The sequence below is a fragment of the Mesorhizobium sp. AR07 genome, assembly GCF_024746815.1.
GTDB lineage: Bacteria > Pseudomonadota > Alphaproteobacteria > Rhizobiales > Rhizobiaceae > Mesorhizobium.
On sequence record NZ_CP080525.1, the window covers coordinates 4,069,173 to 4,125,865 of the forward strand.

General features: G+C 64.9%; 52 protein-coding genes (1 of these 52 only partly in view). 26 read left to right on the top strand and 26 right to left on the bottom strand.

From position 1 onward, the window contains the following. From BPNPMPFG_RS20730 to BPNPMPFG_RS20760, 7 genes are all read right to left on the bottom strand, one after another. Window positions 1–456 carry the 5' portion of an ABC transporter permease gene (locus BPNPMPFG_RS20730; RefSeq protein WP_258590540.1) on the bottom strand. Its footprint begins 489 nt before the window's first position, so the window shows 456 of its 945 coding nt (coding positions 1–456); its start codon is at window positions 454–456; its stop codon lies beyond the left edge, outside the window. Beyond that, window positions 453–1,508 (bottom strand): ABC transporter permease, encoded by a 1,056-nt coding sequence (locus BPNPMPFG_RS20735; RefSeq protein WP_258590541.1) that lies wholly within the window; start codon window positions 1,506–1,508, stop codon window positions 453–455. Before BPNPMPFG_RS20735 ends, BPNPMPFG_RS20730 begins: the two co-directional genes overlap by 4 nt. Before the next feature lie 229 nt (window positions 1,509–1,737). After that, a complete protein-coding gene (locus BPNPMPFG_RS20740; protein WP_258596833.1) occupies window positions 1,738–3,228 on the bottom strand; it encodes an ABC transporter ATP-binding protein in 1,491 nt (496 codons plus the stop codon). 274 nt (window positions 3,229–3,502) lie between these two features. Then, on the bottom strand, window positions 3,503–4,534 hold the full coding sequence (locus BPNPMPFG_RS20745) for a BMP family protein (RefSeq protein WP_258590542.1): 1,032 nt from the start codon (window positions 4,532–4,534) through the stop codon (window positions 3,503–3,505). Window positions 4,535–4,788: 254 nt separating this feature from the next. After that, a complete protein-coding gene (gene pcaF / locus BPNPMPFG_RS20750) occupies window positions 4,789–5,994 on the bottom strand; it encodes a 3-oxoadipyl-CoA thiolase (protein ID WP_258596835.1) in 1,206 nt (401 codons plus the stop codon). Window position 5,995: 1 nt separating this feature from the next. Then, the gene (locus BPNPMPFG_RS20755) at window positions 5,996–6,793 is read right to left on the bottom strand and encodes a CoA-transferase subunit beta (RefSeq protein ID WP_258590543.1); all 798 of its coding nucleotides are present in this window, start codon (window positions 6,791–6,793) and stop codon (window positions 5,996–5,998) included. Next, entirely contained in the window at window positions 6,790–7,647 is an 858-nt protein-coding gene (locus BPNPMPFG_RS20760; protein ID WP_258590544.1) for a CoA transferase subunit A, read from the bottom strand. The genes BPNPMPFG_RS20755 and BPNPMPFG_RS20760 overlap by 4 nt, the downstream gene beginning before the upstream one ends. A 120-nt stretch (window positions 7,648–7,767) precedes the next feature. Between BPNPMPFG_RS20760 and BPNPMPFG_RS20765 the strand changes: the two genes are divergently transcribed. Then, window positions 7,768–8,538 (top strand): IclR family transcriptional regulator domain-containing protein, encoded by a 771-nt coding sequence (locus BPNPMPFG_RS20765; protein WP_258590545.1) that lies wholly within the window; start codon window positions 7,768–7,770, stop codon window positions 8,536–8,538. Window positions 8,539–8,784: 246 nt separating this feature from the next. On the opposite strand, the gene BPNPMPFG_RS20770 is transcribed toward BPNPMPFG_RS20765, so the two are convergent. From BPNPMPFG_RS20770 to BPNPMPFG_RS20785, 4 genes are read right to left on the bottom strand one after another with little or no spacing between them, the layout of a single operon-like run. After that, the gene (locus BPNPMPFG_RS20770) at window positions 8,785–10,074 is read right to left on the bottom strand and encodes an NAD(P)/FAD-dependent oxidoreductase (RefSeq protein ID WP_413776792.1); all 1,290 of its coding nucleotides are present in this window, start codon (window positions 10,072–10,074) and stop codon (window positions 8,785–8,787) included. Beyond that, window positions 10,074–11,453 (bottom strand): glutamine synthetase family protein, encoded by a 1,380-nt coding sequence (locus BPNPMPFG_RS20775; protein ID WP_319946001.1) that lies wholly within the window; start codon window positions 11,451–11,453, stop codon window positions 10,074–10,076. The genes BPNPMPFG_RS20770 and BPNPMPFG_RS20775 overlap by 1 nt, the downstream gene beginning before the upstream one ends. Window positions 11,454–11,458: 5 nt before the next feature. Beyond that, window positions 11,459–12,742 carry a nucleotide disphospho-sugar-binding domain-containing protein gene (locus BPNPMPFG_RS20780; RefSeq protein WP_258590547.1) on the bottom strand — a complete coding sequence of 428 codons (1,284 nt, stop codon included), beginning with the start codon at window positions 12,740–12,742 and terminating at the stop codon, window positions 11,459–11,461. Between the two features lie 10 nt (window positions 12,743–12,752). Continuing rightward, the gene (locus BPNPMPFG_RS20785; protein WP_258590548.1) at window positions 12,753–13,691 is read right to left on the bottom strand and encodes a GntR family transcriptional regulator; all 939 of its coding nucleotides are present in this window, start codon (window positions 13,689–13,691) and stop codon (window positions 12,753–12,755) included. Window positions 13,692–13,920: 229 nt separating this feature from the next. On the opposite strand from BPNPMPFG_RS20785, the gene BPNPMPFG_RS20790 reads away from it, so the two are divergent. The 9 genes from BPNPMPFG_RS20790 to BPNPMPFG_RS20830 all read left to right on the top strand — a co-directional run bounded on the left by BPNPMPFG_RS20790 (window position 13,921) and on the right by BPNPMPFG_RS20830 (window position 22,556). Continuing rightward, the gene (locus tag BPNPMPFG_RS20790; RefSeq protein ID WP_258590549.1) at window positions 13,921–14,988 is read left to right on the top strand and encodes a polyamine ABC transporter substrate-binding protein; all 1,068 of its coding nucleotides are present in this window, start codon (window positions 13,921–13,923) and stop codon (window positions 14,986–14,988) included. Between the two features lie 319 nt (window positions 14,989–15,307). After that, on the top strand, window positions 15,308–16,150 hold the full coding sequence (locus BPNPMPFG_RS20795; protein ID WP_258596839.1) for an ABC transporter permease: 843 nt from the start codon (window positions 15,308–15,310) through the stop codon (window positions 16,148–16,150). Window positions 16,151–16,573: 423 nt separating this feature from the next. Next, window positions 16,574–17,365: an ABC transporter permease gene (locus BPNPMPFG_RS20800; protein WP_258590550.1), complete on the top strand. Its 792-nt coding sequence runs from the start codon at window positions 16,574–16,576 to the stop codon at window positions 17,363–17,365. Beyond that, window positions 17,362–18,435: an ABC transporter ATP-binding protein gene (locus tag BPNPMPFG_RS20805; RefSeq protein WP_258590551.1), complete on the top strand. Its 1,074-nt coding sequence runs from the start codon at window positions 17,362–17,364 to the stop codon at window positions 18,433–18,435. The genes BPNPMPFG_RS20800 and BPNPMPFG_RS20805 overlap by 4 nt, the downstream gene beginning before the upstream one ends. A 12-nt stretch (window positions 18,436–18,447) precedes the next feature. Beyond that, window positions 18,448–19,722 (top strand): glycosyltransferase, encoded by a 1,275-nt coding sequence (locus BPNPMPFG_RS20810; RefSeq protein ID WP_258590552.1) that lies wholly within the window; start codon window positions 18,448–18,450, stop codon window positions 19,720–19,722. Between the two features lie 226 nt (window positions 19,723–19,948). After that, on the top strand, window positions 19,949–20,299 hold the full coding sequence (locus BPNPMPFG_RS20815) for a cupin domain-containing protein (protein ID WP_258590553.1): 351 nt from the start codon (window positions 19,949–19,951) through the stop codon (window positions 20,297–20,299). 18 nt (window positions 20,300–20,317) lie between these two features. Beyond that, window positions 20,318–20,659: a cupin domain-containing protein gene (locus BPNPMPFG_RS20820; protein WP_258590554.1), complete on the top strand. Its 342-nt coding sequence runs from the start codon at window positions 20,318–20,320 to the stop codon at window positions 20,657–20,659. 23 nt (window positions 20,660–20,682) lie between these two features. Then, window positions 20,683–21,027: a cupin domain-containing protein gene (locus tag BPNPMPFG_RS20825; protein WP_258590555.1), complete on the top strand. Its 345-nt coding sequence runs from the start codon at window positions 20,683–20,685 to the stop codon at window positions 21,025–21,027. Between the two features lie 20 nt (window positions 21,028–21,047). Beyond that, the gene (locus tag BPNPMPFG_RS20830) at window positions 21,048–22,556 is read left to right on the top strand and encodes an aldehyde dehydrogenase family protein (RefSeq protein ID WP_258590556.1); all 1,509 of its coding nucleotides are present in this window, start codon (window positions 21,048–21,050) and stop codon (window positions 22,554–22,556) included. A 19-nt stretch (window positions 22,557–22,575) separates the two neighbouring features. Here BPNPMPFG_RS20830 and BPNPMPFG_RS20835 read toward each other — a convergent pair whose 3' ends face one another. From BPNPMPFG_RS20835 to BPNPMPFG_RS20855, 5 genes are all read right to left on the bottom strand, one after another. Next, window positions 22,576–23,337, bottom strand: coding sequence for an SDR family NAD(P)-dependent oxidoreductase (locus BPNPMPFG_RS20835; protein WP_258590557.1), 762 nt, complete (start codon window positions 23,335–23,337; stop codon window positions 22,576–22,578). 11 nt (window positions 23,338–23,348) lie between these two features. Then, window positions 23,349–24,161 (bottom strand): ABC transporter permease, encoded by an 813-nt coding sequence (locus tag BPNPMPFG_RS20840; protein ID WP_258590558.1) that lies wholly within the window; start codon window positions 24,159–24,161, stop codon window positions 23,349–23,351. Continuing rightward, window positions 24,161–25,024, bottom strand: a complete 864-nt coding sequence (locus tag BPNPMPFG_RS20845; protein ID WP_258590559.1) for an ABC transporter permease — start codon at window positions 25,022–25,024, stop codon at window positions 24,161–24,163. Before BPNPMPFG_RS20845 ends, BPNPMPFG_RS20840 begins: the two co-directional genes overlap by 1 nt. 64 nt (window positions 25,025–25,088) lie before the next feature. Further along, window positions 25,089–26,252 carry an ABC transporter substrate-binding protein gene (locus BPNPMPFG_RS20850; protein ID WP_258590560.1) on the bottom strand — a complete coding sequence of 388 codons (1,164 nt, stop codon included), beginning with the start codon at window positions 26,250–26,252 and terminating at the stop codon, window positions 25,089–25,091. Further along, window positions 26,233–27,369 (bottom strand): ABC transporter ATP-binding protein, encoded by a 1,137-nt coding sequence (locus BPNPMPFG_RS20855; RefSeq protein WP_258590561.1) that lies wholly within the window; start codon window positions 27,367–27,369, stop codon window positions 26,233–26,235. Before BPNPMPFG_RS20855 ends, BPNPMPFG_RS20850 begins: the two co-directional genes overlap by 20 nt. Before the next feature lie 114 nt (window positions 27,370–27,483). Here BPNPMPFG_RS20855 and BPNPMPFG_RS20860 point away from each other — a divergent pair, with 114 nt between their 5' ends. Continuing rightward, window positions 27,484–28,290, top strand: a complete 807-nt coding sequence (locus tag BPNPMPFG_RS20860; protein ID WP_258590562.1) for a helix-turn-helix transcriptional regulator — start codon at window positions 27,484–27,486, stop codon at window positions 28,288–28,290. A gap of 195 nt (window positions 28,291–28,485) precedes the next feature. Here the strand turns inward: BPNPMPFG_RS20860 and BPNPMPFG_RS20865 are convergent, their stop codons facing one another. Further along, entirely contained in the window at window positions 28,486–29,436 is a 951-nt protein-coding gene (locus BPNPMPFG_RS20865; RefSeq protein WP_258590563.1) for a LysR family transcriptional regulator, read from the bottom strand. 91 nt (window positions 29,437–29,527) lie between these two features. Here BPNPMPFG_RS20865 and BPNPMPFG_RS20870 point away from each other — a divergent pair, with 91 nt between their 5' ends. From BPNPMPFG_RS20870 to BPNPMPFG_RS20910, 9 genes are all read left to right on the top strand, one after another. Continuing rightward, a complete protein-coding gene (locus tag BPNPMPFG_RS20870) occupies window positions 29,528–30,397 on the top strand; it encodes a dioxygenase family protein (RefSeq protein WP_258590564.1) in 870 nt (289 codons plus the stop codon). Next, window positions 30,394–31,455, top strand: a complete 1,062-nt coding sequence (locus BPNPMPFG_RS20875; protein WP_258590565.1) for a maleylacetate reductase — start codon at window positions 30,394–30,396, stop codon at window positions 31,453–31,455. Before BPNPMPFG_RS20870 ends, BPNPMPFG_RS20875 begins: the two co-directional genes overlap by 4 nt. Window positions 31,456–31,478: 23 nt before the next feature. After that, window positions 31,479–32,759 (top strand): ABC transporter substrate-binding protein, encoded by a 1,281-nt coding sequence (locus BPNPMPFG_RS20880; RefSeq protein WP_258590566.1) that lies wholly within the window; start codon window positions 31,479–31,481, stop codon window positions 32,757–32,759. Window positions 32,760–32,925: 166 nt separating this feature from the next. Beyond that, the gene (locus BPNPMPFG_RS20885; protein WP_258590567.1) at window positions 32,926–33,645 is read left to right on the top strand and encodes an ABC transporter ATP-binding protein; all 720 of its coding nucleotides are present in this window, start codon (window positions 32,926–32,928) and stop codon (window positions 33,643–33,645) included. Continuing rightward, the gene (locus BPNPMPFG_RS20890) at window positions 33,645–34,346 is read left to right on the top strand and encodes an ABC transporter ATP-binding protein (protein ID WP_258590568.1); all 702 of its coding nucleotides are present in this window, start codon (window positions 33,645–33,647) and stop codon (window positions 34,344–34,346) included. The genes BPNPMPFG_RS20885 and BPNPMPFG_RS20890 overlap by 1 nt, the downstream gene beginning before the upstream one ends. Window positions 34,347–34,474: 128 nt before the next feature. After that, entirely contained in the window at window positions 34,475–35,341 is an 867-nt protein-coding gene (locus tag BPNPMPFG_RS20895; protein ID WP_258590569.1) for a branched-chain amino acid ABC transporter permease, read from the top strand. A gap of 202 nt (window positions 35,342–35,543) precedes the next feature. Then, window positions 35,544–36,632, top strand: a complete 1,089-nt coding sequence (locus BPNPMPFG_RS20900) for a branched-chain amino acid ABC transporter permease (RefSeq protein WP_258590570.1) — start codon at window positions 35,544–35,546, stop codon at window positions 36,630–36,632. Next, window positions 36,625–38,379, top strand: a complete 1,755-nt coding sequence (locus tag BPNPMPFG_RS20905; protein ID WP_258590571.1) for an FAD-dependent oxidoreductase — start codon at window positions 36,625–36,627, stop codon at window positions 38,377–38,379. Before BPNPMPFG_RS20900 ends, BPNPMPFG_RS20905 begins: the two co-directional genes overlap by 8 nt. A gap of 9 nt (window positions 38,380–38,388) precedes the next feature. Then, window positions 38,389–39,291, top strand: a complete 903-nt coding sequence (locus tag BPNPMPFG_RS20910; protein ID WP_258590572.1) for an intradiol ring-cleavage dioxygenase — start codon at window positions 38,389–38,391, stop codon at window positions 39,289–39,291. 279 nt (window positions 39,292–39,570) lie between these two features. Here BPNPMPFG_RS20910 and BPNPMPFG_RS20915 read toward each other — a convergent pair whose 3' ends face one another. Further along, a complete protein-coding gene (locus BPNPMPFG_RS20915) occupies window positions 39,571–41,643 on the bottom strand; it encodes a 3-hydroxyacyl-CoA dehydrogenase NAD-binding domain-containing protein (RefSeq protein WP_258590573.1) in 2,073 nt (690 codons plus the stop codon). A gap of 92 nt (window positions 41,644–41,735) precedes the next feature. Beyond that, window positions 41,736–42,122, bottom strand: coding sequence for a hypothetical protein (locus BPNPMPFG_RS20920; RefSeq protein ID WP_258590574.1), 387 nt, complete (start codon window positions 42,120–42,122; stop codon window positions 41,736–41,738). Between the two features lie 43 nt (window positions 42,123–42,165). Here BPNPMPFG_RS20920 and BPNPMPFG_RS20925 point away from each other — a divergent pair, with 43 nt between their 5' ends. Next, entirely contained in the window at window positions 42,166–42,381 is a 216-nt protein-coding gene (locus tag BPNPMPFG_RS20925; RefSeq protein WP_258590575.1) for a hypothetical protein, read from the top strand. A gap of 56 nt (window positions 42,382–42,437) precedes the next feature. Here the strand turns inward: BPNPMPFG_RS20925 and BPNPMPFG_RS20930 are convergent, their stop codons facing one another. From BPNPMPFG_RS20930 to BPNPMPFG_RS20960, 7 genes are all read right to left on the bottom strand, one after another. Further along, window positions 42,438–43,385, bottom strand: coding sequence for an ABC transporter permease (locus BPNPMPFG_RS20930; protein WP_258590576.1), 948 nt, complete (start codon window positions 43,383–43,385; stop codon window positions 42,438–42,440). 2 nt (window positions 43,386–43,387) lie between these two features. Continuing rightward, on the bottom strand, window positions 43,388–44,368 hold the full coding sequence (locus tag BPNPMPFG_RS20935; protein WP_258590577.1) for an ABC transporter permease: 981 nt from the start codon (window positions 44,366–44,368) through the stop codon (window positions 43,388–43,390). Between the two features lies 1 nt (window position 44,369). Further along, the gene (locus tag BPNPMPFG_RS20940; protein ID WP_258590578.1) at window positions 44,370–45,839 is read right to left on the bottom strand and encodes a sugar ABC transporter ATP-binding protein; all 1,470 of its coding nucleotides are present in this window, start codon (window positions 45,837–45,839) and stop codon (window positions 44,370–44,372) included. 49 nt (window positions 45,840–45,888) lie between these two features. Then, the gene (locus tag BPNPMPFG_RS20945) at window positions 45,889–46,902 is read right to left on the bottom strand and encodes an ABC transporter substrate-binding protein (RefSeq protein ID WP_258590579.1); all 1,014 of its coding nucleotides are present in this window, start codon (window positions 46,900–46,902) and stop codon (window positions 45,889–45,891) included. A 114-nt stretch (window positions 46,903–47,016) separates the two neighbouring features. Continuing rightward, window positions 47,017–47,907: an SMP-30/gluconolactonase/LRE family protein gene (locus tag BPNPMPFG_RS20950; RefSeq protein ID WP_258590580.1), complete on the bottom strand. Its 891-nt coding sequence runs from the start codon at window positions 47,905–47,907 to the stop codon at window positions 47,017–47,019. Window positions 47,908–48,166: 259 nt separating this feature from the next. Further along, window positions 48,167–48,901 (bottom strand): response regulator transcription factor, encoded by a 735-nt coding sequence (locus BPNPMPFG_RS20955; protein WP_111548490.1) that lies wholly within the window; start codon window positions 48,899–48,901, stop codon window positions 48,167–48,169. Then, on the bottom strand, window positions 48,901–50,187 hold the full coding sequence (locus tag BPNPMPFG_RS20960) for a histidine kinase (protein WP_258590581.1): 1,287 nt from the start codon (window positions 50,185–50,187) through the stop codon (window positions 48,901–48,903). The genes BPNPMPFG_RS20955 and BPNPMPFG_RS20960 overlap by 1 nt, the downstream gene beginning before the upstream one ends. 153 nt (window positions 50,188–50,340) lie before the next feature. On the opposite strand from BPNPMPFG_RS20960, the gene BPNPMPFG_RS20965 reads away from it, so the two are divergent. The 5 genes from BPNPMPFG_RS20965 to BPNPMPFG_RS20985 all read left to right on the top strand — a co-directional run bounded on the left by BPNPMPFG_RS20965 (window position 50,341) and on the right by BPNPMPFG_RS20985 (window position 56,619). Continuing rightward, window positions 50,341–52,758, top strand: a complete 2,418-nt coding sequence (locus tag BPNPMPFG_RS20965; protein WP_258590582.1) for a glucan 1,4-alpha-glucosidase — start codon at window positions 50,341–50,343, stop codon at window positions 52,756–52,758. A 49-nt stretch (window positions 52,759–52,807) separates the two neighbouring features. Next, window positions 52,808–53,824, top strand: coding sequence for a phosphogluconate dehydrogenase (NAD(+)-dependent, decarboxylating) (gene gnd, locus BPNPMPFG_RS20970; protein WP_258590583.1), 1,017 nt, complete (start codon window positions 52,808–52,810; stop codon window positions 53,822–53,824). A 22-nt stretch (window positions 53,825–53,846) separates the two neighbouring features. Then, window positions 53,847–55,223, top strand: a complete 1,377-nt coding sequence (zwf, locus tag BPNPMPFG_RS20975; protein WP_258590584.1) for a glucose-6-phosphate dehydrogenase — start codon at window positions 53,847–53,849, stop codon at window positions 55,221–55,223. A gap of 14 nt (window positions 55,224–55,237) precedes the next feature. Then, window positions 55,238–55,942: an ROK family protein gene (locus BPNPMPFG_RS20980; protein ID WP_258596840.1), complete on the top strand. Its 705-nt coding sequence runs from the start codon at window positions 55,238–55,240 to the stop codon at window positions 55,940–55,942. A gap of 215 nt (window positions 55,943–56,157) precedes the next feature. After that, a complete protein-coding gene (locus BPNPMPFG_RS20985; protein WP_258590585.1) occupies window positions 56,158–56,619 on the top strand; it encodes a Ros/MucR family transcriptional regulator in 462 nt (153 codons plus the stop codon). Window positions 56,620–56,693 lie beyond the last annotated feature (74 nt).

The window sequence follows — 56,693 nt, forward strand, 5'->3', positions numbered from 1 at the left end:
CGCAAACTGATTGAACACCGCCGGCCCGAGCACCGGAATGCTGGAGAGGACCGGGATAGGCAGCGTTTCGAACCCCTTGATAGCAGGCGGCACCGACTGCTGGCCGAAGATCAGCCGGTAGAGGAAATAGGCAAGGCCCGACGAGAACAGGGTGACACCAATGCCGCAGACATGCTGGCTGAGGCCGAGTGCCACCGTGAACAGCGCATGCAGCGCGCCCATCAGCATGCCGGTCAGCACGGCCGCCAGAACCCCAAGCCACAAGCTGCCGCTGAGGCTGGTGGCGGTGAAGCCGGTCATCGCCGAGAGCAGCATGATGCCCTCGATACCGAGATTGAGCACGCCGGCGCGCTCGGAGAACATTTCGCCGAGCGTCGCGAAAGCCAAAGGCGTGGCGATGCGGATGATGGCGGCGAGGAAGCCAACCTGAAAGATCTGTTCGAACACGGCGCTCATCGGATGGCTCCGACACGGCGGATGCGATAGGCGGTGAACAGCAGCGCCACCAGCATGGCGAGCAGCGCGGTGCCCTGGATGACATCGCTGAGGAAGGCCGGCACGCCGGTGGCGCGCGACATCGCCTCGGCGCCGGTCATCACCGCGGCGAGGAAGATCGCGGCTGGCACGACGCCGAGCGGGTTCAGCCGCGCCAGCATGGCAACGACGATGCCGGAATAGCCATAGCCCGGCGAGATGTCGCTCATCACCTGGAAATGCACGCCGCCGACCTCGCCGACCCCGGCCAGGCCGGCCAGCGCGCCGGACAGCAGCGCGGTCGAGATCAGCACGCGCTCGACATGGATGCCGCCATAGCGCGCGGCTTCGGGATTCTCGCCGGTGACCCTGATCCGGAAGCCGAGCGTCGTGCGCACGATCAGGAACCAGATCAATGGTGCCGCGATCAGCGCCACGACGACGCCGAGATGCAGCCGCGTGCCTTCGAGCAGCACCGGGAAGTTGGCCGAATCCTCGATCGGCGGCGAGATCGGATAGCCGCTGAAACTGTCCTTCCACGGCCCTTCGATCAGCGCCATCAGCGCATAGTAGATGACCGAGTTGAGCAGCAGCGAGCTGACCACGTCATCGACCTTGAATTTCACCCGCAGCGTCGCCGGCACCAGGGCAACGGCAGCTCCGGCGGCGGCCCCAGCCACCGCCATCAAGAACATGGCGAGTGGCCCCGGCATCGGGATCGCGCCGACAAAGCAGCTGGCCACCGCGCCGGCCAGCAACTGCCCCTCGGCGCCGATGTTCCAGAACTTTGCCCGGAAGGCGACGGCCACCGCCAGCCCGGTGAAGATCATCGGCGCGGCGCGCACCATCGTTTCGGTGATCGCATAGCTGTCGCCGAGCGAGGCCGTGAACATCACGCCATAGGCCTCGAGGACGCCGGCGCCGGCCAGCGCGATGAGGCCGCTGCACAGGACAAGCGTCGCCCCGATCGCCAGCAGCGGCAAGGCGAGATTGAACCAGGCGGGCGTCGAGGTGCGGACTTCCAGGCGAAACATCAGCTGTGACCCACGCTACCGAGCCCATAGCATAACGTTTCTTGCGAAGAAGGACCCCAACCCCTAACCCCTCCCCACAGGGGGGAGGGGGACTCCCGTAGGCGCGGACCACAGCAGATAGCAGACGTCTCGGCACTAAGGATGAGCAAAGGCGCGCGGCAGCGTTCCCCTCCCCCCTGTGGGGAGGGGTTAGGGGTGGGGGTCAGCCTTACCAAAAAGTCCATCTGCTCTAGGCCCTCCCCTCCGCCCCGGTCATCATCAGGCCGAGCCGTGCCACCGTCGCATCGGCGCTGACGAGCGTGCCGACGATGCGGCCCTCATACATCACCGCGATGCAGTCGCAGAGCACCAGCAGCTCTTCGAGATCCTCGCCGATGACGACGATGCCGCAGCCCTTGGCACGCATGTCGAGGAACTTTTCGTGGATGAAACGGGCAGCGCCGATGTCGAGGCCGCGCGTCGGCTGCGACACGATCAGCACCTTCGGATCGAAGGCGAGCTCGCGCGCCAGCAGCGCCTTCTGGAGATTGCCGCCGGACAGCGCCCCGGCTCGGGTCATCGGTCCGGGGCAGCGTATGTCATAGGCCTTGATCTGCGCCTCGGCGAAGGCGCGGATCGCCTCCGGCTTGAGCAGGCCCTTGCTGCTGAAGGCATCGGTGCCGATGCGCGGCAGCACCATCGAATCGGCGAGCGGCAGGTTGGTGACGAGCCCCGTCGTCATGCGGTCTTCCGGGATGCGGCCGAGACCCAGCGCCTGCACCTCGCGCGGCGAAAACCGCGACACTTTCTGGCCGGCGATCGTCATCTGGCCGGCATCGGGCACGCGCACGCCGGAAATCACTTCCGCCAGGGCGCGCTGGCCATTGCCCGAGACGCCGGCAATGCCGAGGATCTCGCCGGCGCGGACGGCAAGCGATACGTCGCGCAGTGGTGTGCCGGAATGCTGCGATGTCGAGATGCCGTCGAGCGTCAGCACCGCCGCGCCGGGCGTCGAGGGCCCCCTCGCCGGCGGCACGATCTCGTGGCCGCACATCAACTCTGCCATCGCGGCCGATGTCGTGTTGGCGGGATCGTCAACCCGGCCGGCGACGCGGCCGTGCCGCAGCACCGTGCAGCGATGGGTCAGCGCCCGCACTTCGTTGAGCTTATGCGAGATGAAGATGATGCCGAGGCCCTGCGCCGCCATCGACCGCAACGCCGAAAACAGCCCGTCGACCTCTGTTGGCGCCAGCACCGCCGTCGGCTCATCGAGGATCAAGAGCCTGGCGCCGCGAAACAGCGCCTTGACGATTTCAAGCCGCTGCTGCTCGCCGACCGACAGCGCCGAGACCGGCAGGTCGGGATCGAGCGTCAGCCCATGCTGGCGGCCGATCTCCGCCAGCCGCGCCAGCCCGCCGGCGCGGTCGATCCGTCCCGATCTGCCGGGAATGCCGATCAAAAGGTTTTCCAGCACCGTCAGCCTTGGCGCCAGATGGAAATGCTGGTGCACCATGCCGATACCGGCGGCCAGCGCATCGGCCGAACTGGTGATCCGCACCGGCTTGCCCTGGATGAGGATTTCGCCGGCGTCGGGCGCATAGGCGCCGAACAGCACGTTCATCAGCGTCGTCTTGCCGGCGCCGTTCTCGCCCAGTAGCCCGAGGATTTCGCCGGGTGCTACGCTGAGATCAACGGCCTCGTTCGCCTTGACAGTGCCAAAGCTCTTGGTGATGCCGCGCATTTCGATGAGTGGGGCGGGCGTCGGCAAGGATGCTCCTGATCGGGATTGGCTTTACGATTCGGCTTTGACCGATAGGGATGCGCTGCACCCCCCTCTGGCCTGCCGGCCATCTCCCCCTCAAGGGGGGAGATTAGCCTTCACTTATGTCGGTACTTTTCCTGCCAGCTTAGAGATTTTCGACGGTAGAGATGACAGCCAATCTCCCTCCTTGAGGGGGAGATGTCCGGCAGGACAGAGGGGGGTGTTCAAGCACCAGCCCCCCAAAAACAAGTTATCAATCCGAAACCGGCGTGTTCTCGTCGACGTCGACGCGGAAATTGCCTTCGAGGATTTCGGCCTTCTTCTTCTCGACCAGATCCTTGACGTCGGCGGGCAGCGTCTTGTCGAACTTGTGGTAGGGCGCGAGATGCGAGCCGCCCTTGGCCATGCGCGAAAAATCGCCATAGTCCTGCGCGGTGAAGACGCCGGCCTTGACCAGCTTGATCGCCTGCTCGACCGTCGGATACATGTCCCAGACCGGGCCGGTGATGACCGTGTCGGGGCCGAGGCTCGACTGGTCGGACATGTTGGAGATGGCGAAGATCTTCTTGTCCACCGCCGCTTCGATGACGCCGAAACGCTCGGCGTAGATGACGTCGACACCGGCGTCGATCTGCGCGACGGCCGCTTCCTTCGCCTTGGGCGGATCGAAGAACGAACCGATGAAGGCGACCTTCTTCTTGATGTTGGGATTGACCTCCTTGGCGCCGGCGAAGAAGGCGTTGACCAGCCGGTTCACTTCCGGAATGCCCATCGCCGCGACGGCGCCGACCGTGCCCGACTTCGACATCTTGCCTGCGATCATGCCGGAGAGATAGGCCGGCTCGTGGATCCAGTTGTCGAAGACGCCGAAATTGGGTTCCGCCGGTCCGGCGCCGGAGCCGAACAGGAAGGCTGTCTCCGGAAACTGCTTGGCGGTGCGGCGCGATTCACGCTCGGCGGCGAAGGCATCGCCCAGCACGAGCTGGTAGCCGCCTTGCGCATATTCGCGCATGACGCGGCTGAAATCGGCGGTCTGCACCTTTTCCGACCATTTGTATTCGATGCCGAGTTCCTTCTCGGCCTTCTGCAGAGCGACATGGATCTGGTTGTCCCATGGCTCCTCGATCGGCGTGGCGAAGATCGCCGCCACCTTCAGCTTCTTGTCCTTGGCCAGGGCGGCACCCGGCAGCATCGCCGCAGCCAGGCCAAGCGCGCCCAGCTCCAGCACATTGCGTCGCGAAAGCCCTTCGTACGTTGAACGGGATTTGTTCTTCCGGCTATCCATTACATGCCCCTCTGTTTGACAGCCGTGTCGAGCCGGCTGTTCCAAAAATCAGCCTACAGCGCCGCGCGTCCCTCGGACGCGCAAAGGACGCTGTAGCATCTTAGTTCTGCGCATGATCCTTTCCGAAAATCGATCTCGATTTTCGGGGGTCATGCACTGGGAACTATGGAACGGGTCCGGACTTTTGTCCACATGGTCAAATTTGATCAGCCGCCTGATCCACCACGATCTTGCCGGCCAGGAGAGGCTGCCGGTCAGGCCCGTTCGAGCGCGAGCGCGATGCCCTGGCCGACGCCGATGCACATGGTGGCCAGCGCGTAGCGGCCGCCGCGTTCGCGAAGCTCCAGCGCCGCCGTGCCGGAAATGCGGGCGCCCGACATGCCGAGCGGATGACCAAGCGCGATGGCGCCGCCATTCGGGTTGACATGCTCCGCATCCTCGGCAATGCCGAGCTGGCGCAGCACGGCGATGCCTTGCGAGGCAAAGGCTTCGTTGAGCTCGATGACATCGAACTGTTTGGGTGTGAGGCCGAGCCGCGCGCACAGTTTCTGCGTCGCCGGCGCCGGGCCGATGCCCATGATGCGCGGCGCCACACCGGCGGCAGCACCACCAAGGATACGGGCGATCGGCGTCAGGCCGTATGTCTTCACCGCCGCCTCCGAGGCAACGATCAGTGCTGCCGCCCCGTCATTGACGCCGGAGGCATTGCCGGCCGTCACCGTGCCGCCTTGCCGGAACGGCGTCGGCAATTTGGCCAGCGCCTCGACTGTGGTGCCGGCGCGGGGATGCTCGTCCTTTGAGACGACAACCGCATCGCCCTTGCGCTGCGGAATGGTCACTGGGGTGATTTCCCTGGCCAGCCGGCCATTGGCTTGCGCGGCGACAGCCTTGTCCTGGCTGCGCACGGCAAAGGCATCCTGGTCGGCGCGCGACACCGAAAAATCCTCGGCAACGTTCTCGCCGGTTTCCGGCATCGAATCGACGCCATACTGCTTCTTCATCAGCGGGTTGACGAAACGCCAGCCGATGGTGGTGTCGTAAATCTCGGCATTGCGCGAAAACGCCGTGTCGGCCTTGGGCATGACGAAGGGCGCGCGGCTCATCGATTCGACGCCGCCGGCGATCATCAGCTCCGCTTCCCCTGCCTTGATGGCGCGCGCGGCGATGGTCAGCGCATCCATGCCCGAGCCGCACAGGCGATTGACGGTCGAGCCCGGAATCTCCGTGGGCAGGCCGGCCAGCAGCAGCGCCATGCGCGCCACATTGCGGTTGTCCTCGCCGGCCTGGTTGGCGCAGCCATAGACGACATCGTCAACCGCTTGCCAGTCGACGCCGGGGTTGCGCTCGACCAGCGCCCTCAGGGGTATCGCGCCGAGATCATCGGCACGCACCGAGGACAGCGAACCGCCGAAACGGCCGATCGGCGTGCGGATGTAGTCGCAGATATAGGCCTCGGCCATGTCATGCAGCCTTTGCTTTTCCGGTTCCCTCATGCGCCGCCTTGGTGCGGGCCTGCAGGTCGCGCAATGTCGTCAGTTCGAGTTCGCTTGGCGCCGGTGTTTCGTCAAGCGCCTCCGCGAACTTTACCACCCAGCCACAGGTCTCCTGCACCTGCTGGCGCGTGACGCCGGGATGCAAGGACACGACCGTGAATTCCTTGCTCACCGGATCCGGCTTCCAGATGGCGAGGTCGGTGATCAGCAGCGTCGGCCCAGCCGTATCGATGCCAAGCCGCTGGCGATGGTCGCCACCCTCGCCATGGCCGAAGGAGGTGAAGAAGTCGATCTTCTCGACCATGCCGCGCTTGGTCTGCGCCATGGTGATGTAGATCTCCTTCGACGATGCCGCGATCTCCGGCGCGCCGCCGCCGCCGGGCAACCTTGTTTTGGGATGAAAATAATCGCCGATGACCGTGGTGTTGATGTTGCCGAACTTGTCGAGCTGCGCCGCGCCGAGGAAGCCGATCGAGATTCGGCCGCCCTGCAGCCAGTAGCGGAACATCTCCGGCACCGCAACGGTGGTGACGGCGGTTTCGCACAATTCGCCATCGCCGATCGACAGCGGCAGCACATCAGGTGCGGTGCCGATCGTGCCGCTCTCATAGATCAAGGTAATATCGGGCGCATGCGTCAGCCGTGCGACGTTGCAGGCGGCCGACGGCGCGCCGATGCCGACGAAGCAGACATCGTTGTTCCGCAGCGCGCGGCTGGCGGCGATCGTCATCATCTCGTTGGGGATGAAGCCCAGATCGTCGCTCATGCCGCTTCCCTCAGATGTTCGACACGGGCCGCGAAATCGCCGGCACTCTTTTCAAGGACGTTCGCCTGCATCCAAGCCTGGAATTTTCCGCGGTCGGCTGCGATCTCGTCCCATTCCAGATAGGCCGCATTGTCACGCGCATAATAGCCATGCGCGTAGGACGGATGCGATCCGCCGGGCACGACCGATATCGCCGCGATCGTCCAGCGCGGCAGCACGGTCAGGTTGGGGTGCAGATCGTCGAAATTGTCGACCACCTCCTCCACCGTCACCACCGCTCGGCGAGCCGCCAGCACCGCTTCCTTCTGGATGCCGATGATGCCCTCGACCAGTACATTGCCTTTGCGGTCCGCCTTCTGCGCATGGATGAAGGTGACATCAGGCCGGATCGAGGGAACGGCCGCCAGCACCTCGCCGGTGAACGGGCAAGTGACCGACTTGATGTTCGGATTGACAGCCGCCAGCCCGGCGCCACGATAGCCGCGAAACACCGCGCAAGGCAGGCCGGCAGCGCCCGCCTCGTAGGCATTGGCCATGCCGGCATGGCTGTGTTCCTCGATCTCGATCGAGCGCGGAAAGCCGTTTTCGATCGCATCGCGAGCACGTCGCAACAGCCCGACGCCAGGATTGCCGACATAGGAGAAGACGATCTTCTTCGCCATGCCCATGCCGATCATCTGGTCGTAGATCAGGTCCGGCGTCATGCGGATCAGGGTCAGGTCGCGAAACCCCTGGCGGATCGCCTCATGCGCCGCCGCCGTCGGGATCAGATGGGTAAAACCCTCGAAGGCGACGGCGTCGCCATTGTTCAGGTTCTCCGCAACAGCCTGTCTGAGCGGCAGGAACTTGACCATCGCATCGGCTCCAGGTTCAAAAAGTTCGTATTGCGAACATTTGTTCTGTATGTGATACTTCTTATGCTGAATGAAGGCGTTGAGTCAATCCTGGCGACGATGCCGCTGCACGGAGATGAGATGGACGAAGAGGCCGCTTCCCGTGATCATGTCGGCTCGCTCGAGCGCGGCCTTGCCGTGATGGAGATCCTGGCCCGGCATCCCTCGGGCATGACGCTGACCGAAATGGCGGAGGAAGCGGGACTGACCCGCGCCGGTGCCCGCCGCTTCCTGCTGACGCTGACCGCCACCGGCTACGCCACCCAGGCCGGCCGCGTGTTCTCGCTCTCGCCGCGCCTGCTGACTGTCACCCGCACTTGGCTCGGCGGCGCCTCGCTGTGGAGCTTCGCCGCCCCCATCATGCGCGAGGTCGCGGCGCGGTTGAACGAGGCCTGCTCGGCGGCGATCCTGTCGGGCGAGGATGTCGTCTACGTCGCCCGTATTCCCGGCCGTCGCATCCTCAGCGTGTCGCTCGACATCGGCACCAGGCTGCCGGCCCATTGCACCTCGATGGGGCGTATCCTGCTTGCCGGCCTGACACCCCGGGAATTGGACGCATTTCTCGGCCAGGCAACGATCGAGAGGCGATCACCGAAGACGATCACCGACAAGCGTTTGCTGGCCGATGCCATCGGCAAGGCGAAGGCGGACGGCTTTGCCATCGTCGACGAGGAACTGGAACTCGGCCTGCGCTCGATCGCCGTGCCGATCCGCGACAAAGCGGACCGCACCGTCGCGGCCATCAACGTCTCGACCCAATCCGCCCGCTTCACCGTCGCCGAGATGGAACGGGAAATCCTGCCGGCGCTGCTCGAGGCCAAGCGGCGCATCGAGGATTTCTTTGTGGTGTAGAGGGCCTCGTCGAACTTTCCCAACGTCGGCGGGACAGCGCCCCCCTCTGCCCTACCGGGCATCTCCCCCTCAAGGGGGGAGATCGGCTGTCACCTCGACTGTCGCCAATTTTCGGCACTGTAAGAAAAGGCGGCGAGACCGAAGCTGCCGATCTCCCCCCTTGAGTACCCACAAGGGGGAGATGTCCGGCAGGACAGAGGGGGGCGTGAAGGATCGCCAGCGCTTCGTCGCCGCGCTGAAGCTCCCTCAATGCTTGATGCGGTCGCGCATCGCGTACCACAGCATGCCGAGCACATAGAGCGGGCCGCGCAGCGCCGTGCCGCCGGGGAAGGGCATGGGCGTGAGTGTCGAGAACAGGTCGAGCCGCGCACTGTCGCCGGTGATCGCTTCGGCCAGCAGCTTGCCCGACAGCGTCGACAGGATGACGCCCTTGCCGGAATAGCCATGCGCGAAATAGACCTCGCCATAGTGCCCGACATGCGGCAGCCGCGACGTCGTCACCGACACCAGCCCGCCCCAGGCATGATCGATGCGGCAGCCCTGAAGTTGCGGAAAGGTCTTTTCCATGTGCGGCCGCACGAAGCCGGCAATGTCGGCCGGCGGCGACGGCGTGTAGCGCTCGCCGCCGCCGAACAGCAGGCGCCCATCCGCCGACATCCGGTAATAGTTGACGACGAAGCGGGTGTCGGACACCGCGACATTGGCTGGGATGACATTGCGCTTGCCCTCCAGCGGCTCGGTGGCAACGATGTAGTTGCCGACCGGCATGATGCGGCTGTTGACGCGCGGCTCGAGCCCATGGAGCAGCGCGTCGCCCGCCAGCACGACATGTTTTGCGCGGACCGACCCCTTGGCCGTCGAGACCCGGATGAAAGGTTCGCGCTCCAGCCGCATGGCCACCGAATTCTCGTGGATGGTGACGCCGGCAGCTGTCGCGGCGCGGGCAAGGCCGAGCGTGTAGTTGAGCGGATGCATGTGGCCGCCAAGCGGCTCGTACATCGCGCCGTGATAGGCGGTGTCGACCTTGCCGCGCGCGTCCGCCGCCGACAGGATTTCGGCGTGCGGGAACTTCATCACAGTCGCCAGGCACTCGGCCTCTTCCTCGAGGTCTCTGAGATCGGAGCCGTTGACCGCGCCGACCAGATGACCGGTCAGCCTGAGGTCGCAGTCAATGGCGTGGCGCTCGATGATGTCGAGCACCAGCCCGCGCGCCTCGAAGGCGAGATCGAACAGCGCCTTTGCCCGCTCGGGCCCGTAGAGCTTGAGCAGGCCCTTGGCGCCCTTGCGCAGGCCGGGGATTATCTGGCCGCCATTGCGGCCCGATGCGCCCCAGCCGATCTTGCCGCCTTCGAGCAGCACCACCTTCAACCCACGCTCGGCGGCGTGAAGGGCGGCGGACAGGCCGGTGCAGCCGCCGCCGACCACAACCAGGTCGGCGTCGACATCGCCCTGCAAAGCAGGATGGTCCGGCGACGGATTTGCCGTCGCGACATAGTAGGATTTGCCGATATCCAAACCGGAATTGAAGGCCATCATCACACCTTCAGCAACAAATGGTCGCGTTCCCAGCTCGTCACCACGCCCTGGAACAGGTCGAGTTCGACGCTCTTGACGCGCAGATAGGTCTGGAAGAAGTCCTCGCCGAGCAGCGCCCGCACCGGATCGCAAGCGGTGAAACGATCCAGCGCCTCCTCCATGGTTCTCGGCAGCGTGCTCTTGATCCTGTAGGCATTGCCGGACGCCTCGGCCGACCGCGCCAGCTTCTGTTCGACGCCGAGATAGCCTGCCAGAAGCGAGCCGGCGATCGCCAGATAGGGATTGGAATCAGCGCCGGGCAAGCGGTTCTCGACCCGCCGCGCGGCGCGGCCGCCGGCCGGCACGCGCAGGCCGCAGGAGCGGTTGTCGTGCGACCATTCGATGTTGGCCGGCGCGCTGTGGTTCGGCCGGATGCGGCGGAACGAGTTTACGTTGGGCGCAAACAGCGGCATGATCTCGGGGACATATTTCTGCAGCCCGCCGATGAAATGGCCGAACATCTCGGTGTCGGCATCATCGCTGCCGGCAAACAGCGTCTTGCCGGCCTCGTCGACGACCGACATGTGCAGATGCATCGAGCTTCCGGCCTGTGCCGCGATCGGCTTGGCCATGAAGGTGGCGTGCATGCCGCTCTGCTGCGCGGCCTGGCGCGTCAACCGCTTGAACAGCAGCACCTTGTCGGCCAGCGGCAGCGCATCGCCATGCAGGAAATTGATCTCCAGCTGCGCCGTGCCCGATTCATGGATCAGCGTGTCGAGTGGCAGCCCGGACGCCGCCGCATAATCATAGATGCGGCGGATCACCGGCTCGAATTCCTCGAGTGCGGCCATGTCATAGGGATGCTGCACAGTTTCAGTGCGGCCATTGCCGCCGACCGGTGCGGTCAGCGGCCGGTCGGGATCGGGATTGGGTGCGGTCAGATAGAATTCGAGCTCCGGCGCCACCACCGCCCGCCAGCCGCGCTGGCGGTAGAGATCGAGCACCGCCCGCAAGACATGGCGCGGCGAGGCCATCCATGGCCGGCCGTCCATGTGGTATGCATCGGCGAAGACATAGGCCTTGCCCGCGCCGGCGCCGGGCGCCAGGCAGAGCGTCGAAACATCCGGCACCATGCGCATGTCCGGGTCCGCATAGGCAAAACCCTCGTCGATCGAGCCGGTATAGCGGCCGTCGATGCTGACCAGGAAAGCGCTGCTCGGCAGATAGAGCGCGCGGTCTTCCAGCGCCTTGAGGAACTTGGCCGCCGGCAAGGCCTTGCCGCGCAGCACGCCGTTCATGTCGGGCACCAGGCACTCGACCTCGTTGATGCCGTGCTGCGCCAGCCAGGCCCTGGGATCGCTGTTGTCGAGGAGCGGAGTGTTCGTGTTCTTGTCAGTCATTTCGTTCATGTCCGTATCAGAGAAAGTATGGCTTGCGCGGCCACGTCCGTTCCAGGCGTCAGCGCCATTTGGGCTGCATTGTCCCTGAGGCGGGCGTGCATGGCGTCATCGGCCAGCAGGCCGAGAATGGCTCTCTCCAATACTCCTTCGGTCCAGGCGTCGCGGCCGATATGGTTGCCGACGCCGGTCTCCTCGGCGCGTCGTGCATTGTCATGTCCGTCCCAGCAATAGGGCATGATCAGCGACGGCACGCCGAAGCGCAGCGCTTCGCAAAAGCTGTTGTTGCCGCCGTGGTGGATGAACAGGTCGGACTTCGCCACCACCGAGGGCTGCGGAAACCAGGCATCGAGATAGACATTGTCCGGCACCGCGCGATAGGCGTCGCGCAAGCCGCCGGCATTGACGATGAACCGCGCCGGCAGCCTGTCGAACACGGAGAGCATGCGCTCGATCAGCCCGACATCCATGGCGCCGAGACTGCCGAAGCTGAGATAGACCAGCGGTCCGTCATTGCGCGGGAACACCGGCACCTCGAACGGCCCTTCCGAACGCACGCAGCCTTCGAGATAGACGAAGCGGGCCGGGTCGAGCGGCTCGGCGCGCTCGCGGCGCACGATCGTCGGCGTCAGCAGCAAATTGAGGTCGGGCGAGGTCTCGAGGAACAGGCCTTTCGGCAGCGGCGCCAGGCCGGCATCCACCCGGAAGCGGTTGAAGCGGTCATGCGCCGGAGCCGAGGCCCTGACATAGCGGGCCTCGAACGCCGCGCGTTGCGGGTCGTCAGTGCCAAGCCCCGACAAATAGGGCGGCACTTGCGCGTCCGGAAGCTCGGTCTCGGCGCAGGAGACGACGCGCACCCACGGACAGCCGGCGGCAGCCACGGCCGGAAACATGATGACATTGTCGAGCACCACCGCATCCGGCTTCAACCGCGCCAGCAATTGGCGCAGCGGCGCCTCGGCATTGACGGCGGTGTCGACGATGGCTTGCCAGGTCGGCGCGACATAGGTTTCAAGCTGGTCGATCGGGCTCAGCCTGAAATGCGGCAAGTGGCGGCGCACGAAGGCCTGCCAGTAGCTCTGCCGCTCGCTGTCGGTCAGCGGCTCGTCGGTCGGCAGCTGGTATTCCTGAAAACCATAGTCGGCAAAGACGCCGGAAAAGCCGGCATGGCAGATGAAGACGGGCCGGGCGCCTTTCGCGCGCAACGCCTGCGCGATGCCGACGCAATTCAACGCCGCGCCGAAACTCGCTTCGGGAAACAGCGCGATGGTCGGGCTGGCTTTACGCGTCAATTAATCCTCGTCATTCCGGCCGGCTGATCATGCCGAACAGGGCGGGGGCCCCGCGACTGGCCGCCTGCGGTCGCTGGCTGCGGGAGAGTCGCAAGTGAACGCGAAGCAGATCGGCCGCCACCTCATACTGCCGGCTTTCAAGATGGTCGAGTATAACAAGGTGTTCGCGCAGCGATTGCTTCAGCCGGAAGACGTTGACGCCGGCATAGATGCCGGGCAGCCGGCGCAGCCTGAGGTGATCGGCCAGTGCATCGGCAATGAAGCGGTTGGCGCAACCCTCGGCCAGCATGCCGTGGAAATCGATGTCGATCCGCTGGAACTCGCGCGTGTCGAAGGCGGCGTCCGGCAGCGCCGACAGCGCTTCCATGCTCTGGCGCAAGGTCGCGGCGCGCGCGCCGTCTAGCCGGAAGCCAGACGTCAGGATGGCGGCGGGCTCGAGCAGCAGGCGATACTCATAGCTTTCACCTTGCGCCTCAGGGTCGTCAGGCGCGCGGCGGAACAGCCAGGATTGCCCCGGCGCGCGGTCCAGCAGATTCTCTTCCGTCAGTTTGTTAAGCGCTTTTAGTACCGTCTTACGATCAGCACTGTACCGCCGCATCAGTCCCGCGGCGGTCACCGTCTGGTCCAGCCGTCGCGCCGACCGGTCGCGCAGGATCGCTTCGGCCAGTTCATCCTCCTCGGTTACGGGCAGTTCCGTGGCAACGGTCGCCTGCGCGGTGAGGTCGATGGCCAGGTGATAGCCCGATGCCGCCTCCCAGCGCACGACGCCCTGTTCCGCGAGCAGGCTGAGCGCCGCCCGCACCGGCGTGCGTGAAACATTGCACAGCGAGGCGATCTGCTGCTCGGGCAGGCGCGCGCCGGGCTCGAAGCCGCGCTGCCGCGCCACATCCAGGATGCGCTGCGCCAGGTCGAGGTGGTTGGTGCGAGGTCGTCGGGCTGCGGCTTGCATGACCAATCTCGTGAGCGGACGTGACCGCATTGATTTGACCGATCGCCAGCGCGGACGCAATCGGCCAGATTCCTCGGTCGTTTGGCAAATTATGGATTGACGTACTTTTTTCCGCAATAGTACTGTCAGGACAATCGGCAACAAAAGACCGAGGGAACAGGATCGGGGCGGCGGCATGGGTCGCGGCCGGCGAATGAATTCGACGATCAACCAGAATGGGAACCCTGTCATGACCGCCACGACCTTCCTGCGGCACCGCTGCCTGAAGATGCCGTCAATCGCACTCGGCCTGGCTTTGGCGCTGGCCGCACCGGCGGCCGCCGCCGACCTCGTCATTTCCAACTGGGACGGCTACATGGCGCCCGACGCCATGGCCGCCTTCAAGACCGCGACCGGCGTTTCCGGCGAAGTGGTGGTGCACGCCACCAATGAAGAGATCATGGGCAAGCTGATCGCCGCCGGCGGCAAGGGCTATGACGTGGTCTTCGTCTCCTCGCCCTTCGCCGAAGTGCTGAGCAAGCTCGGCCTGACCGAGCCGATCGACCATGCCAAGATCCCCAATCTCGCCAACCTCTACCCGGAAGCGACCAAGCTGCCGCACGATGTCGGCAACACTTTCTCCGTGCCCTACACCTGGGGCACGACAGGCCTCTGCTACCGCTCCGACCTGATGAAGGCGGCACCGACGAGCTGGAGCGATCTGCTCAGTCCCTCCGATGACCTGAAGGGCAAGACCACCATGCTGGCGACCGATCGCTGGCTGCTGGCCGCCGGCCAGCTCGACAAGGGTTTTTCGGTCAACGAGACCGACCCGGCCAAGATGGCCGAGGTTAAGGACCTGCTGATCTCGGCCAAGAAAACCCTGCTCGCCTATGACGACACCACTTTCTATTCGAAGCTGGTTTCCGGCGAGGCGCTGATGGTGCAGGCATGGGACGGCTGGTGCAATTACGGCATCGCCGAAAAGCCCGAGATCAAATACGTCATCCCGCGGGAAGGCTCGGACCTGTGGGTCGACACGATGGTGGTGATGAAGGCTTCCGCCAGCAAGGACGCCGCCTTCCAGTTCATCAACTTCATGCTCGACGCCAAGAACCATGCCTGGGCGGCGCAGAACATCGACTACAAGGTGCCGAACAAGCCGGCCATGGACAGCCTGCCGGCCGATTTCCTGGCCAAATTCCCCAACATGGCGATGCCGGTGGCAGACCTCGTCAAGTTCGAGCAACTGCGCGACGTCGGCGACGCCCAGCGCGACTATTCGAAGATCGTCAGCGAAATCAAGGCGGCGCAGTAAGCGGCAGTTCCGGAATCTTGGAATCAAGCTTGCGTTCCGTCGCGCCCCCCTCTGGCCTGCCGGCCATCTCCCCCTCAAGGGAGGAGATTGGACGTTGCACCGCGTTCGCCAATCTCCAACGCTCGAGGGCGAGCGGGACATTGGAACTGCCGATCTCCCCCCTTGAGGGGGGCGAGGAGTGGTCCGCGCAGCGGACGGGAAGCCAATTGCTTGGCTTTCCGAACGAAGAGCGCCCGGAGCGAAAGCGAAGGGCCGGGTCCGGCAGGCCAGAGGGGGGTGCGACGTGACGCTTCCCACGCCCTCCCGCTCCTCCTTGCTAATGGCCCCGGCGCTGGTCTGGCTCGCGGCCTTGATGGTGGTGCCATGCGCGCTGGTGCTGGCGCTCGCCTTCTTCCGGCGCGGCATCTATGGCGGCATAGAATACACCTTCACGCTGGAGAATTTCGGGCTGGTGTTCGACCCGCTCTATGCCGGCATCTTCCTCAATTCGGCGCGCATCGCCGGCACGGCAACGCTGATCGCGGTGGTGATCGGCTATGCCGCCGCCTATGCGATCGCAGCCGCGCCCCGCCGGCTGCAGCCGGTGTTCCTGTTCTTCGCCGTGCTGCCGTTCTGGTCCAACTACCTGATCCGCACCTATGCCTGGATCGTGCTGCTCAACCGCGAGGGCCTGATCACCCAGCTCTTGCGCTGGTTCGGTTACACCGGCGAGCCGCCGTCGATGCTCTATACCGAAGGCGCGGTCATCGCCGGCCTGGTCTACAACTATCTGCCCTTCGTCATCCTCGCCTGCTACGCGCCGCTGTCGCGGCTCAACCCGGAACTCGCCGAAGCCTCGCGCGACCTCGGCGCGTCGGCCATCACCACCTTTCGCCGTGTCATCCTGCCGCTGACCGTGCCCGGCATCGCCGCCGGCGCGGTCTTCGTCTTCGTGCTGTCGATCGGCAATTTCGTCACCCCGGCACTGCTTGGCGGCGGCCGCTTCCAGATGATCGGCAATCTCGTCTACGACCAATTCCTGACCGCCAATGACTGGCCTTTCGGCGCAGCGCTCGCCATGGCACTGATCGCCATCATGCTGCTGGTGCTGATGGCGCAAGCGCTCGCCGCCGACCGCGCCTCGGGCCGTGCGGCTCAATCAAGGGGTGACGCGAATGGCTGAGGGCGGCGCGATCCTTCCCTTCTCCCCGTTTACGGGGAGAAGGTGCCCCGAAGGGGCGGATAAGGGGCGGTGCCAGCTTCTGCAATGTTTGGCGCTGCCCCTCATCTGCCTGCCGGCATCTTCTCCCCGTTTACTGCAGGGCAATCGCATATGGATTCTTGCGAAGAAGGACCCCCACCCTAACCCTCCCCACAAGGGGGAGGGAATGCTGCCGCGCGCCTTTGTCCACCATACTTGGCGTCGAACTTCGGCAGTTTGCCGAGATCAGCGCCTACGCGAGTCTCCCTCCCCCTTGTGGGGAGGGGTTAGGGGTGGGGGTATTCGTAGGGCGACAACCTCGGCCTCACACATGCGATCGCAGCGCCGTGAACGGGGAGAAAGACGCTGTTCGCCCGCCTTGCCCCAAATTGTCGGAGGGCAGTCATGACTCCGTCACCTGCCCGCACTTTCGGTATGCGGACGATCCTCGTCCTCGTCTTCGCCTTTCTCTACATCCCGATCGCCGTGCTGGTGGCGCTGTCCTTCAACGAAGGCGGCCTGCCGACGGCATGGTCGGGCTTTTCGCTGAAATGGTATGTCTCGCTGGCCGGCAATTCCGCCATCCTCTCCGCTGGGCTGAACACGCTGATCGTGGCGCTGGTCTCGACGGCCATCGCCACGCTGCTCGGCACGCTGCTGGCGATCGGCATCGAGATGCGCCGGCAGTATGGCAAGGGCCTCGAAGCGCTGATCTTCGCGCCGATGATCATTCCCGACATCGTGCTGGCGATCGCGCTGCTGTCGTTCTTCTCCATGCTCAACCTGACGATGGGGCTGCACACCATCATCCTCGCCCATGTCGTCTTCAACCTCGCCTTCGTCTGTTCGGTGGTGCGTGCCAGGCTGAAGAGCTTCGACTGGTCGATCGTCGAGGCTTCCACCGATCTGGGCGCCTCCGCGCTCACCACCTTCCGGCGGGTGACATTGCCGGTCATTCTGCCGGCGGTCATCGCCGGCGCGCTGCTTGCCTTCACGCTGTCGGTCGACGAGTTCATCATCGCCTTCTTCACATCAGGCGCCGGCCGCGCCTCGACCACGCTGCCGATGCAGATCTATGCGATGATCCGCTTCGGCATCACGCCGGAGATCAATGCCCTGGCAACCATCGTCATGGCGGTCTCGATCACCGCGCTGACCCTGTCGCAGCGGCTCAATCGTGGGATCATCGGCCAATGAGCGAACCGCGCACGCTGCTGGCCATCGATCATGTGTCGAAGAATTTTGGCCGCGTCACCGCGGTCGACGGCATCTCTCTCGACATCAGGGAGAATGAGTTTTTCGCTCTGCTCGGGCCCTCCGGCTGCGGCAAGACCACGCTGCTGCGCATGCTGGCCGGCTTCGAGACGCCAAGCGACGGCCGCATCCTGCTCGACGGCCACGACATCGCCAGGACGCCGCCCAACAAGCGGCCGGTCAATTTGATGTTCCAGTCCTACGCACTGTTTCCGCATATGAGCGTCCGGGCCAACGTGTCCTATGGTCTTGAAATGGAGCGTTTGCCGGCTCGTGAAATCCGCTCCCGCGTCGACGCCATCCTGGCGACAACCGAACTCGTTCCCTTCGCCGACCGCAAGCCGGAGCAATTGTCGGGCGGCCAGAAGCAGCGCGTCGCGCTCGCCCGGGCGCTGGTCAAGCGGCCCCGGCTGCTCCTGCTCGACGAGCCGCTCGGCGCGCTCGACAAGAAATTGCGCGGCGCCATGCAGCTGGAGCTGAAGCGCCTGCAGCACGAAGTCGGCATCACCTTCGTCATCGTTACCCACGATCAGGAAGAATCGCTTGTGATGGCCGACCGCATGGCGGTGCTCAAGGACGGCAGGCTGCTGCAATGCGACACGCCGCATGCGATCTATGAGCATCCAGCCGACCGTTTCGTCGCCGACTTCATCGGCGTGATGAATTTTGTCCCCGGCAAGGCCACCGCCGATGGCGTGCTCGCGGCCAATGGCACGCGGATCGCCGGCAAGGTTCCCGCCACGCTGACATCAGGCACATCGGCGGTGGCCTCGGTGCGGCCTGAGCGCATCCGGCTGTTCCCGTCGCAAGAGACGGCCAATCGGACCACCGGCACGATCGAGGCATTGGCCTATCAGGGGCTCGACCTGCAGCTGCATGTCCGCACGCCCCTGTCGCCCAAACCGTTCCTGGTGCGTGTCACCGCCGATGCCGCCGACCGGCGGCCGGTCTCGACAGGCGACCAGGTCGAACTCGGCTGGGACGCCGCCGATGTCAGAATTTTCGCAGAGTGAAGGAGAAGCCTGATGGCGCAGAAGACGATCGCGTTTTTTCCCGAAGCCGCCTACGGCCCGGCACTCAATTCCGTCGGCATCGCCCAGGCGGTCGAGTCGCGCGGCCACAGAGCGGTGTTCCTCTCCGATCCCGGCTTCGTCGATGTCTACAAGGGCTATGGCTTCGAGGCGCATCCGGTGAACCTCTCCGAACCGATGCCGCCCGAGCAGATGGCGAAATTCTGGGAGGATTTCATCAACGGCCACATCCCGAACTTCCGCAAATCGCCCTACGATCAGGTCGACAACTATGTGAAGGACTGCTGGACGGCGATCGTCGACAGCGCCAAATGGGCGCAGAAGGATCTGCCGCGCGTTCTCGCTGCCATCAAGCCGGACGTGATCTGCGTCGACAACGTCATCCTGTTTCCGGCGATCAAGCAGTTCGGCAAGCCGTGGGTGCGCGTCATCTCCTGCTCGGAAAACGAGATCGAGGACGAGGATATCCCGCCGCATCTCTCCGGCTGCGGCGAGAACGACCATGCCGGCCACCAGCGCTACCGCGACCATTTCAACGCAGTGATCGAGCCGATCCATGACGACTTCAACGCCTTCCTCACCGCCAACAAGGAGGCGCCCTATCCGGTCGGCCAGTTCTTCGAGGCCTCGCCGCATCTCAACCTGCTGCTCTATCCCGAGGCGGCAAAGTTCAAGCGCCGCCATCCCCTCGATCCGGCAAAGTTCCAGTATCTCGAAGGCTGCGTGCGCCAGGAAAAGCCCTACACGGTGCCGACTTTCGCTGAGAATAATGACGGCCCGCTGCTCTATGTTTCCTTCGGCAGCCTGGGCGCCGGCGATGTCGATCTCCTGAAGCGCATCATCGCGACATTGGGCAAGACCCGCTACCGGGCGCTGGTCAATGTCGGCGGCTACAAGGACCAGTACACGGACGTGCCCGCCAACGTCATCATCGAGAGCTGGTTCCCGCAGCCTTCGGTCATCCCGCAGGTCGATGCTGTCATCCACCATGGCGGCAACAACTCGTTCACCGAGTGCCTCTATTTCGGCAAGCCGGCCATCATCATGCCCTATGTCTGGGACGGCCACGACAACGCCACCCGCGTCGAGGAAACCGGCCACGGCTTCGGCATGCCACGTTACGACTGGAGCGATGCCGAGCTGGTGGCGAAGATCGAGGCCTGCCTGACTGAGCCGAAGATGAAGGCGAAGCTGGGCAAGACATCGGCGCAGATGCAGGGGCAGAACGGGCCGGAGAAGGCGGCTGGGTTGCTGGAGGCGCTGCTGTGAATGAAATGATCGAAATGCCGAGCCAAGGCACCCCCCTCTGGCCTGCCGGCCATCTCCCCCTCAAGGGGGGAGATTGGCAGCTTTGGCTTCGGCGCTCCTTCTTCAGCGCTGAAAATTGGCGAAAGCAGTCGCGAAATCTAATCTCCCCCCTTGAGGGGGAGATGGCCGGCAGGCCAGAGGGGGGCGCCGTAGAGCGCAGCCTCGACACGTGCAGAGGAGCCTCCGCATGACCTCCTCCGCACCACATCTCCACCAGGCCTCGACCCGCACCGACCTCGTCGACTGGGGCGCCCAGCCGGATGCGCTGGACGGCGCCTCGCATTCCACCGGCAGGCTGGTGCACAAGGGGCCGAACAACCAGCCGGAATCCGGCATCTGGGTCTGCACGCCCGGGCGCTGGCGCCTGGCGATCCCGCGTGACGAGTTGTGCCATTTCGTCACCGGCCGCGCGACCTACCGGTCGGATGTCGGCGAAGTGATAGAAGTCTCTGCCGGGACCGTGGTGATGTTCCCGGCCGGCTGGGCCGGCGAATGCACCGTGCATGAGACGATGCGCAACGTCTACATGCTGGCCTGACCCACGGAGTTTGAAGACATGCCGACACCGCACTGGCCGAACGCCTCGACCGTGAACTTGGAGGATTGGGGCGCGGGCAGCAACACGCTTGCCGGCGCGCCGCATGCATCCGGCAAGATCCTGTCGCAGAACCCCGATGGATCGAGCGAATGCGGACTCTGGTCGTGCACATCGGGCACGCGAAAAGTCACCTTCCAGGCCGACGAGTTCTGCCATTTCCTGGCGGGGCGCGGCAGCTATGTCCATGAGAACGGCGAGCAGACTCCGGTCGAGGCCAGCACGCTGGTGTTCTTCCCTGCCGGCTGGACCGGCATCTCCATCATCACCGAAACGCTGACCAAGGCCTTCATGTGCCGGTGAGCACCCATTCCGAGGAAATCGATATGACCACGCCGATCATGAAATCCCCGCTCAGCATCACCGACCTCGTCGACTGGGGCGTCATCCCGACGATGATCGAGGGGCAATCCCGCACCTCGGGCAAGCTGCTGCACAAGGGGCCGGAAGGCCGCTCGGAATGCGGCCTGTGGGTTTGCACGCCAGGCAAATGGCACTGCCACGTAACCCGCGACGAGTTCTGCCACTTCCTCGAAGGACGCTGCACCTATGTGCATGAATCCGGCGAAGTCATCGAAATCGAGCCGGACACGGCGGCCTTTTTTCCGCAGGACTGGAAAGGCGTCTGCACCGTCCATGAGACGATCAAGAAGGTCTACATGATCCGCTGAGCGGATCTGAGAGGATGTCCATGCATTTCTCCCCTGACCGGCCGGCGTTCTTCGTCAATCCGGACTACCGGCCGATGGCCGGCGCGACGAAACCGGTGATCGATCCGGCGACGCTGGAAACGGTCGGCGCGATCGCCGCAGCAAGTGACAGTGAGATCGGCGCCGTGCTGACCGCCGCCACCAAGGCGCAGGCCGGCTGGAAAAAGCTCGACGCCAAGAGCCGGGCAAAACATCTGCATGCGGTCGCCAACGCCATAGAGGCGGCCGACTTCACGCGCTGCGCCGAGCTGATGGTGCGCGAGATGGGCAAGCCCTATCCGGAAGCCATCGGCGAGATCGCCAATTGCGCGCCGATCTTCCGCTACTACGCCGAGATGGCGCGCGACGATGCCGGCAAGATCGCCGGCACGACACAGGCCGGTTCGTTCCAATATGCGCGCTACGAGCCCTATGGCGTGTCGGTGCACATCATGCCTTACAACTTTCCGATCCTGCTGATGTGCTGGACTGTCGCCGCCTCGCTTGCCGCCGGCAATGCCTGCATCATCAAGCCGGCCGAGGCGACGACGCTGTCGACATCAGACTACATGACCGTGTTCCGCTCCTTGCCGGAAGGGCTGGTCTCGTGCCTGCCCGGTGGGGCGGCCACAGCGCAAGCGCTGATCGCCTCGAAGCGCACCCATGCCGTCGCCTTCACCGGCTCGGTCGCCGCCGGCAAGGCGGTGGCGGTGGCCTGCGCCGAACGCATGAAGCCGTGCGTCATCGAGGCCGGCGGCAGCGATCCGCTGATCATCAGCGAACACGCCCCGCTCGACATCGCCGCAGCCGGCAGCGTCACCGCTGCGTTCCATCTCACCGGCCAGGTCTGCACCTCGGCCGAGCGCTTCTTTGTCGTCGACGCCGTGTATGACCGCTTCGTCGAACTGTTTGCGCAAAGGACGCGCGCGATGCGCATCGGCAACGGGCTCGATAAGACCGAGATCGGCCCGCTGGTCAGCGAAGGCGCACGGGCCAAGGTCATGCGCCTGGTGGACGATGCCATCGCGCACGGCGCCAGAGCCGTCACCGGCGGGCGCATTCCACCGGCGCACACCATCGGCTGGTTCTATGAACCGACGATCCTCACCGGCGTCACGCCTGACATGGCCATCGTGCGCGAAGAGTGCTTTGGCCCGGTCGCCGCGATCTGCCGCGTCAAGGATTTCGACGAGGCGATCCGGCTTGCCAATGACAGCCCGTTCGGGCTCGGCGCCTCGGTGTTCACCACCGACCTCGCCGAAGCGCATGAGGCGGCCGAGAGGCTCGAGGCCGGCATGGTCTGGGTCAACAATCCGTTGATCGACAATGACGCCCTGCCCTTCGGCGGCTGGAAGGCTTCGGGCCTCGGCCGCGAGCTTGGACGTCAGGGGCTGGACGCCTTCCGCCGCTCGAAGATGGTCATCATCGACCACAAACCGGCGATCCAGGAATGGTGGTATCCCTACCCCGACAGCTGGTTCCGCGAAACCGGCGGCCGCAAGCATGTCTGAAGCACAGAGACGACTCGCCTCAACCGATGCTTTCGCCGCCGTCGATCACCAACGCCTGGCCGGTCATGAAGGATGAGCGGTCGGAAACCAGGAACAGGATTGCCTCGGCGATCTCTTCGGCGCTGGCCCAGCGCCCCATCGGGATCTTGGTGCGGACATAGTTTTCGATCGCCTCGCGGCCGCCCATCTGGGCGATGAACGGTTCGTTGAATGGCGTGTCGACCCAGCCCGGGCAGAGCGCGTTGACGCGGACATTGTGCCGGGCATAGTCGAGCGACATCTGCCGCGTCATCGCCACGACGGCATGTTTGGAGGTGGCATAGGCGATCATCTCGCGGTCGTAGAACACGCCCGAATTGGAGGCGGTGTTGAGGATGACGCCGCCGCCCTGTGCAACCATCGACGGCATGACCAGCCTGGCCGCCAGGAACTGCGCCCGCACATTGACCCGCCAAGAGGCATCCATGCCACCGACTTCGACTTCGGTCAGCGTGCCGCCGACCTGGATGCCGGCGTGATTGTGCAGGATGTCGATACGCCCGTGCCTGTCGAGCGTGCCGGCAATGAGTTGCTCGACCGCCGCGTCATCCGCGACATCGGTGGCGATCGCCTCGGCCTGCCCGCCCGCCGCGCGGATGTTGCATGCCGTTGTCTCGCCGCTGGCCTGGTCCCTGTCGGCGATGACGACCACCGCGCCTTCCCTGGCCATGATCATGGCGCCGGCGCGGCCGATGCCGGAGCCGGCGCCCGTCACCACGGCGATGCGGTCTTGGAGGATCATGATTATGACTTTCAGTTTGACGGCTTGCGTTGGCGCAGCTGCCATTGGGCAAGCACCACAAGCAGGATGGAGGCGACGAGCACGATCGTCGCGATGGCATTGATTTCCGGCGTCACGCCACGCCGGATCGACGCGAAGACATAGATCGGCAGCGTCGTCTGCGCGCCGGCGACGAAGAAGGCGACGATGAAATCGTCGAACGAGAAGGTGAAGGCGAGCAGGAATCCGGCAACCACCGCCGGCATGATCTGCGGCAGCACGATGCTGCGGAACGTCGTCAGCGGCGTGGCGTAGAGATCGCTCGAGGCTTCGACCAGATTGCGGTCGAGGCTGCCGAGACGCGTGCCGACGATCATCGTCACCAGCGCCATTGAGAAAAGGCCGTGCGCCGCGATGATCGACCCATAGCCGAGCGACAGGCGCGGCGGCTGGTCGTCGGGCCAGATCGAGGCGAGGAACGGGTTGACGACGGCGAACAACTGGACGAGCGCGACCAGCGTCGAGATGCCGATGACGACGCCCGGAACGACGATCGCGGCACCCAGGAGCGCATCGAAAACCGCTCGGGTCCGAACGCTCACACGCGCCAGGCCTAGCGCGGCCGCGGTGCCGCACAGCGCCGCCAGCAGCGCGCTGGTTGTGGCGATGAACAGGCTGTTCTTCAGCGCTTCGACCAGGAACGGGTTCGCCAGCGCCTTGCCGTACCATTGCACCGAGAAGCCGGTGAACTCGCTCGCATGGTGGCCGGCGTTGAAGGAGAACAGCACCACCAGCGCGATCGGCAGATAGAGGAAGACGAAGACGGCAATCACGAAGGCGCGCATCAGATCAGATCCACCCGGCGGGCGCCCGAAACCCGGGTCGAAATGCGGTTGGCGGCAATCAGCACCACCACCGAGACCAGCACCAGCGTGATCGCGATGGCCGACCCGAACGGCCAGTTGCGCGACTGCAGGAACAGGTCGACCAGCGCATTGCCGATGAAGAACACCTTGCCGCCGCCGAGCAGCGTCGGGATCAGATATTCTCCGAGCAGCAGGATCATCACCAGCGAGAAGCCGGTCATCACGCCCGGCAGCGACAGTTTCAGCGTCACCCCCAGGAAGGTGGAAAGCGGTGTCGCGCCGAGATCGGCGGAGGCTTCCAGCAGCCGGCGGTCGAGCCGCTCGAGGCTGACATAGATCGGCAGGATCATCAGCGGCAGATAGCCATAGACAATGCCGAGCAGGACCGCGCCCGGCGTGTTGATCAGCCTGACATCCTCGAAGCCGATAGCGGCGAGCAGGGCCGGAATGCCGCGACCGCCCAGCACATACATCCAGGCATAAGTCCGCATCAGAAGACTGGTCCAGAACGGAATGACGACGAGCGCAAGCAGGATCAGCCGCCAGCGCTGCGGCGCGCGCAGGGCGAGGTAGTAGGCAACCGGATAGGCGACGAGAAGACAGGCCAGCGCCCCCACCGGCGCCAGCACCATCGTGTTCCAGAAGGCGGTCGCCCGCGCCGGAAGATTGGCATATTGCGCCAAGGTGAAGGCCGCCTGGTAGCCGCCTTCCGGCGCCCGCTCGCCGACGCTGAACACAGCGATGGCAATGAACGGCAGCACCAGGAAGACCACCAGCCACGCGGCCGCCGGACCAAGCAGCAAGGCGGTCAGGAGATTGTGACGAAATTTATTGCCGCGCATTGAAACCGCCCCGGTGCCGGCGGACAAACGCCCGCCGGTCAATTGTCCGCGTCAGACCGGCCGCTCAGGCCGACTTGAACCGGGCCATCAGTTCGGCTCGGCCGGGATCGGTCAGCGTTGCCGCTGCGCCGAATTCAAGCGGCGTCAAAAGGTCGGCCGCCGGATAGAGGATCGGGTTGTCGAGCACCTCCTTGGGCAGCAGCTTGTTGACCCGTGCATCGGTCGACGGCGCGCCATTGGCCAGGTGTTCCTTGACCGCGACCTGCGGGTTCATCAGGTAGTTGAGCAAGGCATAGCCGGCGGGCTTGTTCGGCGCGTCCTTCGGGATGGCGTAGAAGTCGGTCCAGATCTCGCCGCCTTCCTTGCCCAGCACATAGGCGATCTCGGGAATGTCGCGATGCAGCTGCGCACCGTCATTGGTCCAGCACATGGTCATCCAGGCGTCACCGGCGCGCATCCCCGGCTGGTAGTCGGAGGAGACCGCGAACAGATGCGGCTTGACCTTCAGCAGCAATTCCTCGGCCTTGGCGAGTTCGTCCTGTTTCAGCGAGTTGAAGGAGTAGCCGTAATATTTCAGCGCATTGCCGATCGTGGTCAGCTGATAATCATGCACCATGGTGCGGCCGTCACCCTCGGCCATGGCGGTGTCCCAGAACTCCTTCCACCTCGTCATCGGCTTGGTCAGCTTCTTGGTGTTGACGGCAAAGCCGGTGGTGCCCCAGTTCTTCGGCACGGCATAAATCACCTTGTCGATCGTGCCTTCCGAGGTGAAGCGCGGGTCTTCCTGCGAGCCGTCGAAATTCGGCAGCTTCGCCATCTCCAGCGGCTCGATGATGCCGAGCTTCTTGTAGGTCGAGATCGTATAATTGGTCGGCACGAAAAGGCTCCAGCCGGAGGCGCCGGCCTGCAGCTTGGCCAGCATCTCCTCGTTGGAGCCGAACACGTTGACCTCGACGGCGACGCCCGTATCCTTCTTGAAATTCTCGAACGTCGCCGGGTCATGATAGTTCGGCCAGGTGGCGATCGACATGCGGTCGCCGAGGTTTTCGGCGGCAAAGGCCGGCGTCGGCATGATGCCGATCTCGCGCGCCATCACCGCCGTTGCGATGCCAAGGCCGGTGAGGCCGAGAAAGTCGCGGCGGCCGATCGAGCCGCGCTTGAGGCGCATCAGCTGGTCGACAAAGTTCTCAGGGCTTGTCGGCAGTCCATCACGATATGATTTCGACATGTTTGTTTACCCTCTGGTTGGTCCCGTTGTTCTTGGGGTCCGGAAACGCCAGCGGCGTTCCGGCGGCAAAGCCGATGGCGACGGGTTCACCCGGCTTGAAGAGATTGCCGTGACCGATCAGGTGATCGGCCTTGGCGAGCAGCGTTCCGATGCCCTGGACCTCGATCGCGTATTCCGCGGTCGAGCCCAGGAAAATCCGGTTGCGGACAATGCCCTTGAACCGGCTGCTCTCCGGAGCGCCGAGACTGAGCGATTCAGGACGCAGGCTGACCGAAACAACCTCGCCCTGCTGCAAGGCGGTCCGCTTGCGTGCCGCAATGACGGTGCCGTCGGCCAGCGCTATGTCCACCAGCTCGCCCGAATGCCCGGCGACGGTGCCGCTCAAGAGATTGGTCTTGCCGACGAAATCGGCGACGAACAGGTCGGCCGGCTCGTCGTAGATCTCGCTTGGCTGTCCGAGCTGGACGATGCGGCCGCCATTCATGACGCAGACGAAATCGCTCATCGACAGCGCTTCCTCCTGGTCGTGGGTGACCAGCACGAAGGTGATGCCGATCTCGCGCTGCAGGTTCTGCAGCTCGATCTGCATGTCGGTGCGCAGCTTCTTGTCGAGTGCCGCCAGCGGCTCGTCGAGCAACAGCACGGCCGGCTTGTTGACCAGGGCGCGGGCGAGAGCGACGCGCTGCTGCTGGCCGCCGGACAGTTCGTGGATCTTGCGGCGGCCATAGCCGGCGAGCCGCACCATGGCGAGCGCCTCGCCTGCCCTCAAAGCGATCTCACGCGACGACAGACGTGGCCGCGCCTGGCGCAGCCCGTAGGCGACGTTGTCCTCGACATCGAGATGCGGAAACAGCGCGTATTGCTGGAACACCATGTTGACCGGCCGCCGGTAGGGCGGCGTGCCGGCCATGTCCTGGCCGCGAATGAACACCTGGCCTTCGCTCGGCTGTTCGAAGCCGCCGATCATGCGCAGGCAGGTCGTCTTGCCGCAGCCGGATGGTCCCAGCAGGGCGACAAAGGCGGAGGGCGGGACTGAAAGATCGATGCCGCTGACCGCGGTCACTGCGCCATAGCGCTTGGTGACGCCGCGAAACTCGATGTCGGGCACTGCGGTCAAGGCTGCTGGCTCCAGCGACAGGGCAATTCCAGGACGCTACCAGAGCCAATGGCGACTAGTATATACCTCGCAGGTGGTATATCTGATCTATTTTCTCGTTTAAAGGGGTATGGATTGTCCCGCAGCGACGAATACAGCCAGCTTGCCGCGCTCATCGCGGCGACCCGGGAGACGGGCGGCGACCTCTTCGGCAAGGCGATGGTCGACTGGCTGCGCCAGCATGTCAGCTTCGATCACTGCGTGATTTTCGGCTATCGCGGCGCTTCACGCCCACCGCTGCTGTTCGAGACCTTCTCGCCGACTGAGAGCCATGTCTTCGTCGCGCTCTATCAGGAGGGGCCCTATCTGCTCGACCCGTTCCATCACGCGGCGGTCGAGCGCAAGGAAGGGTTTTGGCGCATGCGCGAACTCGCGCCGGACCGGTTCTACGCCAGCGAATATTTTCGCTCCTATTACAGCCAGACCAGACTGGCCGAGGAGGTCGGCTTCTTCGTGCCGCTGCCGGGCAAGGATGCGCTGGTGCTGTCGCTGATGCGACTGCGCGCGTCGGGCCCTTTCGGAACCGCCGATGCCAGATTGCTGCGCGACATGGCGCCGGCGGTGATCAGCTTCGCCAGGCTGCGCTGGCCCGCCCTTCCGACCGACGAACCGGCCGAGGCAAAGCCGGACGAAACGGTAGCGCCGGTCAACGAGTTCGATCGCGCCCATATCTGGCAGAGCCTGTCGCTGACGCCCCGCGAAAAGCATGTCGTCGACCTGGTGCTGCAGGGGCATTCGACGGAATCGATCGCGAGAGCCATGCGCATCGTGCCGGGAACCGTAAAGGTTCATCGCCGCAACATCTACCGCAAGCTGAAGATCAAGTCGCAGGCCGGCCTGTTCGCGCGCTTCGTCGAGATCATCGATGCGCGGGTTCGATAGGTTCTTCCAGGCGCTGAAGTTTGCCGGGGCGGAAGTGCGTGCGTTGACGGATGGCATGCCTTGGCGATTGGCGAAAACGCCCATCGCTTCGTCATCCTAGGGCGGAGCAAGGAGCGAAGCGACGCAGCGCAGACCCTAGGATGACGAAGTTGGGGAGGCGATCTTCCAACAACATTAAACCCCTGCGTCGAGAAATTACGCACCCCAGACCACCGCTTGCTCGTGGCGCTTGATCAGGTGTTTGAGATTGTCGAAACCCAGCCGGATGTGCTTGGCGAAGGCGTCGACGGCCGGTGCGCGCGGCGTATCGACGAGCCGCAGCAGCCCGAGGGCGCGCTCGGGATGCGGGATCGCCACCGGCAGCGCCGTGATCGCCTTGTCCTTGCGAAAGGCAAAGACCACGCTGTGCGGCAGCACGGTCAGCGCGTCGGTTTCCTTCATGTAATTGACGGCGCTGGTCAGCGAGCCGCCGGAATAGCGGATCTTTATCTCCGTGGCGCCGAGTGACAGAAGCAGGCTGCGCAGATCGTCCAGCAGCGGACTGCCGGGCGGCGGCGCGATCCAGGGATAGTCGAGCAGGTCGCTTGTCCTGAGCTTGCGCCGCAGCAGCAAAGGATGCGTGGCGCGGCAAGCGACGACATTGCGCCCTGGCAGGATCTCGCGGAACTCCATGCCCGACCCTTCTTCGAGAATGTCGATCGGGCAGACGGCAAGGTCGATGCGGTCGGCGTTGATGGCCGCGCGCAGGTCCGCGAGATAGCCATAGCTCTGGTCAACGCGCACATCCGGATAGGCGTTCTGGAAATCAGCGATCATGCCGGAGATCAGCGCGTCCATGAAGAATGGCGTGCCGCCGACCCGCACTACGCCGGAACGGCCCTGGCTGAAATTGGCGACGATGTCGGACGCTTTCCGCGACGCCGCCAGCATCACCTGGCCATGATCGGCGAGCGCCCGGCCAAGCGGCGTCGGCTGCAACGGCCGGCGCCCCCTGAGGAACAGCGGCTCGCCCAGCCGTTTCTCCAGCATCGACAGCGTCCGCGAGACGGCGGGCTGCGACAGGCCGACGAGTGCGGCGCCCTCGGTGACGCCGCCGGCCTGCACCACGGCCGCCAGCTGGATGAGATGCCTTTCGTCGAGCTTCATACCAATATGGTATATTAAATCGAGCAGAAATCATCATCCTTGTGCCCGGCCTGCGCTAATATTCCTTGGTGAGATGAAACCGGGGAGGAGCATGTCACAGGCCGGCACACCGTCGTTCAACGAGGCCAACTCCGCCGAGATGGTCGCCCAGCGCCTGTTGAAGGCCAACGCCGGGCCGTTGCCGCGATTCCTCGCCACCGTCGTCGATCATCTCCACCAGATCGTCAGGGAAACCCGCCCGACAGCGGCGGAATGGCGCCAGGCGATCGCCTTCCTCACCGAAATCGGTCACGCCAGCGACGACAAGAGGCAGGAATGGGTGCTGCTGTCGGACCTGCTCGGCGTCACCGCGCTGGTCGAGGACATCAACTCCCGCCGCCCGAACGGCGCCACGCCCAACACGGGACGCGGCCCGTTCTATCGCACTGATGCGCCAAGACTGCCGCTCGGCGCCGACATTTCGCTCGATGGCGTCGGTGCGCCACTCACCGTGTCGGGGCGGGTCACCGATCTCGACGGCACGCCGATAGCAGGCGCGATGGTCGAAACCTGGCAAGCGAACGCACAAGGTTTTTACGAGAACCAGCAGCCCGACTTGCAGCCGGAATTCAATCTGCGCGGCGTCTTCACCACCGATAGTGACGGCCGCTTCCACTACCGTACTGTCAAGCCCGCCGGCTACGGCGTGCCGGATGACGGGCCGGTCGGCCAGATGCTTGGCCGGCTAAATTACCCGTTGAGCCGGCCGGCACATCTGCATTTTCTCATCCGCGCCGACAATTTCGAGACGCTGACCACGCAAGTGTTCGATCGCGGCGACCCGCGCCTCGACGAGGACGCGCTGTTCGGCGTCAAGTCGGAACTGGTCGGCGACTTCAAGCGCTTGAGCGATGGCGACCGCTGGTCGCTCGACTTCAGCTTCGTCATGGCGATGGCGCGCAAGGGGAGCCGGGCGGCATGACGAGGCAATTCACCTATTCCGGCAGCCCGGCGCATATCGTCTTCGGCAACGGCTCTTCTTCGCAGGTCGCAGTGTGGATCGAAAGGCTCGGCTGCAGACGCGCGCTTGTGCTGTCGACGCCGCACCAGGCGGGCGATGGCGAGGCGCTGGCGAAAAAGCTCGGGGCGCTGGCGGTTGGCACTTTTGCCGGTGCGGCCATGCACACGCCGGTCGAGGTGACCGAGACAGCGCTGGCCAAGGTGCGTGATGTCAATGCCGACTGTGTCGTCGCCCTCGGCGGCGGCTCGACCACCGGCCTGGGCAAGGCGATTGCCTATCGCACCGACCTGCCGCAGATCGTCATCCCGACCACCTATGCCGGCTCGGAAGTGACGCCGATCCTTGGCCAGACCGAGACCGGCGTGAAAACCACCGTGCGCGATGCAAAGATCCTGCCGGAAGTTGTGATCTACGATCCGGAACTGACCGTTGGACTGCCGGTGGCGATGAGCATCACCTCTGGTCTCAATGCCATGGCGCATGCCGCGGAAGCGCTTTATGCGCAGGACCGCAACCCGGTCTCGACGCTGATGGCCGCCGAGGGGCTCCGCGCCCTGAAACAGGCGCTTCCCGTTTTGATCGAGGAGCCGAAAAATCTCGCCGCACGCGGCGATGCGCTCTATGGCGCATGGCTGTGCGGCACAGTGCTCGGCACTGTCGGCATGGCGCTGCACCACAAGATCTGCCACACGCTGGGCGGCTCCTTCGACATGCCGCATGCCGAGACCCACGCGGTGATGCTGCCGCACACGATCGCCTTCAACGCCGTCGCCGTGCCCGAATTGCTCAAGCCGGTTGTCGACATTTTCGGTGGCAGCGCCGGTGGTGGCCTCCACGATTTCGCCAAGTCAGTCGGCGCGCCACTGACCCTGAAAGAACTCGGCCTCAAGCAGACCGATCTCGACCGTGCCGCCGAACTCGCGACCAAAAATCCATACTGGAATCCGCGGCCTTTCGACCGCGCCGCGATCCGCGCCCTGTTGCAGGACGCGTGGGAGGGAAGACGTCCACAGCACTGACGGCAACAAAGGGAGGAACAACAATGATCACCAGACGCGAATTCATCCGCAACACCGCCGCCACCGGCCTGCTTGCCGGCACATCGGGTCTCGCCATGCCGGCCATCGCCCAGAACGCGCCGATCAAGCTCGGCTATGTCAGCCCGCAATCGGGCCCACTGGCGGCTTTCGCCGAGGCCGACAAGTTCATCATCGACGGATTCCTGGCCGCCACCAAGGCCGCCGGCCTCAACTACCAGGTGGTGGTCAAGGACAGCCAGTCCAACCCCAACCGGGCGGCGGAAGTCGCCAAGGAGCTGATCGTCAACGACAAGGTCAATCTGATGCTTGTCGCCTCGACGCCGGAGACCACCAACCCGGTCGCCACCACCTGCGAGGCGGAAGAAGTACCCTGCCTGTCGACGGTGGCGCCATGGCAGCCCTGGTTCATCGGCCAGCAAGGCAATCCCGGCGACCCGGCCTCGTGGAAGCCGTTCAACTACGCCTATCATTTCTTCTGGGGGCTGGAGGACGTCATTGCCGTGTTCACCAACATGTGGGCGCAGGTCGAGACCAACAAGAAGGTCGGCGGCCTGTTCCCCAATGACGGCGACGGCAACGCCTGGGGCGACGGCACGGTCGGCTTCCCGCCGGTGCTGGCCAAGGGCGGCTACGGGCTGACCGACACCGGCCGCTACCAGAACCTGACCGACGATTTCTCGGCGCAGATCAACGCCTTCAAGGCTGCATCATGCGAAATCATCACCGGCGTGATGATCCCGCCCGACTTCACCACCTTCTGGAACCAGGCCAAGCAGCAGGGTTTCACCCCCAAGGTGGCGTCGATCGGCAAGGCGCTGCTGTTTCCGCAATCGGTCGAGGCACTCGGCAAATCCGGCCACAATCTGTCGTCGGAAGTCTGGTGGACGCCCAACCACCCGTTCAAATCCTCGCTGACCGGCGAAAGCTCGGCGCAGGTCGCCGAGGGCTTCACCAAGGCCACGGGCCGGCAATGGACGCAGCCGATCGGCTTTGTCCACGCGCTGTTCGAGATCGCCGTCGATGTCATGAAGCGAGCCGGCGAAGCCGGCAACGGCGACAAGGTGGCGGCGGCAATCGCCGCGACGAAGCTCGACACGCTGGTCGGGCCGATCGCCTGGGACGGCGCCAAGCTGCCGCCCTTCGCCGCCAAGAACATCGCCAAGACGCCGCTGGTCGGTGGCCAGTGGCGGCTGAAGGACAGCGGCGGCTACGATCTCGTCATCACCGACAACAAGACCGCGCCGAACATCCCGACCGGCGGCAAGATGGAAGCCATCGGATGAGCGCGGCGGAACCGACAGCGCCCTTCTCCCCGTTCACGGGGAGAAGATGCCGGCAGGCAGATGAGGGGCGGAGCCAGCCTCGCAGAAGTCCGCGCAGCCCCTCATCCGGCCCTTCGGGCCACCTTCTCCCCGTAAACAGGGAGAAGGGACCACAGGCTTGCTAGCCATGCCCATCCTTGCGCTCTCCAACGTCTCGAAACGCTTCGGCGCCCTGACCGTCGCCGACGCGGTGTCGTTCGAGCTGCGGCAAGGCGAGGCGCTTGGCATCATCGGCCCGAACGGCGCCGGCAAATCGACATTGTTCAACTTGATCACCGGCAACATCGCCGTCGACGCCGGCACCATCGTCTTCGATGGCCGGGACGTGACACGGCTGCCGCCGATGCAGCGTTGCTTTGCCGGCGTCGGACGCTCGTTCCAGATCCCGCAACCGTTCGAGAAACTGACCGTGTTCGAAAACCTGCTGGTCGCCGGCGCCTTCGGGGCTTGCAAGACGGAAGCCGAGGTCGGCGACCGCTGCGCCGAAATCCTGGTCGAGACCGAACTGATCGACCGCGCCAACCACCCGGCCGGCGGCTTGAGCCTGCTGCAGCGCAAGCGGCTGGAGCTCGCCCGCGCCCTGGCGACCGAACCCAGGCTGCTGCTGCTGGACGAAATCGCCGGCGGCCTGACCGAGGGCGAATGCGGCATGCTGGTCGACACCATCCGCGCCATCCACAGAGGCGGCATGTCGATCATCTGGATCGAGCATGTGCTGCATGCGCTGAACTCCGTGGTCGAGCGGCTGCTGGTGCTCAATTTCGGCAAGGTCATCGGCATGGGCGCGCCCGACGCCGTCATGGCATCGCGCGAGGTCCGCGAAATCTATCTCGGGATCGAAGTCTGATGGCACTGCTCGAGACAAAGGGCCTGACCGCTCGCTATGGCGATTTCCAGGCGCTGTTTGGCGTCGACATCGCGCTGGATGAGGGCGAGACCATCGCCATCATCGGCGCCAATGGCGCCGGCAAGACGACCCTGATGCGCTCCATCTCGGGCATATTGCCCAACCAGCCGGACGCGGTGCTGTTCGATGGCGAGAAGATCGGTACCTTGCCGGCTCCCGACATCGTCGCCCGCGGCATCGCCATGGTGCCCGAAGGGCGGAAGCTGTTCCCGTCGCTCAGCGTCGAGGAGAACCTGCTGATCGGCCGCTACTGTCGCGCCGTTGCCGGGCACTGGAGCCTCGAAACCGTCTACCAACTGTTCCCGATCCTGAAGGAACGGCGCACCAATCCGGGCACGGCGCTGTCCGGCGGCCAGCAGCAGATGGTGGCGATCGGCCGCGCGCTGATGTCCAACCCGCGCGTGCTTCTGTGCGACGAGATCAGCCTTGGCCTGGCGCCTGTCGTCATCAGGGATATCTACGCCGCCTTTCCGCGCATCCTCGCCGCAGGCGCCTCGATTGTCATGGTCGAGCAGGACATCGGCCAGGCGCTGAGGGTCAGTGATCGCGTCTATTGCATGATGGAAGGCCGCATCACGCTGTCTGGGGTGCCATCGGATTTGACTCGTGAGACGATTCACGCCGCGTATTTCGGGCATTGAGGGATGGCGATGCGAGAGAATCTGCTCAGGTCGCGCCCAGCCACCCCCCTCTGGCCTGCCGGACCCGGCAGGCCAGAGGGGGGTGGGCGGGAACGCGACGCTGCCAACCAGCCATCGGGGTGGCGCCCATGACCAGCGTGCTCGACACCATCATCCAGGGCATCCTTCTCGGCGGCCTCTATGCCCTGTTCGCGGCAGGCCTGAGCCTCGTCTTCGGCATCATGCGGCTGGTCAATCTGGCGCATGGCGACCTCATCGTGCTTGCCGCCTTCCTGATCCTGATGCTGGTTACCGCGCTTGGCCTCAACCCGTTCGTCGCGGCGCTGGTCGCGATGCCGCTGATGTTCGCCGTCGGCTGGGCGCTGCAATTCTTCCTGCTCAACCGCACGTTGGGCGCCGATATACTGCCGCCGCTGCTGGTCACTTTCGGCCTGTCGATCGTCATCCAGAATGGGCTGCTCGAAGGCTTTTCCGCCGACAGCCGGCGCATCTCGGTCGGCGGGCTGGAATCCGCATCGCTGGCGCTTGGGCCGATCAATGTCGGTGTCATGCCGCTGCTGACCTTGGCCTCCGCCATCGCGGTGATCGTCGGCCTCAACCAGCTGTTCTACCGCACATCGCTCGGCCGCGCCTTTCGCGCCACCTCGGACGACCCGGTCACCGCCGGACTGATGGGCATCCAGCCGAAGCGGATTTTTGCCACCGCGACAGGCATCGCCATGGTGGTGGTGACGATCGCCGCGCTCTACCTCGGCACCCGTGCAAACTTCGATCCGACCATCGGACCGGCGCGGCTGATCTACGCCTTCGAGGCGGTCATCATCGGCGGCCTCGGCTCGCTGTGGGGAACGCTCGCCGGCGGCATCGTCATCGGCGTCGCGCAGACCTTTGGCGCCGCGATCAATCCGGAATGGCAGATCCTGGCCGGACACCTGGCCTTCCTGGTGGTGCTGCTGGTCAGGCCGCGCGGGCTGTTTCCGCGCGCGGTGGATTAACTGCCATGGTCGAACTCTACGGCGCCCCCCTCTGGCCTGCCGGCCATCTCCCCCACGAGGGGGGAGATCGGCTGGCACCGGCCTCGGCGCCTCTTCTGCTACGCCTGCGATTGGCGAAAGCGGCGATGATGGCCAATCTCCCCCCGTGTGGGGGAGATGTCCGGCAGGACAGAGGGGGGCGCGACAGAACGCGACCGCGTCCATGACAGACATCTCCACGACACCCTGGAAAGTCGAAACCCGAACCAAGGCATCGGCGACCTTCGCCATCGTCGCCGCACTCGTCATCCTGCTCGCCTTCACCGCGCCTCTCTTCGTCTCGCGCAGCGTGCTGCAAGACCTGTTCTTCATCCTCACCATGCTGGTGCTGGCGCAGAACTGGAACCTCTTGGCCGGCTATGCCGGGCTGGTCTCGGTCGGCCAGCAGGCCTTTGTCGGCTTCGGCGCCTACGCCATGTTCGCCTTGGTGATCCTTGGCGGGCTCGACCCGCTGGCCGCGATCCTGCTTGCCGGCATCGCCAGCGCCCTGCTCGCCATCCCGACCGCCTTCTTCCTGTTTCGCTTGCAGGGCGCCTATTTCGCCATTGGCAGCTGGGTCATCGCCGAAGTGGTGCGGCTGGTGCTGGCGCAATGGAAGATGCTGGGCGGCGGCACCGGCACCTCGCTGCCGCGCGAGGCGACCCGCGACATGCCGGCGCTGAAGCTGGTCGGCGAACTGTTCGGCGTCAAATCGTCTGAAGCCGGCGACATCCTGACCTACTGGCTGGCGCTGCTCTTGGCCATCGCCACGATTGGCCTCGTCTACCGCCTGCTGCGCTCGAAGCAGGGGCTGGGGCTCGCCGCCGTGCGCGACAACCAGGAGGCGGCACGCTCGGTCGGCGTCGACGCGCGGCGCATGAAGACACTGGTCTATCTGGCTGCTGCCTTCGGCGCCGGGCTGGCCGGTGCGCTGATCTATGTGCAGAAGGCCCGCATCTCGCCGGACGCCGCCTTCTCCGTCGTCGACTGGACCGCCTATGTCATCTTCATCGTCGTCATCGGCGGCATCGGCACCATCGAGGGCCCGATCGTCGGCGTCATCGTCTTCTACATCCTGCAGAATCTGCTTGCCGATTACGGCTCCTGGTATCTCCTGGTGCTCGGGCTGATCGGCATCGCCATCATGCTGTTTGCGCCGCGGGGCCTGTGGGGCCTGTTTGCCGAGCGCACCGGTATCCAGCTTTTCCCCGTCCGTCGCCGGCTGACCGGCGGACCTGTACCATCAAGCAAAAAGGGAGGGCCGCATGGCTGACATCACCACCGACGTGCTGACCATCGGCACCGGGCCCGCGGGCTCGGCGACCGCAGCGCTGCTTTCGACCTACGGCGTCGAGAATATGGTCATCAACCGCTATCGCTGGCTGGCCGCGACGCCGCGCGCCCACATCACCAACCAGCGCACGATGGAAGTGCTGCGCGACCTCGGCAAGGACGTCGAGGCGGAAGCCTACATGCACGCCACCGAACAGGATCTGATGGGCGAAAACGTGTTCTGCACCTCGCTCGCCGGCGAGGAGATCGGTCGCATGCGCAGCTGGGGCAAGCATCCGCTTTCCCGCGCCGAACATCTTCTGTCCTCGCCCTCGCACATGAACGACTTGCCGCAGACCTTCATGGAGCCTCTGCTGTTCAAGACCGCCTGTTCGCGCGGCACGCAATCGCGGATGTCGACTGAGTACCTTTCCCACGTACAGGACGGCGACGGCGTCACCACAACCTGCCGCGACCGGCTGACCGGCAAGGACATCACCATCCGCTCGAAATATCTGGTCGGCGCCGATGGTGGCAATTCGCTGGTCGCCGAGCATGCCGGTCTGCCCTTCGAAGGCAAGATGGGCGTCGGCGGCTCGATGAACATCCTGTTCAAGGCCGACCTGTCGAAATACGTCGCCCACCGACCGTCGGTGCTCTACTGGGTGGTGCAGCCGGGCGCCGATGTCGGCGGCATCGGCATGGGCCTGGTGCGCATGATCCGGCCGTGGAACGAGTGGCTGATCGTCTGGGGCTACGACATCAACCAGCCGGCGCCCAAGGTCGACGACGCCTTCGCCAGGAAGGTGGCGCGCGATCTCGTCGGCGACCCCGAGCTGGAGATCGACATCCAGTCGGTATCGACCTGGACCGTCAACAACATGTACGCCACGCAAACCTCCAAGGGCCGCGTGTTCTGCATGGGCGACGCCATCCATCGCCACCCGCCGTCGAACGGGCTCGGTTCCAACACCTCGATCCAGGACGGCTTCAACCTCGCCTGGAAGCTCGCCTATGTCATCAAGGGCAAGGCCGGCCCGAAACTCCTCGACAGCTATTCGCAGGAGCGCGCGCCGGTCGCCAGGCAGATCGTCACCCGCGCCAACAAGTCGATCGAGGAATTCGGCCCGATCTTCAAGGCGCTCGGCCTGCTCGATTCCATCGACCCGGTGAAGATGCAATCGAACATGGATGCCCGCTGCGACGACACGCCGGGAGCCGAGGCGCAGCGAGCAAAAATCCGCGAGACGATCGCCTCAAAGGTCTATGAGTTCGACGCCCATGGCGTCGAGATGAACCAGCGCTACAAGTCGAAGGCCATCGTCGCCGACGGTCAGAAGGAACCGGCCTTCACCAGGGATGCCGAGCTGCACTACCAGCCGACCTCCTGGCCGGGCGCCCGGCTGCCGCATGTCTGGGTGCATTCAGAGCGCGGCGACAAGGTCTCCACGCTCGACTTGACCGGCCATGGCAAGTTTACCGTGCTGACCGGCATTGGCGGCCAGGGCTGGCTCGACGCGGCCAAGGCGGTCGGCAAGGAACTCGGCATCGACATTGCTGGCCATCTGATCGGGCCGCGCCAGCCCTGGCAGGACTTTTCCGGCGACTGGGCGCGCGCCCGCGAAGTGCGCGACAGCGGCGTCCTGCTGGTACGCCCGGACCAGCATGTCGGCTGGCGCGCGGACGCGATAGGCAGCGATCCGGCAGCGGACCTGCGCCGCGCCCTGACGTCAATTCTGGACAAGTGAGGACGCACGATGGAAGCGCACGAAAAGGGCTTCTTCACCGAGGAGAATTCGGTCGAGGTCGTCACCGGCCGCAACCGCAACGCCAAAAGCGAACGGCTGAAGACGGTGATGGAGGTCATCACCCGCAAGCTGCACGAGGCGGTCAAGGAGATCGACCCGACGCAGGAGGAATGGTTCGAGGCGATCCTGTTCCTGACCAGGACCGGCCAGCTGTCGACCGAATGGCGGCAGGAGTTCATCCTTTTGTCGGATGTGCTCGGCGTGTCGATGCTGGTCGACGCCATCAACAACCGCAAACCCTCGGGCGCCTCGGAATCGACGGTGCTCGGCCCCTTCCACATCGCCGATGCGCCGGAACTGCCGATGGGCGCCAACATCTGCCTCGACCAGAAGGGCGAGGACATGTTCATCCATGGCCGCATCCTCGACACCCAGGGCAAGCCGATCGCCGGTGCCGTGCTCGATGTCTGGCAGGCCAATGACGAGGGTTTCTATGACGTGCAGCAGAAGGGCATCCTGCCCGACTTCAATTTGCGCGGTGTCTTCCGCACCGGCGCCGATGGCCGCTACTGGTTCCGCGCGGTGAAGCCGAAATTCTACCCGATCCCCGACGACGGCACGGTCGGCAAGCTGCTGCATGCGCTTGGCCGCCATCCCTATCGCCCGGCGCATCTGCACTACATCCTGAAAGCCGACGGCTTCGAGACGCTGACCACCCACATCTTCGACCCCGACGACCCCTACATCAACTCGGACGCGGTGTTCGGGGTGAAGGAGAGCCTGCTGGCCGAGTTCACGCGCGTCGACGATCCGGCGCGCGCCAAGGGCCTCGAATTCGCCAACCCATTCTGGGAGGTCGAGCACGATTTCGTGCTGGCGAGAGACCCAGGGCAATCGCATATGGGAAGCTGAGGTTTTCGCCCTACGAATACCCCCACCCCTACCCTCCCCACAAGGGGGAGGGAGTCTCCTATAGGCGCTGATCTCGGCAAATTGCTGAAGTTCGACGCTGAGTATGATGAACAAGGGCGCGCGGCAGCATTCCCTCCCCCTTGTGGGGGTCCGAAGGACGGGCGAGACCCGTGGCTCGCCCCGGTTGGTTAGGGTGGGGGTCCTTCTTCGCAAGAATCCATATGCGATTGCCCTGGCGAGAGATCAGGTAGCCGGTGTCTCCCCGCTGGGACGGCGCGATCAGGCTGTCGCGCCGGCTTCCCAGGAACCGGTCTCGGCCATCCGCCGGAGCAGCGGACCCACCTTGAACACGTCCTTGCCGGTCCGCTCATGCCAGTATTCGAGCCGTTCGATGATCTTGACCGCCCCTTCAAGTCCGGCCCAGAACATCGGGCCGCCCTTGCCGACGGGAAAACCATAGCCGTTGACCCAGACGACATCGATGTCGGAGGCGCGGGCCGCGATCCCTTCCTCCAGAATCTTGGCGCCCTCGTTGACCAGCGGATAGAGCGTGCGCTCGATGATTTCTTCCGCGCCGATGGCGCGCGGCGCGATGCCCATCTGTGCCGCCTTGTCGCGGATCAGCGCCTCGACTTGCGGGTCGGGAACCGGCGTGCGCGCGCCGGCCTCGTAGAGATAGAAGCCACGGCCGGTCTTCTGGCCGAAATGCCCTTGCTCGCACAGCGTGTCGGCGATGACGGCCGTCTGGCCGCGCGCCTTGCGGTTGCGCCAGCTGATGTCGAGACCGGCGAGATCGCCCATCTGGAACGGCCCCATCGGCCAGCCGAAATCGGTGAACGCCTGGTCGATCTGGCGCGGCGTGGCGCCTTCCAGCAGAAGCGCTTCGGATTCGGCGCCACGCGCGGCCAGCATTCGGTTGCCGACAAAGCCGTGGCAGACGCCGACGACGACAGCCACCTTGCCGATCCGCCGCGCCAGGTCGACGACGCTCGCCAGCGCGTCGGGCGCGGTCTTCTGCGCCCGCACGATCTCCAGCAGCTTCATGACATTGGCTGGCGAAAAGAAATGCAGGCCAAGCACATCTTGCGGCCGCGAGGTCGAGGCGGCGATTTCATTGATGTCGAGATAGGAGGTGTTGGTGGCAAGGATGGCGCCCGGCTTGGCCACCGCGTCGAGCCTGGCGAAAACCTCCTTCTTGACCGCCATGTCCTCGAACACCGCTTCGACGATCAGGTCGCAATCGGCGAGATCGGCATAGCCGGTGGAGCCCTTGAACTGGCCAAGCCGCTCGCGCTTGGCATCTTCGGTCAATGAGCCGCGCGTGACGGAAACGGCGTAGTTCTTGTCGATTGTCGCCAGCCCGCGCTGCAGCGCCTCATGGCTGGTTTCCAGCAAGGTGACGGGATAGCCGCCATTGGCGAAGGCCATGGCGATGCCGCCGCCCATGGTCCCGGCACCGATGACGCCGACTCGGGCGATCCTGCGCTTGCCAACATCTTTGCCGGAAATCTTTGCCGCTTCACGTTCGGCGAAAAACAGATGCCGCTGCGCCCGCGACTGGTCGCTGGCGACGAGCTTCACGAACAGCGCTCGCTCCGCTGTCAGCGCCTCGTCGAACGGGAGCGTAACGGCGTTGCGCACTGCCTGCGCGCAGGCGATCGGCGCCTCGAGGCCGCGTGCCTTCTTGGCAAGGCTCGCCGCCTCGGCGTCGAAGGCCGCAAGGTCGGTTTCCCCAAGCCTTTCATCGCGATCGCGCACAGCCGTGAAGGGAGCACCCTTGCGGGCTATTTCCCTGGCGAAATTCACGGCATGCGTGGTCAGATCGCCTTCGAAAACGGCATCGACCACACCGGCGGCATGCGCCTCTTCAGCACCGATCGGCGCCCCGGAAACGATCATCCGCAGCGCCTTCAGCGCGCCGACCAGGCGCGGCAGCCGCACCGTGCCGCCGCCGCCCGGCAACAGGCCGAGCTTGACCTCGGGAAGGCCGAGCTTGGCGCTGGCATCGGCGACGCGGAAATGGCAGCCGAGCGCCAGTTCCAGGCCGCCGCCGAGCGCGGTGCCGTGAATGGCGGCGATTGTCGGCTTGGCGATGGTTTCCAACGTCGCCACGATGGCGCGCAGATCGGGCTGCTGGACCGGCTTGCCGAATTCGGTGATGTCGGCGCCCGCGACAAAGGTCCGCCCGGCGCAGGCAATGACGATAGCGGCGACCGATGGCTCGTCGCGCAGCTCAACCAGCGCCTGCATCAGTGGCTCGCGGACATGGAAGCTCAGCGCGTTGACGGGCGGATTGTCGATGGTGATGACCGCAACGTCGCCGTCGCGGCTGACCTTCAGGAAATCGGACACGCAAAACCTCCCAGCAATTGGTGAGCGGCTTGGGGCCGCGCGGACGGGATTTACAGCGCCATGACACGGATGGGAACCGCCTGGCACAATGACTAGCGCTGGCCGGCGGTTTCTGCAGCCATCACCTCCGGCATCGTGACGCCGGCACCGCGACCGCCACGCCAGGAGGCGAAGGCCGCGACAAGGTAGAGAATGGCCGAGAAGGTGAAGGCGAAGACGAGGCCATGCTTAAACGGTCCCGACATCAGCTCGGGGAAGAAGGCATGGCCGGTCAGCGTGTCGATGCTCTGCTGCGGCAATGCGTGCAGCACATCGCCCGGGATCAGCTCGCCCATCGGGTTGTAGCCGACGAAGGCAGCGAAAAGGCTGGCGACCGGCGGCATGTTGGCGATCTGATGCGCAACCGCTTCCGGCACGTGCTGCGCCAGCAGGCCGGCCTCCATGCTCTGCGGCAGGCTGACGGCGAGGCCAAGAATCATCAGGCTACTCGACCTGCCCGGCGACGACGGCTGGCGGCGCAAGATGCGGGCGCGCCGGCGTGACCAGATCGCCGCGCTGTTCGCACAGGCCGAACCACCGCTGCCTTCAGGCCAGGCCGAGCGGCTGGCTGTCATCGTGCCGCAACTGATGCGCATTCCTCTGGCGCTGGTTGGCGAGAAAAGACTGCGCGACGGCGTGCTGGAAGAACTGCGGCTGATGCTGGCGCGGCATCTGCAGGCCGTAACCTCGTCGTCCTAGGGCGGAGCAAGGAGCGCAGCGACGCGGCGCAGACCCGAGGATGACGAAGGTGCGGATCACCGCAGCGCCTTCTGCCCGCCCGCCGCCGTGATCACCCCAACGATAATCAGCCCTGTCAGCAACAACCGCACCCCGGCGCTGACGCCGAACGTGTTGAGCATGGTCAAAAGCAGCACCAGGAACAGCGCCGCGCCCCAGACGCCTGGGACATTGGCCTTGCCGCCGGCCACCGAGGTGCCGCCGATGACGACGACGGCGATCGAGGCGAGCAGATACTCATTGCCGATGTCGACATTGGCGCCGCGGAAATAGCCGGCGAGCAGCGCGCCGTCGATGCCGCCAAGCGCCCCCGACAGTGTGTAGGTGAGGAAGCGGATGCGGCCGACATTGACGCCGGCGAGCCACGCGGCACGGATATTCTGGCCGATCGCCAGCACCGAGCGGCCATAGATCATGCGCTGCAGCGCGATGGCAGCACCGATCGTGAACAGCACGGCAAGGATCGCCAGCGCCGGAATGCCCAGGATCTGCCAGTTGGCGAAATCGGCGAAACCGGGCGGCGGCTTGATCTGCAACCCGCGTCCATAGCTGATATCGATCGACTGGATGATGAAGCTGGCCGACAGCGTGGCGATGATCGGCGGAATGCGCAGCGCCCAGATCAGCAGATAGTTGACCGCGCCGACCGCCATGCCGCAGGCGAGCGCCGCCAAAAGCCCGACCGCGATCATGGAGTCGTTACCGTCCATCACCTTCATGGCGACGGCGCTGGCAAGGCCGATATTGGCCGGCAGCGACAGATCGACATTGCCCGGCCCGAGCGTGATGACGAACATCTGGCCGACGCCGACGATAACCGTGAACACCGCGAGCGACAGCGCCGCCGTGACCATGCCGCCGGCGCCATAGCCGCCGGTGAAGGCGATCGTCGCCAGCCACACCAGCAGCGCGCCGAGGAACGACCAGATCCAGGGCTTGGCAAGCAGTGGTTTCAACACCGCCATGGCTACCTCTCCCTGCGGCTGATCAGGACGCGTGCCGCCAGCACGATGATCAGGATGGCGCCGTTGGCGGCGACCTGCCAGTCGGGCGGAATGTGCATGAAGGTGAGCAGCGGCGAGGCGGCCAGCGCCAGCGTCAGCGCGCCGATCACAGCACCAATCGGCGACACCCGGCCACCGACGAATTCGCCGCCGCCGAGGATGACGCCGGCAATCGCCAGCAGCGTATAGCCATTGCCGATATTGGCGTCGGCCGAAGTGGTGATGCCGATCAGCGCCATACCGGACAGCACGCCGAACAGGCCGGCCAGCGAAAACAGCACGATCTTGGTCTTGAGCAGCGACCAGCCGGCGCGGCCGAGCGCCGCCGGATTGCCGCCGGAGCCACGCAGGATCACGCCATAGGAGGTGCGCATCAGCCCGAAATGAACGACCAGCCCGATCAGCAGCGCGGCGATGATCGGGAACGGCACGAAAGGCGGCTTGAACGCCATGGTCGCCAGCAGCCAGTCCGGCGCCTTGCCGCCCGGTTTGGGCAGGACGAGAATGGCCAACCCCTGCCAGACGAAGCTCATGCCCAGCGTCACCACGATCGAGGGCAGGTTGCGCAGATGGATCAGCGCGCCGAGCAGCGCGTAGACGCCGACCGACCCGAGCAGGATGGCGACGCCGATGAGCGGCGCGTCCTTCAGCCAGGTCGCCGTGACGCAGCCGACGAAGCCGACAAAGGTGCCGATCGACAGGTCGAGCTCGTTGCCTGATATGACGAACATCTGCGCGATCGTCGCCAGCGCGATCGGGATCGCCAGGTTCAGCATCAGGCTGAAGCCGAAATAGCTGATGGCGCGCGGGTTGAGCCAGGCGATGGCGATCAGCACCAGCGCCAGCGACAGCGCCGGCAGCAGCCCGCGCAGCAGGCGGGCAGGCGCCAGCGCGCCACGCTCGGCGGAGCTCCTGGCAGCGGGGTTGAGGCTGGCGGCCGTCATCTCAGGCCGCATCGCCGAACGAGGACTGGATGATCTTCTCTTCGGTCAGTTCGTCGCGGTGCAGATTGGCGACGATGCGGCCGTTCTTGAAGACATAGATGTGGTCGCAATTGTCGAGCTCTTCGGTTTCCGTCGTGTACCAGAGGAAGGTGCGGCCGCGGCTGGCCTCTTCGCGCACGAGTTCGTAGACCTCTAGCTTGGTGCCGATATCGACGCCGCGCATCGGATCGTCCATCAGCACGATCCCGGCGTCCGAGCCGAGCGCCCGGGCAAACAGCGCCTTCTGCTGGTTGCCGCCCGACAGCGAGAAGATGTTGTTGTTCATGTCCGGCGTGCGGATGCCGATCTTCTTTTGCCAAAACTGGGCAAGCTCGGCCTCGCGCTGCGGCGAGATCAAAAGCCCGTTGCGCAGGCGTGCCAGCGAGCGGATGCCGATGTTCTGCGCAATCGACCATTGCGGAAAAATGCCATCCGACTGACGATCGCCGGCCACCAGCGCCACCGGCGCGGTCACCTCGATACTGGCCCGGGCGCGCGATGCCGCGCTAAAGATCGCCAGCAGCAGGTCGGTCTGGCCGTGGCCCGCCAGCCCGGCAAGGCCGATGACCTCGCCGGCGCAGGCGACAAGGTCGGTGCCGTCCTTCTGCCCGGCAGGCCGCGCCCGCACCCGCAGCGGACTGGCGCCGGGCTTGGCGGCGGCGGCTTGCGCCGTGATCTTCTGGCGGGCTTCCGCCCCGCCCATCGCCGTCACCAGCCGGTCGCGGTCGAAGGCGCTTGCCGCGTCAGCGACAACCATCTTGCCGTCGCGCATCACCACGATGCGGTCGGCGTTGCGCAGCACTTCGCCCAGCACATGTGAGATCAGGATGCAGCTTTTGCCGCCGGCGACGAAACGGCGCACGAAGGCCAGCAGCTGGCCGGCCGTATGCGCGTCCAGCGACGATGTCGGCTCGTCGAGGATGACGAGGTCGAGCCTATCCTGGGTGACGGTGAAGGCGCGTGCCACCTCGACCATCTGGCGCCGGCCGATCGACAGATCGCCGACGATGTCGGCCGCGGAGATGCTGTGGCCGGGAAAAATCTCGTCGAGCTTGGCGGCGATCAGATCCGCCGCCTTGCGCCGCCAGCCGAGCCCGCGCAGCGACGCGTGGTTGATGCGCGTGTTCTCGGCGACGCTGAGATTGGGGCACAACGACAGTTCCTGGAAGACGCAGCGTATGCCGAGCTGCTGCGCCCGCGACACCGAGTGCTTGTCCTCGATGCCGCCATGCACGACGATCTGGCCGCTGTCGGGCAACAGCGTGCCCGCCACCATATGCATCAGCGTCGACTTGCCGGCACCATTGTGGCCGACAAGGCCGACGCATTCGCCGGGGCCGACATGAAAATCCACCCCGCCCAGAGCGCGAACGGCGCCGAAATGCTTTTCGGCGCCGTTCAGTCTGATGATGTCAGCGTTCCCTTCAGGCATGCTCAACGATATCCGCTCGGCGATACGGACGGCAACGCTTCTTCGACACTCACTTGATGTTGGCTTTGATGGCCGCGATCGCATCTTCCTGCGTGTATTCGTGGCTGGCGACGCCGCCCTTGACGATCTTCGGCAGCTCGGTTTCGAAATCGTCCTGCGTGAAGGCCAGGTACGGCACCAGCAGATCGTGCGGAATATCCTTGCGGCCGTCGAGCACCTGCTGCGCCACCCAGAAGGCGAGCGACGACACGCCCGGCGCGATCGACGCCGACCAGGTCTTGTAGCCGTCCTTGTCCTTCTGTTCCTTCCACCATTGCAACTCGTCCTGCCGATTGCCCATGATGATGGTCGGACGCGGCTTGCCGGCGGCGGCGAAGGCCTGCGCCGCGCCGTAGCCGTCACCGCCCTGGTCGACGATGCCGACGATGTCGGGCAGCGACGGCAGGATGGTCGCGACCGCCTTCTGCGCCGTCGTCTGGTCCCAGTCGCCGGTCACCGAGCCGACGATCTTGAACTCGGGATGGGCGGCCACACCTTCGAGGATGCCGGCATGGATGGCATCGTCGATCGAGGTGCCGGCAAGGCCACGGATCTCCAGCAGATTGCCGCCCTTGGGCTGGAACTTGGCCATCTGCTCGACTTCCTGCTTGCCCATGTCCTTGAAGTCGACGACGACGCGATAGGCGCAAGGTTCGGTGACGGTGCCGTCGAAGGAGACGACCGTGATGCCGGCGTCGCAGGCCTGCTTGATGGCGCCGTTGAGCGCGTCCGGCGAGGCGGCGTTGATGACGATGGCGTCATAGCCCTGCAGGATCAGGTTCTGCACCTGCGCGGCCTGTGTCGGCACCTCCTTGTCGGCGGTGGTGAAGATATCGGCCGCGCCGACGACCTTGTCGGCGACCGCCTTCCTGGTGACGATGCCATAGCTGTCGAGCATCGCCTGCCGCCACGAATTGCCGGCATAGTTGTTGGAAAAGGCGATCTTCTTGCCACTGGTGTCAGCGAGTGCGGTGCCCGAGGCGAGCATCGCCGCCAAAGCGCCCAAGACAAACAATTTCTTCATGTCGTAATCCTCCCAGATGTTGACTGCTGCAGTTTTCGCCGGTTTTGACCCCAGCCTCATTCCCACTCTGAATTCCTCACTCCCATTCTGATTTGAGCACGGATGGTCCCGCTCTCAAAACAGTCTCAATCCCGGCACACGCACCCGGAGCCGGTACAGCGACGTCGACGCGGCGATGTAGAGGCTGCTGAGATCGTCGTCGCCGAACGTAAAATTCGCGCAGCCTTCCGGCGTCCGGATGACACCCAGAATGGACCCTGAAGCGTCGAAGACATGGATGCCGCCGGGACCGGTGCAGTAGACATTGCCGCGGCTGTCGATCTTCATGCCGTCTGGCGCTCCCGGCTCCTCGCCCTCGGTCACCGCCCACACCGCGCCGCCGTTGAGGTCACCGTTGGCCTCGACGCCGAACACCCTGATGTGTCCTCGCTCGGTATCGTTGATGAACAGCCGCGACTCGTCCAGCGAGAAGCAAAGCCCATTCGGCTGGGCGAAATCGTCGGCCAGCAATGTCAGCCGGGCGCCTTCGCCATCGATGCGGTAGACGCCCTGGAACGGCAGCTCCTGGCGACGTGGCACGCCATAGAACTCCACCCTGCCATAGGCCGGATCGGTGAAGTAGATCGATCCGCCAGTGGCAACGACGATGTCGTTCGGGCTGTTGAGCTGCTTGTCCTTGTGGTGCGTGGCAAGCACCGTCACGCTGCCGTTGGGCTCGGTGCGGGTCACCCGGCTCGTCGCGTGCTCGCAGGTGACCAGCCGTCCCTGACGATCCAGCGTGTTGCCATTGGCCTTGTGACTGGGCTCGCGGAACAGTTCGATCTCGCCCGCGGCACTGCGGCGGTACATGCGGCTTTCCGGAATGTCGGAGAAGACCAGCCATTTCTCGTAGGGATGCCACACCGGCCCTTCGAGGAAGCCGAAACCGCTCGCCAGCGTTTCGATCGTCGCATCGCCGACGACGTCGTCGAAGCCGGACTGGCGGGCGCGCGCCGACACCGACATCACTGGCTCCCGGCGGCGCGAACAGCCGTGCGAATCCGCACGGTGACGAATGGCATGAGCGCTTCCCCGATATTCTTTTTATGGGGTCGAGCGTAGTTGCGGTGCCGACGTTGCGATACGGGTCAAAGCGCACCGCCGACTGTGCATTTGCACAGTCGCGTGGGCTGGGATCAATGCATGTCGCCCAAAAGTGTGCAGCGGTTTTGGGACAACGACATGCACAAAAAGCAAGACCTGAAGCGCGTCGACTGGACGCGCTTCAGTGCTCCGGCGGCGCCTGGGCCAGCCAGGCGTCGAGCCGGTCCTGCTCGCGGCGCAGCGCATCGATGTTGATCAGGCCCCGCGCCATGGCCAGATAGATCGCCCGCGTCCGCGAGTTGAACACCGAGGCATCGCTGGCGCCATCCTCCGCCGGCACGATGCCGAGCTTGTCGTAGACATGCTTGATGCGGCTTTGCGCGCCACGGATCGACAGGCCGCGGCGTGCCGCGATGGCCCGGTCGGTCAGGCCGAGCGCGATGTCGATCAGGCTTTCATACTCGCCATCGGTGATGCCCTCGAACTTGTCCTGGACGCGGTGCTGGATGCCGCGTATCTCGCGGTCGATGATGCAGTGGCCCTCGCGGAAAACGCCGCGCAGGGCCGAGCGCATGCCTTCCTCCGTCGCCGATTTGAGCACATAGCCATAGACCGAACCTGGCGGCACGATACGCGCCACGCCGCGCACATAGGCCTCGTCGGCGAAATTCGACCAGAACAGGATGTGCGTGCCGGCGCGGCGGTTCCAGATCGCCCTGGCAACCTCGATCCCCGTTGCCTTAGGCATTTGCAGGTCGAGCACGACATGCGGCGGCTCGCGCTCGGCCGCCAGGTTGATGGCGTCCTCGCCGTCGCTCGCCTCGATCACCTCGACGTCGCCGGGCCACAATTGCTCGACGGTACGCCGCGCGAATGTGCGATGCAGCCCGTCATTTTCGGCGATCATCACAAGCATCACATGGCCTCCGATACGGCCAACTGGCCTGGCAGCGTTGCAGCCGCCGCAACAGCCGATTCCCGAGCCGGTTGGCGGTCGATCTCGACGACGACACGGGTGCCGCCGCTCCTGCGGCCGGCTTGCCCGATGCGCAACCGCGCGCCGATAAGGGCTGCCCGCGTGTGCATATGGCCAATGCCGCCGTGCGCCGCCGGATCGACAGTGCCGCAGCCATGGCCGTCATCGGTGACAACAACCCGCAGCACGCTCGCGGTCGACGCCAGCAGCACATCGATGCGGCGCGGCGCGGCGTGGCGAACCGCATTGTTGATCGCTTCCTGGACGATCCGGTAGAGCGCGGTGCGGACAGGCTCCGGCAGGCTGTCGGCGCCGCCGTCGCTGGTGTCGGCGATGCGCACGGCGATCGGCGGTTTGGCTCTGGCGACGCTGCGGTTGAGATGCGCCTCGACCGCGTCACGCAGGCCGAACAGTTCGAGCACGCTCGGCCGCATGTCGTCGACGATGTGGCGCAGTTCCGTCAGGCAGCCGGCGACCTCCTGCTCGAGGTCGGCAAGCTGCGCCGCACGCGCCACGCCCTGGCCGCGCAAGGCCGAAAGCTGGCGCGCGATGCGGGCGAGGTCGGCAAGCGTCTGGTCGTGCAAATCCATGGCCATGCGCCGGCGTTCGCGCTCCATGCCTTCGGTCAGTTGCGAGGCGCCGACGCGCAGCAGTTCGACGCGGTTGCGCGCCTCGCTCTCGGCAAGCATGGCCCGGCGCGCCTCCTCGGTCTGGATCAGCGCGAAGATATAGGGGGCGATCAGATCGGCGCATTGCTGGGCAACCGCGACATCGTCAAGCGTGTAGCAACCGACCTCGTGCCGGCTGATGTTCAGCGCCCCGATGATGCCGCCGCGTGCCCTGAGCGGCACGACGATGCGGCTGCGCAGCTTGGCGGCGAAGATCGGCCCGTCGATGGCCGTGGCGAAGTGGAAGCGCTGGTCGCGCAATGCGTCGTCGGCAAGCAGATAGGGCACCTCGCCCCAGAGCACCGAGCGGATCGGGCTGACTTCGGTTGGCAGCGGATGCTGGGCGAGCTCGCTCCAGCTGGTGTGGAAGCCGGCTTCATAACAGGCGTGCCTGCGCCCGTCATGCGACAGCACCGCCAGATCCATGTGATCGTGCGGGATCAGCGTGCCGATCTCGATGGCTGTCGCGCGGAACGCCGTGCCGGGATCGATATGGCCGGCAAGCGCCCGCGAGATCGCCAGCAACCGGTCGATCAGGACCAGGGACACCTCCGGCATGGCTTTCGCGATCCTCCCGTGCCGGGAATAGTGGACGCTGCGCGGCGCCGCTGTCAACGACGGCTCCATTGGCGGCGGCGATCAACTTGCGGTGCAGTGATTGAAAAGGGTTCGCGTCCTGGTCTAGGGAAGGGGCCAGGAGAACGCAACAGAATGCCAGTGACGCCAATCGTTGCTCCGGGCGCCCCGGGAATTCCGGCCCGCTGGACGTCAAGCGCCAAGAGTGGCGTCGGAACGTCCCTTTCGCCGGCCGGCCAGATCTGGTTCACGATCAGCCATGGCATCCTCAACGAGATCTACTATCCGCGCGTCGACAGCGCCTGCACACGCGACCTCGGCCTGATCGTCACCGGCCCCGACGGCTATTTCTCCGAAGAAAAACGCGACGCCGTGCACGCCATCGAGCCCTTCGAGGACGGCGTGCCCGCCTACAGACTGATCAATACCGCCGCCGACGGCGCCTACCGGATCGAAAAGCGCATCGTTGCCGACCCGGCGCGGCCCGCTTTGCTGCAGGAGATCACCTTCACGCCGCTGAAGGGTGCGCCCAGTGACTACCGCGTCTACGCCTTGCTGGCGCCGCATCTGGTCAATGCCGGCATGGGCAACACCGCCTTGGTCGGCGACCACAAGGGAAAGCCCGTGCTGTTTGCCTCGGGGCGCGGCACCTGCCTGGCTCTGGCCTCATCGCTGCCCTGGCGAACCGGCTCGGCCGGCTATGTCGGCGTCTCCGACGGCTGGCAGCAACTCCACAACACAGGCCAGCTTGATGCGGCTTGCCAACGGGCCGAGGACGGCAATGTCGCGCTGACCGGCGAGATCGGCTTTACATCCGCCAAGACAAAGGCATTGCTGGCGCTGGGTTTTGGCGCGACTCCCGACGAGGCTGCGGAAAATGCCTTCGCCAGCTTGAAGCGAGGCTTTGAGCCAGCCGCGAAATCCTATGTCGAGACATGGCGCAAGTGGCAAAAGGGCCTGCTGCCGCTGGACCGGCATGGCGAATCCGGGATCAATTTCTATCGCGTTTCGACCGCGGTCCTGGCGACGCACCGGTCGATCGCCGTGCCGGGCGCGGCGGTCGCAAGTCTCTCGATTCCATGGGGCTTCAACAAGGGCGATGACGACCTCGGCGGCTACCATCTGGTCTGGCCGCGCGATCTGGTCGAAACGGCCGGCGGCTTTCTCGCCGCCGGCGACGCCGCCTCGGCCCTGCAAATCCTCGACTATCTCCGCTCCATCCAGCAGCCGGACGGCCACTGGCCGCAGAACGCCTGGCTCGACGGATCCGCCTATTGGCCCGGCATCCAGATGGACGAATGCGCCTTTCCGCTGCTGCTGGCCGATGCTTTGCGGCGCGCCGGCCATCTGTCGCGAGCCAGGCTCGCGACCTTCCTGTCGATGATCGAGCGTGCCGCCAGCTATGTCGTGCGCAACGGACCCGTCACCGGCGAGGACCGCTGGGAGGAGGATGCGGGCTACAGCCCGTTCACGCTGGCCGTCGAGATCGCCGCGCTGCTTGCCGCGGCCGACCTGCTCGACGCCTGCGGCAAGCAGGACGCGGCGGCCTATCTGCGCGAGACCGCCGATGTCTGGAACGACCAGGTCGAGCGCTGGACTTATGTCAGCGGCACGGCGCTCTGCCGGCAAGCCGGCGTGGAAGGTCATTACGTCCGCATCGCACCGCCCGACAGCGCCGAGGCCGGCTCGCCGAAGGACGGCTACGTTCCGATCAAGAACCGGCCGCCCGGCGATACCAACCGGCCGGCCGAGGCGATCGTCAGCCCGGATGCGCTGGCGCTCGTCCGCTTCGGCCTGAGGGCTGCCGACGATCCGCGCATCATCGGCACCGTCAAGGTCATCGATGCGCAATTGCGCTGCGACCTGCCGCAAGGGTCGCTCTGGTATCGCTACAATGGCGACGGTTATGGCGAGCACGAGGATGGTGCGCCGTTCGACGGCACCGGTCAGGGTCGGCCCTGGCCACTGCTGGCCGGCGAACGAGCCCATTACGAGCTGGCGGCGGGGCGCAAGGACAAGGCGGTAAATCTGCTGGCGGCGCTGGAAGGCTCGGGCGGGCCGGGCGGCCTGCTGCCCGAGCAGGTCTGGGACGGCGCCGACCTGACTGAGCGCGAACTGCTGCACGGTCGCCCCTCGGGCAGCGCCATGCCGCTGGTCTGGGCGCATTCGGAACATATCAAGCTGTTGCGCTCGCTGCGCGACGGCGCGGTCTTCGACATGCCGCCGCAAGGCGTCAAGCGCTACATCGAGGACAAGACCACATCGCCGTTCAGGACATGGCGCTTCAACAACAAGATCCGCGCGCTGCCGGCCGGCAAGACGCTGCGCATCGAGCTGCTGGCTGCGGCGACCGTTCGCTGGAGCACCGACAACTGGGTGACCGCCCGCGACAGCCAGACGATTGAGAACGCTTTCGGCATCCATCTCGCCGATCTGCCCACGGCAAGCCTCCCCAAGGGAAGCACGCTGATCTTCACTTTTTTCTGGCCCGGGACCGGCGATTGGGAGAATGTCGACTTCTCCGTCATATCAGGCGATCAGGATAGCCAGTAGATCCTTCCTCGACAAACCCAGCAAATCTCCAGGAAACAGGGACGAAGCCATGCAGATCGGAATGATGGGACTGGGCCGGATGGGCGCCAACATGGTCCGGCGCCTGATGCGCGATGGCCACCAATGCGTCGTCTACGACATCAACCCCGCCAGCGTCGCCGCTTTGGTGACCGACGGCGCCTTGGGGGCGGCATCCCTTGCGGAATTCGTCGGCAAGCTGGCCAAGCCGCGCTGTGTGTGGCTGATGCTGCCAGCGGCGATCACCGGCAAGATCGTCGACCAGGTGGCGGCCATGATGGAACCCGGCGACATCATCATCGACGGCGGCAATTCCTACTACCATGACGACGTCGACCGGGCGGCCAAGCTCAGGGACAAGGGCATCAGTTATGTCGATGTCGGCACCAGCGGCGGCGTCTGGGGCCTCGACCGCGGTTACTGCCTGATGATCGGCGGACCCGACGAGGCGGTCCAGCATCTCGATTCGATCTTCGCCACGCTGGCGCCCGGCGCCGATGCCGGCGCACCTGCGCCCGACAAGGCGGCCGGCACGGCGCCCTTCGGCTATCTGCATTGCGGTCCGAGTGGTGCCGGCCATTTCGTCAAGATGATCCACAACGGCATCGAATACGGCGTCATGGCCGCCTATGCCGAGGGCATGAACATCCTGAAGGCCGGCAATTCCGGCAAGGTCAAGCGCGCCGCCGACGCCGAGACCAGCCCGCTGCAGAACCCCGAATACTACCAGTTCGACATCGATCTCGCCAATGTCGCCGAGGTCTGGCGGCATGGCAGCGTCATCGGCTCCTGGCTGCTCGACCTGACCGCCGGCGCGCTCAAATCCGACGCCTCGCTGGCGAATTTCGGCGGCCGGGTTTCGGATTCCGGCGAAGGACGCTGGACGCTGAAGGCGGCGATCGACACTGGCGTGCCGGCGCCGGTGCTGTCGTCGGCGCTGTTCGACCGCTTCTCCTCGCAAGGCGAATCCGAATTCGCCGACAAGCTTCTGTCCGCCATGCGTTATGCCTTTGGCGGCCATGTCGAGAAGCCGAAGGACGGCAAGTGACGGCGACAGGGGAGACACGCTCATGAGCCAGGAACGGTCCGATACGCTGGTGCTCTTCGGAGCCACCGGCGACCTCGCCCACAAGAAGATATTTCCGGCCCTTTATCAGATGGTCGCCAAGGGCACGCTCACCGAACCGGTGATCGGCGTCGCGTTCGACGCCTGGGACCTCAAGCAATTGCAGGCGCGCGCCCGCGACGGCATCGTCAATACGCTCGGCAAGATCGACGAAAAAGTGTTCGCCAAGTTCGCCTCCCTGCTGCGCTACGTCAGCGGCGACTATCGCGATCCGGCGACGTTCGAGAAACTGAAAAGCGCGCTCGGCACGGCACAGCGGCCGCTGCACTACATGGCGGTGCCGCCGACCATGTTCGAGACCGTCGTCCAGGGATTGGAGCAATCCGGCACCGCGCACGGCGCGCGGCTGATGGTGGAAAAGCCTTTTGGTCACGATCTGCAATCGGCGCGCTGGCTGAACCGGGTGCTGCACCTGGTGTTCGACGAACAGTCGATCTTCCGCATCGACCACTATCTCGGCAAGGAAGCGATCCAGAACCTGCTCTATTTCCGCTTCGCCAATTCCTTCCTGGAGCCGATCTGGAACCGCAACTTCGTCGAGAGCGTGCAGATCACCATGGCCGAGGATTTCGGTGTCGAAGGCCGTGGCCGCTTCTATGACGATGTCGGCTGCATCAGGGACGTCATCGAGAACCATCTGCTGAACATTCTCCTGCTGCTCGCCATGGAGCCGCCCGTCGGCCGCTCGGCCGACGATTTGATCGACGAGAAGGTGCAGGTGCTGCGCGCGATCAGGACGCTGACCAAGGACGATGTCGTGCGCGGCCAGTTCAAAGGCTATCTCGCCGAACCGGGCGTGGCGCCGAACTCACCGGTCGAGACCTTCGCGGCGGCGCGCTTCTTCGTCGACACCTGGCGCTGGCAGGACGTGCCGTTCTTCATCCGCGCCGGCAAGAACATGCCTGTGCATGTCACAGAGGTGGTGGTGCGGCTGAAGCGGCCGCCGCTCGACGTCTTCGACCCGATCAAGCCCGCCGACCAGAATTACGTCCGCTTCCGCATCGATCCGCAAGTGATGATCGCAATCGGCGCCCAGCGCAAGGCGCCGGGCGACGACATGATTGGCGAGCAGGTCGAGTTGACGGCACTCGACGACAGCAAGAGCGATATGCCGCCCTATGAGCGGCTGATCGGCGATGCCATGAACGGCAACGGCCAGCTGTTCACCCGCCAGGATGCCAGCGAACTGGCATGGCGCATCGTCGGCCCGGTGCTCGGCGACACCACGCCGCCGCACCTCTACGAGCCGCTCACATGGGGACCCGCCGATGTCATGGCCGGGTTCGGACCGCCCAATGGCTGGATTGATCCGGTAAAATGAATGGAGATGACGCGATGGCCAAGGCGGTGAAGCAACCAGCATCGGACGGCGAAAAGATCGTGCTTTCGATCGATATCGGCGGCTCGCATGTCAAGATCCTCACGAGCGCCGGCGGCGCGGAGCGCCGCGTCGATTCCGGGCCCGGCCTGACGCCGCAACAGATGACCGATGCGGTGAAGAAGCTCGCCGAGGGCCTGTCCTACGACGTCATCTCGATGGGTTATCCTGGTCCGGTCAACCACAACAGGCCGCTCACCGACCCTGCCAATCTCGGCAAGGGTTGGGTTGGCTACGATTTCGCCGCGCAATTCGGCAAGCCGGTGAAGATGGTCAACGACGCGCTGATGCAGGCCATCGGCAGCTATGAGGGCGGCCGCATGCTGTTCGTCGGGCTGGGAACCGGCCTCGGTGCCGCGATGATCGTCGACAATGTCGCCCAACCGATGGAACTCGCCCACCTTCCCTACAAGAAGGGCAAGAGTTTCGAGGACTATGTCGGCGAACGCGGCCTGGAAAAGCGCGGCAAGAAGAAATGGCGCAAATATGTTTTCGACGTCGTCGACCGGCTTCGTGCCGCCATGCAGCCGGACTATGTCGTCATTGGCGGCGGCAATGTCGACAAGCTCGATGACTTGCCCGCCGACACCAGGCGCGGCGACAACACACGCGCCTTCGAAGGCGGATTTCGTTTGTGGCGCGACAAGGCGCTGATAGTCTGATATTGTTATTGTTCAATATAGTTGTTCAAAATAACGTGTGACGCGACGCCAAGTCATTGCATTGCGCAGATTTGCCGACTAGGAATTTCGCGCTACAACAACGCCGCCCGTCCTGTGGATGCACAAAGGACGCCGTAGCATTTTGATTTCGCGCATGATCCTTTCCGGAAATCGAATCCGATTTTCAGGTCATTCGCTTTAGACGGAGAAATAGATTGACCGACGATAACGACAGCGCCCGTAAAGACATCGACCTGCTCGAGCTGACCGCTCACATCGTGTCCGCTTACGTCGAGAAGAACCGCTTGCCCGTTTCTGGTCTCGCCGACCTGATCGCCAGCGTCAGCGCGTCGATAAGCGGGCTTGGCCAGCCGGTGGTGCCGGTGGCGGCGCCGCTGGTCCCGGCGGTCAACCCCAAGAAGTCGGTGACGCCGGACTTCATCATCTGCCTCGAAGACGGCAAGAAGTTCAAATCCCTGAAGCGTCATCTCGGCGTGCATTTCAACCTGACGCCGGACGCCTACCGCGCCAAATGGGGCTTGGCATCGGACTATCCGATGGTCGCCCCCAATTATGCCGCTTCGCGTTCGCTGCTGGCGAAGTCGATCGGCCTCGGCCGCAAGGCTGCCCCCGTGAAGGCACCCGTCAAGGGCAGGAAGGCGAAGGCTTCGGCCTGAGGCAGGTCGCCCCAAAGTGCCTTCCTGAAACAAAGACCTAAATTTGGCGCTGAGCCAATGGATTGATTGAAGCC

Bases quoted from the DNA above. Each gene is read 5' to 3' on its own strand.
- BPNPMPFG_RS20960 (WP_258590581.1), bottom strand. From the start codon at position 50,187: ATGCCGGAGGTGTCCCTGGTCCTGATCGACCGGTTGCTGGCGATCTCG.
- BPNPMPFG_RS20755 (WP_258590543.1), bottom strand. From the start codon at position 6,793: ATGAGCGACGATCTGGGCTTCATCCCCAACGAGATGATGACGATCGCC.
- BPNPMPFG_RS20885 (WP_258590567.1), top strand. From the start codon at position 32,926: ATGCCCATCCTTGCGCTCTCCAACGTCTCGAAACGCTTCGGCGCCCTG.
- BPNPMPFG_RS20945 (WP_258590579.1), bottom strand. From the start codon at position 46,902: ATGAAGAAATTGTTTGTCTTGGGCGCTTTGGCGGCGATGCTCGCCTCG.
- pcaF (WP_258596835.1), bottom strand. From the start codon at position 5,994: ATGGCCGAGGCCTATATCTGCGACTACATCCGCACGCCGATCGGCCGT.
- BPNPMPFG_RS20920 (WP_258590574.1), bottom strand. From the start codon at position 42,122: ATGATTCTTGGCCTCGCCGTCAGCCTGCCGCAGAGCATGGAGGCCGGC.
- BPNPMPFG_RS20785 (WP_258590548.1), bottom strand. From the start codon at position 13,691: ATGCAAGCCGCAGCCCGACGACCTCGCACCAACCACCTCGACCTGGCG.
- BPNPMPFG_RS20770 (WP_413776792.1), bottom strand. From the start codon at position 10,074: ATGATGGCCTTCAATTCCGGTTTGGATATCGGCAAATCCTACTATGTC.
- BPNPMPFG_RS20905 (WP_258590571.1), top strand. From the start codon at position 36,625: ATGGCTGACATCACCACCGACGTGCTGACCATCGGCACCGGGCCCGCG.
- BPNPMPFG_RS20965 (WP_258590582.1), top strand. From the start codon at position 50,341: ATGCCAGTGACGCCAATCGTTGCTCCGGGCGCCCCGGGAATTCCGGCC.
- gnd (WP_258590583.1), top strand. From the start codon at position 52,808: ATGCAGATCGGAATGATGGGACTGGGCCGGATGGGCGCCAACATGGTC.
- BPNPMPFG_RS20950 (WP_258590580.1), bottom strand. From the start codon at position 47,907: ATGTCGGTGTCGGCGCGCGCCCGCCAGTCCGGCTTCGACGACGTCGTC.
- BPNPMPFG_RS20880 (WP_258590566.1), top strand. From the start codon at position 31,479: ATGATCACCAGACGCGAATTCATCCGCAACACCGCCGCCACCGGCCTG.
- BPNPMPFG_RS20870 (WP_258590564.1), top strand. From the start codon at position 29,528: ATGTCACAGGCCGGCACACCGTCGTTCAACGAGGCCAACTCCGCCGAG.
- BPNPMPFG_RS20910 (WP_258590572.1), top strand. From the start codon at position 38,389: ATGGAAGCGCACGAAAAGGGCTTCTTCACCGAGGAGAATTCGGTCGAG.
- zwf (WP_258590584.1), top strand. From the start codon at position 53,847: ATGAGCCAGGAACGGTCCGATACGCTGGTGCTCTTCGGAGCCACCGGC.
- BPNPMPFG_RS20830 (WP_258590556.1), top strand. From the start codon at position 21,048: ATGCATTTCTCCCCTGACCGGCCGGCGTTCTTCGTCAATCCGGACTAC.
- BPNPMPFG_RS20875 (WP_258590565.1), top strand. From the start codon at position 30,394: ATGACGAGGCAATTCACCTATTCCGGCAGCCCGGCGCATATCGTCTTC.
- BPNPMPFG_RS20930 (WP_258590576.1), bottom strand. From the start codon at position 43,385: ATGGCGGTGTTGAAACCACTGCTTGCCAAGCCCTGGATCTGGTCGTTC.
- BPNPMPFG_RS20745 (WP_258590542.1), bottom strand. From the start codon at position 4,534: ATGGATAGCCGGAAGAACAAATCCCGTTCAACGTACGAAGGGCTTTCG.
- BPNPMPFG_RS20850 (WP_258590560.1), bottom strand. From the start codon at position 26,252: ATGTCGAAATCATATCGTGATGGACTGCCGACAAGCCCTGAGAACTTT.
- BPNPMPFG_RS20980 (WP_258596840.1), top strand. From the start codon at position 55,238: ATGGCCAAGGCGGTGAAGCAACCAGCATCGGACGGCGAAAAGATCGTG.
- BPNPMPFG_RS20805 (WP_258590551.1), top strand. From the start codon at position 17,362: ATGAGCGAACCGCGCACGCTGCTGGCCATCGATCATGTGTCGAAGAAT.
- BPNPMPFG_RS20925 (WP_258590575.1), top strand. From the start codon at position 42,166: ATGCGGGCGCGCCGGCGTGACCAGATCGCCGCGCTGTTCGCACAGGCC.
- BPNPMPFG_RS20760 (WP_258590544.1), bottom strand. From the start codon at position 7,647: ATGGTCAAGTTCCTGCCGCTCAGACAGGCTGTTGCGGAGAACCTGAAC.
- BPNPMPFG_RS20895 (WP_258590569.1), top strand. From the start codon at position 34,475: ATGACCAGCGTGCTCGACACCATCATCCAGGGCATCCTTCTCGGCGGC.
- BPNPMPFG_RS20940 (WP_258590578.1), bottom strand. From the start codon at position 45,839: ATGCCTGAAGGGAACGCTGACATCATCAGACTGAACGGCGCCGAAAAG.
- BPNPMPFG_RS20795 (WP_258596839.1), top strand. From the start codon at position 15,308: ATGGCCCCGGCGCTGGTCTGGCTCGCGGCCTTGATGGTGGTGCCATGC.
- BPNPMPFG_RS20840 (WP_258590558.1), bottom strand. From the start codon at position 24,161: ATGCGCGCCTTCGTGATTGCCGTCTTCGTCTTCCTCTATCTGCCGATC.
- BPNPMPFG_RS20775 (WP_319946001.1), bottom strand. From the start codon at position 11,453: ATGACTGACAAGAACACGAACACTCCGCTCCTCGACAACAGCGATCCC.
- BPNPMPFG_RS20790 (WP_258590549.1), top strand. From the start codon at position 13,921: ATGACCGCCACGACCTTCCTGCGGCACCGCTGCCTGAAGATGCCGTCA.
- BPNPMPFG_RS20900 (WP_258590570.1), top strand. From the start codon at position 35,544: ATGACAGACATCTCCACGACACCCTGGAAAGTCGAAACCCGAACCAAG.
- BPNPMPFG_RS20825 (WP_258590555.1), top strand. From the start codon at position 20,683: ATGACCACGCCGATCATGAAATCCCCGCTCAGCATCACCGACCTCGTC.
- BPNPMPFG_RS20835 (WP_258590557.1), bottom strand. From the start codon at position 23,337: ATGATCCTCCAAGACCGCATCGCCGTGGTGACGGGCGCCGGCTCCGGC.
- BPNPMPFG_RS20800 (WP_258590550.1), top strand. From the start codon at position 16,574: ATGACTCCGTCACCTGCCCGCACTTTCGGTATGCGGACGATCCTCGTC.
- BPNPMPFG_RS20865 (WP_258590563.1), bottom strand. From the start codon at position 29,436: ATGAAGCTCGACGAAAGGCATCTCATCCAGCTGGCGGCCGTGGTGCAG.
- BPNPMPFG_RS20935 (WP_258590577.1), bottom strand. From the start codon at position 44,368: ATGACGGCCGCCAGCCTCAACCCCGCTGCCAGGAGCTCCGCCGAGCGT.
- BPNPMPFG_RS20810 (WP_258590552.1), top strand. From the start codon at position 18,448: ATGGCGCAGAAGACGATCGCGTTTTTTCCCGAAGCCGCCTACGGCCCG.
- BPNPMPFG_RS20820 (WP_258590554.1), top strand. From the start codon at position 20,318: ATGCCGACACCGCACTGGCCGAACGCCTCGACCGTGAACTTGGAGGAT.
- BPNPMPFG_RS20845 (WP_258590559.1), bottom strand. From the start codon at position 25,024: ATGCGCGGCAATAAATTTCGTCACAATCTCCTGACCGCCTTGCTGCTT.
- BPNPMPFG_RS20955 (WP_111548490.1), bottom strand. From the start codon at position 48,901: ATGCTTGTGATGATCGCCGAAAATGACGGGCTGCATCGCACATTCGCG.
- BPNPMPFG_RS20815 (WP_258590553.1), top strand. From the start codon at position 19,949: ATGACCTCCTCCGCACCACATCTCCACCAGGCCTCGACCCGCACCGAC.
- BPNPMPFG_RS20740 (WP_258596833.1), bottom strand. From the start codon at position 3,228: ATGCGCGGCATCACCAAGAGCTTTGGCACTGTCAAGGCGAACGAGGCC.
- BPNPMPFG_RS20735 (WP_258590541.1), bottom strand. From the start codon at position 1,508: ATGTTTCGCCTGGAAGTCCGCACCTCGACGCCCGCCTGGTTCAATCTC.
- BPNPMPFG_RS20890 (WP_258590568.1), top strand. From the start codon at position 33,645: ATGGCACTGCTCGAGACAAAGGGCCTGACCGCTCGCTATGGCGATTTC.
- BPNPMPFG_RS20765 (WP_258590545.1), top strand. From the start codon at position 7,768: ATGGACGAAGAGGCCGCTTCCCGTGATCATGTCGGCTCGCTCGAGCGC.